The sequence below is a fragment of the Burkholderia sp. MSMB1826 genome (assembly GCF_001526325.1).
Classification (GTDB): domain Bacteria; phylum Pseudomonadota; class Gammaproteobacteria; order Burkholderiales; family Burkholderiaceae; genus Burkholderia.
On sequence record NZ_LOYN01000010.1, the window covers coordinates 744,560 to 801,536 of the forward strand.

A 56,977-nucleotide genomic window follows, 5' to 3' on the forward strand; every position below is an offset into this window, starting at 1 on the left:
CAATATCGACTTTATTCAGCAATAAGCGATCCTCACCAATCCCTTCTTATCCTATTTAGATAGGACCTTTTACCCTCGTCCCATTCGGGCCACACGCGGTTGTTGGTTCAAAAACCATCGTGTATCAATAGCGTGTCGCAAAAAGAACGTTGGCAAATTCGACTCGGGGTCGGTGCACGTCATCGACTCCGGACGGGAGATTGCAATGTCACCCTCGCTTCGACAGCATGCTCGCCCTTTTCTGAGCGTCGTGCTCTCCACGCTCTGCATGAACGCCATGGCACAGACACCGGCGACCTCGGCGCCGCCGGCGTCCGGTCCGGGAGCAAACCGGTACGTGATTTCGTATATCTGCGGCGATGCGCGGATCGACGGTACCGCGCCGCTGCCCCCCGACGGCCGCCCGTACAACCTGGGCGTGTCTTTCGTGTCCGGAAACACCGGGCAGCCGCTCTCCAACGTGCAGGTGCGCCTGCGCCGGCATGGGCGCGTGCTCGTCGAATTCAACGCATCGGGATCGCGCTGCCTGTTCAGCGTGCCCGATGCGAGCTATCGGGTCGAAGGGACCTATCAGGGAGCAACCCAGTTCGCGATCGTCGAGACGGGCACGCTCACGACGCAGTTGCGATGGTGAGCGTCGCGTCGCCCCGCTTCGATCGCGTCATTCGTGGAACGCATCGAATCAAGGAGTCTTGAATGCCCCGTGCAGAACGACCGGACGACTCGCCTGTCCGTGAGCCGAAGCCCTCGTGGGGTCCCGGAAAGAATGCGGCGCTCAGCATCGCCGCGTTTGCCGCGATCTTCGGCGCTTTCGCGTATGTCGAGCGAGACGCGAGGGTCGGCCATGCGAGCGTGACGCACGATATCGCCGGCGTGATCGGAACCGCCGTCGGCAAGTACCGCAAGCTCATCGTCGCCGCGACCGGCGGTGCGTCCGGCCCGGCGGCGACCGCCGGCTCGACGTCGACGCTCGCGCAGGCCGGGCCGGTTCCGCCGTCCGCCTCGGCTGCGCCTGCCATGTCGGCCGCGGTCGAACCGGCCGCGCCGCCGGCTACGACGGCCCGTTCCGAACCGAAACACCCGCGCCGCGCGCATCTGCCGGCGACGAAGCTCGCGGCCGACCCGCACGCCGCGTCGACCGGCAGCCGTACGGCGCGCCCGGGCGATGCGCACCGGACGTCACGTTCGCAAACGCTGGCGCGCACGAGAAAACATCCGGACCCCGTACCGAAACAGCAACCGCAGTCGTATATCGCCGACACGTCGCACATGGAGGCCACCAGCGTCACGCACGACGAGCTGGAAGGCGCCCGCGCTCTGGCCAAGGCGCGCTGGTGCGCACGGATCGACGAATGGAGTTGTGTAGAGCAAAACGCGAGCCGTGCACTCGCCATCGACCCGAAGAACAGCGAATCGCGCGCGCTGCTTGGACAAGCGATCCGCAACCGCCTGTGAACCGGTCGGACAACGCCTGGCCTCGCGGCCCGGCGATGCGACGACCGGCGACGCGCGTCGTCGGGCGTGCAACCGATGTGATCGTTTCAAAGTGAGGACACACCGTGGCCAACAATCGTCGACAACAATGCACCACCGTCGCTCCGCCGAATCGGCGGATCCTCCTGCATGCGCCGCTGCTGTGCCTGCTCGTCGCGTCCGGCTCGTGCCTTGCCGCCGAAGGCGACGCGGAGCCGCGCAGCGCGAGCGAAATCGCCGGTTCCCGCGGCACGCCGGATGCGCTGCCGCCCGACCTGCAGCCGACGGGCGCGGCGACGCAGGCCGCGCAGCCCCCTTACGCGCCGACGCCGATCGCTCGGGCCTCGGATGCGTCGATGCAGAGCGCGCAGGGATCGAACCCGGCGATGCCGACCACGGTCGTGGTGGACCCGGATACCGCGCAACCGAGCGCCGCGGTGCAGGCGCCGACCTCGTCGAATGCCGCCGCAGCGGTCGAGCCTGCGTCGAACGCGCCGATGCTGCTGGCCCAGGCATTCGACACTTCGCCGCCCGATACGTCTGCGCCGCGCGAGCGAAAGTCGGATGCACCGCAGCAGCTCACCCAGACCGCGACCGCTGCACCGCCGGCTACGCCCGCTACGCCGACGCTCACCGCTCAGGCATCCGGCACGCCGATGCCGAATGCGCCCGCGCCCGTGACCCAGCCGTCCGGCACCGCACCGCCGTCGTCCCCACAACCGACTTCACAGTCGCCCGGTGCGCAGCTCCCCGGCGAGCCGACCCAACGATCGCAGGGGCCCGACGTCGAAGCACCGAATGCACAAGCGCCGAATCTGCGCACGGCCGATGTCGCGACGGTGCGCAACGACGTGTTCGGCCTCGCGGCCAGCGGCGGCGCGGTCAAGGCGCTCGATGAAGCGAAGGCTCGCCCCGACGCCTTCTCCGCCGTCGACATCGCGCAACTGGAAGAACTGTCGATTCGCCAGCAGGTGCGCGGCGGACGCGACAAGTCGCGTTCGATGACGAGTTCGGACCGCTTCGACGGAATCGACAGCGCGCTGCGCGCGGCCGACGACCTCGACAAGCGGATACCGGCCACGCCGGAGTACACGCCGGTGCGCACCGCGCTCGCGGGCGACCGGGTAGTCGCCCTCGCGGCACGCGGCGACATGAAGACGGCCGTCGCGACGTTCGAGACGATTCCGTCCAACGCGGAAATCTCGATCGACGCGCTCGCGGCCGTCGGCGACGCCTATCTGTATCTGAGCGAGCCGGCCAAGGCGAACGCCGTGTATGCGCGCGCGCTGAAGCAGGCCACCGCATCGCCGACGGATCGCGCGACGCGCGGCTTCCAGTACGGCTCGCGTACGCGTCCGATCGAGTTGCAGGAAGGGCTGTTCTGGTCGTACGTCGACCAGGGCCGCGCGGCGCAAGCGAAGCAGGTGCTCGACGACATGGAGAAGTCGCTGCCGCCGGCCAAGCAAGTGACCCACGTCGGTCCGGGAGAAAGCGACTACCTGCGCTACTACCGGCTGCGTGCGCAATACCTGATCTTCACGGGTCACGCCAACGAAGGGATCGCCGCGCTCGAACAGCTCGAGCAACAGGTGCCGTTCAACGCGGAGATCCGCGCCGCGCACGCCGATGCGGTGTCCGGCCAGGCCCATCCGCGCCAGGCGATCTCGATGTATCGCGCGTCGCTGACCGATCACCCGGACAGCGTCGAGATGCTCGCGGGCCTCGGCCGCGCGTCGCTCACGGCGGACGACTACGCGACCGCGAAGACCGTCGACCAGACCCTGGGCAACACGTTCCCCGATAGCGGCGCCGTGCGCGGCTTCAAACGCGACTACAACGCATACCGCAGCCCGGTGTTCACGACCGACCTCAGTTTCGAGCACGGCAACAGCGCGCTGGCCGACAACAGCTTCACGTCGGACAGCTATGTGTATTCGCAACCGTTCGGCGACAACTGGCGCGTGTTTTCGCACACGTTCTACGGTTTCGCGCAGACCGACGGCGGCAGAGTCAGCCGCACGCGCACGGGCATTGGCGGCGACTACCGGCACGGCCCGCTCACGGTGCTGGGCGAAGTCACGCGCTCGATGGGCTCGGACGGCCGAACCGGCGGCCGCGGGACGATCGCGTATGCACTGAACGACTACTGGACGGTCGGCGCCGGGCTCGACACCAACGACAACTCGCTGCCGTGGAAAGCGTATGCCGCGCACATCTGGGGCCGCTCCGCGAACGTCGAGGTCGTGTATCGCCAGAACGACCGGCGCGAAGTCAAGCTGAGCTACGGCGTGAGCCGCTACAGCGATTCGAACCTGCACCAGGAAATCGCGGCGACCGCCACGCAGCGCGTGTACACGTCCGCGAACCAGCTTGTCAACGTCTCGCTGAATCTCGGTACCGACAGCAACACGCGCCGGGACGCGCCCTACTTCAGCCCCGGGCGCGACTATGCGGCCGCGGCGACCGTCATGCATCAACTGACGCTGTGGAAGAAGGGCGACACGGGGCTGCAACAGCGCCTGTCGGTGTCGGGCGGCGCGTACAACGAGCGCGGCTTCGGCACCAGCCCGCTGTGGAGCGCGCGTCTCGAGCATGCGTGGACGTTCAAGCACGACATCACGCTGAGCTACGGCGTCGAGGTCAGCAGCCACGCGTACGACGGCCAGCGCGAGCGCTCCGAAACCGGCTTCCTGTCGCTCAACCTGCCGTTCTAGCAAGGAGATCGGGCAATGCTTCAATCCAGACGGACCTTCATGTGCGGATGCCTCGGCACGTTTGCCGCCTGTTCGCTGTTTCCGGGCGTGACCAACGCCAGGATGATCGACCTGCTGCCGCCGTCCGATCCGGCCGACGGCAAGACGTTTCGCGTGATCTGCATGCACGACGTGCGCGACAACCTGATGGCGTCGTTTTCGACGCCGAACGCGATCATCGATCCGTTCGCGGTCGATACCGGCACGCTGACCGCGATCTTCTCGTGGCTGCAGACCAACAACTACCACACGATCACGGTCAAGCAGATCGAGGAGTCGCGGCGCGGCGGCAAGCCGCTGCCGCCGCGCTCGGTGCTGCTCACGTTCGACGACGGCTTCCGCAGCCACTACACGAAGGTGCTGCCGCTGCTCGAGCGCTTCAAGTATCCGGCCGTGATGGGCCTCGTCACCGCGTGGATCGACACGCCGCCGGATACGCCGATCCGCATCAGCGACAAGGTTCAGGTGCCGCGCGACTACTTCCTGTCGTGGGACGAGGTGAAGAAGCTCGGGCAATCGGAATTCGTCGAGCTCGGCTGCCACACCCACAATCTCCATCACGGCGCGGTCGCGAACCCGCAAGGCAACGAATTGCCGGCGACCACGTCGCATCTCTACCTGCAGGACCAGAAACGCTATGAAACCGACGCCGAATTCCACGCACGCGTGCACGACGACCTGCAGACCTGCGTGCGGCAGATCCGCGAACGCACCGGTCTCGTCGCACGCTCGATGGTGTGGCCATACGGCGCGGAAAACCAGCCCGTGCGCCAGATATCGACGTCGCTCGGCATGGACATCCAGTTCAGCCTCGATGCCGGCCCGAATACGCCGGACGTGCCGCTCGACCGGCTGAGACGGATCCTGATGATGTACGACGTCGACATCGGCGGCTTCGAGCGCTCGATGCGCGAGCCGGCGTCCAATCGCGGCGACGTCGATGTGCCCGAGCGCACCGTGCAGGTCGATCTCGACCAGGTCTACGATCCCGATCCCGCGCGCCAGGAAGCGAATCTCGGCAAGCTGATCGAGCGCATCTACCGGATGCAGCCGAAGTCGGTGTACCTGCAGGCGTATGCGGACCCGAACGGCACGGGCGTGGCCGAAGCGGTGTATTTCCCGAACCGGCACCTGCCGATGCGCTCCGACCTGTTCTCGCGCGCCGCGTGGCAGCTCAACACGCGCTCCAACGTGCAGGTGTACGCGTGGATGCCGGTGCTCGCGTTCCGGCCGCCGGCCGACAAGCAGCGCAAGCTCGAGGCCGTCAGCGCATACGGCGGCGCGCCGGCCCGCGAGAACGGCACGCGGGTGTTCCGGCTGAGCCCGTTCGATCCCGATGCGCGTCTGATGATCCAGCAGATCTACGAGGATCTCAGCAAGCACGCGTCGTTCAGCGGCATCCTGTTCAGCGACGACGCCGTGCTCGACGACTACGAGGATGCCAGCCGGCATGCGCTGCGCACCTATGCGCAATGGGGGCTGCCGGCCGACGTCGGCAAGATCCGCGAGAACCCCGACCTGATGAAGCGCTGGACACGGCAGAAGACGCGCTACCTGATCGACATGACCCGGCAGCTCGAGCAGATCGTGCTGGCCCACCAGAACGTCGGCGACGTGCTGACCTCGCGCAACATCTTCGCGATGCCGGTGCTCAAGCCCGAATCGGAAGCGTGGTATGCGCAGAACTACGACGATTTCCTCGCCGCCTACGACTACGTCGCGCTGATGGCGATGCCGTACATGGAGCAGGCGAAGGACCCGGAGGGCTGGCTGGACCAGCTCGTGAAGGCGGTGCGCACGAAGCAGCGCGGGCTGCAGCGCACCGTGTTCGAACTGCAGTCATACGACTGGCACGCGCGCAAGGACGTGCCGGCCAGCACGCTGCTTGCGCAGATGCGGCGGCTGCGCAGCGAGGGCGCCGTGAATTTCGGCTACTACCCCGACAACTTCCTGAACGGTCATCCGGAGCTCGACGCGATGCGCGACGTGATGTCGCTGAAGTCGCGCCTCGACCCCACCTCGATCAACGCGCTGATGCAGATGCAGCAATCGCCGGGAACCAAGACGCCATGAACACCCACAGCCTCATCCAGCGCCTGCAGGATTTCGTCTTCTACTATCCGTTCTTCATGTCGTATCTGTGGATGATCGGCGGTGTCGTGCACTACTTCCTGCTCGAGGAGGGCCGCGAGCTGTCGACGCGCACGATCGCGTCGAGCGGCATCCCGAAGGTCTCGATCGTCGTGCCCTGCTTCAACGAAGCCGCGAACGCGCGCAGCGTGATCGCCCATCTGAACGGGATGCAGTATCCGAACTACGACATCATCGCGGTCAACGACGGCAGCAAGGATCGCACCGGCGACATCCTCAACGAGCTGGCCGTCGAGATCCCGCGGCTGCTCGTGATCCATCATGCGCGCAACGAAGGCAAGGCGGTCGGGCTCACGACCGCGGCCGCGGTATCCAACGCGGACTACCTGCTGTGCATCGACGGCGACGCACTGCTCGCGCACGATGCGATCGGCTGGATGCTCGAGCACTTCCTGACCGACCCGGGCGTGGGCGCGGTGACCGGCAACCCGCGCATCCGCACGCGCACGTCGCTGCTCGGCCGCATGCAGGTCGGCGAATTCTCGTCGATCGTGGGGCTGATCAAGCGCACGCAGCAGGTGTACGGCCGCATCTTCACGGTGTCGGGCGTGATCACGATGTTCCGCAAGACCGCGCTCGCCGACGTCGGCTACTGGAGCTCGGACATGCTGACCGAGGACATCGACATCAGCTGGAAGCTGCAGTGCCGCGACTGGCGCGTCGTGTACGAGCCGCACGCGCTCAGCTGGATCCTGATGCCCGAGACGGTGAAGGGGCTCTACCGGCAGCGGCTGCGCTGGTCCAAGGGCGGCATCCAGGTGCTGCTCAAGTACGCGGGCACGCTGATGCGGCCCACGCAGATGATGATGTGGCCGCTGTTCGCCGAATACCTGATAGGCATCGCGTGGGCGTACTCGATGTCGTTCATCCTGCTGCTCGCGCTGATCGACGTCGTCTACCCGCTTCCGCCGAACTGGCATGTGTCCGTGGTGCCGCACTGGCACGGGATGCTGCTGGTCGCGACCTGCATCCTGCAACTGATCATCGGCAGCATGATCGATCGTCAATACGACGAGAAACTCCTGATGTACTTCCTTGACACCATCTGGTACCCCGTCGCGTTCTGGCTGATCAGCATGATCACCACCGTCGTCGCCCTGCCCGCCGTCGTACTGCGGGGCCGCGGCAAGCGCGCCGTTTGGGTCAGTCCCGACCGAGGCATTCAACATGAAGAACGCGCCGATTATTGACCTTTCCCTGCGCGCCCCGCGCGACATCATTGCCGAACGCGGCGGCATCGTCGGGCCCGTGCTCGTCGCGTGGTTCCGCCTCGTGCGGCCCGCGCTGGTCGGGGGTGTATGGGCATCGATCTGCATCTACACGTACCGCTACCTGTTACCGTTCAACGAGGCCGAAATGCCGATCGAGCAGATCGTGTTCTACGTGACGAGCATCGCGCTGATCGCCGGCACGATCGTCATGTGGCTGATCGCGGGGCGCGTCGTGCATCCGCTCGCGTACCGCTTGCGCGTATCGAAGATGCTGCGGCGCTCGGCCAGCGTCAAGGTGCGCTCGGTGCCGCCGACCGCGTTCGCGAGCGCACGCCGGCGCGGCGCGCGGCGCACGACGCGCATTCTCGTCGCGTCGCACGATGCGAACGGGTCGATTTCGGGCATCGAATGGGTCGCGCACGCCGGCCCGCAGCCCCGCGAATGAATCGCCGGAGACGTGCCGCGCCGCTCGCGCCGCCTGGCCGCGCGGCGTGGCACCGCTTCCGGCATCGTGCTGGCGCGCGTCGCGCGCCGGCCGGCAACTTCCTGGAGACGAGGTGAATCATGTGCGGAATCGTCGGAGCAAGCGGCCTGAACAATCAGGTGCCGCAACTGGTCAATGCGCTGAGCCGGCTCGAATATCGCGGCTACGATTCGTGCGGCATCGCCGTGCAGGGCGACGGTCGCCTGCACAGCGAACGCACGCTGCGACGCGTGACGGACCTGCAGGATCGCGTGCTGACGCTCGGCCTCGAAGCGCAGACCTGCATCGCGCATACGCGCTGGGCGACGCACGGCGCGCCGTCGGAAATGAACGCGCACCCGATCATGTCGGGCGACACGATCGCCGTCGTGCACAACGGGATCATCGAGAATCACGACGCGCTGCGCGCCGAGCTGCGTGAACGCGGCTACACGTTCCGCGGGCAGACCGACACCGAGGTCATCGCGCACCTGATCCACAGCCTCTATCGCGACGACCTGTTCGACGCGGTGGTGCGCGCCGTCAAACGGCTGCACGGCGCGTACGCGATCGCGGTACTCGGCGCGCGCGAGCCGCAGCGCCTCGTCGCCGCGCGCGCCGGCTCGCCGCTCGTGATCGGCATCGGCGCCAAGCAGAATTACCTCGCGTCCGACTGCGCGGCGCTCGCCGACCTGACCGACCGCTTCGTGTACCTGGAGGACGGCGACGTCGCGCTGATCACGCCGGAGCGCATCGCCGTGGTCGATGCGGGCGGACAGGAAGCGCGGCGCCCGTTGTGCGAAGTGAAGGCACGCGCGGACGATGCGGCGCTCGGCCCGTACCAGCACTTCATGCAGAAGGAAATCTTCGAGCAGCCGAAGGCGATCGCCAGCACGCTCGACGGCATCGACACGATCTCGCCGGCGCTGTTCGACGCGACGGAAGGCACGGGCGCCCTGCTGTCGCGGGTGAGAAGCGTGCTGCTGCTCGGCTGCGGCACCAGTTACTACGCGGGCCTGACCGCGAAGTACTGGCTCGAAAGCATCGCGGGCGTGCCCGCGCAGGTCGAGATCGCCAGCGAATTCCGCTACCGCGACACCGTGGCCGATCCGCGCACGCTCGTCGTCGGCATCTCGCAGTCGGGCGAAACGGCCGACACCATCGGCGCGATCGAGCAGGCGCGCGCGATGGGTCAGGACCTGTCGATGGCGATCTGCAACGTCGCGACCAGCACGATCGCGCGCAACGCGCCGCTGCGGTTTTTGACGCGGGCCGGCACCGAGCTCGGCGTCGCGTCGACCAAGGCGTTCACCACGCAGCTCGTCGCGCTGTTCGTGCTGACGCTGACGCTCGCGCAACTGCGCGGCCGGCTCGACGCCACGCAAGTCGCGACGCACCTGAAGCAGTTGCGCGCGCTGCCCGAGCGCATCGGCCACGCGCTCGCGCTGGAAACGCAGATCATGGGCTGGGCCGCGAAGTTCGCCCGCACCGAGAACGCGCTGTTCCTCGGGCGCGGCATCCATTGTCCGATCGCGATGGAAGGCGCGCTGAAGCTCAAGGAGGTGTCGTACATCCACGCGGAAGGCTATGCGGCCGGCGAGCTGAAGCACGGCCCGCTCGCCCTCGTCACGAGCGCGATGCCGGTGGTCACGATCGCGCCGGACGATCGCCTGTTCCAGAAGCTGAAATCCAACATGGCCGAGGTACGCGCGCGCGGCGGCCGGCTCTATGTGCTGGCCGGCAATCAGCTCGAAATCGACGCCGACCGCGACACGCACGTGATCCGCGTGCGCGAATCGGGCGACCTGCTGTCGCCGATCGTCAACGTGATTCCGCTGCAACTGCTCGCGTATCACGTCGGCTGCGCGCGCGGCGCCGACGTCGACAAGCCGCGCAATCTCGCGAAATCGGTGACCGTCGAATGATGTGGCGAACGCGTCCGGTACGGGCGGCCGTGCGGCTGGCCGCGGCCGCGCTTTGCGGCGCGGGCGGCATCGGCGCGGCGCCGGCGGCCCTCGCCGGCGCGCCGGCCGTGCATACGGTCACCGTGTCGAGCGCGCCGTCGCCGCAGGACACCGGCGACCCACGGCGCTTCATGCACGGCATCGGCGTGGCCGACGCCGGCGACGGCAAACGCTGGGTGTTCTTCAGCAGCTCGGGCATCGTGCCGCGCGGGGCGCTGCGCAGCGGCAACTGGCCGCATGACGTGTACGTCGGCGAATGGCAGCCCGACAAGCCGCGCGTGCTGCACGTCCGCACGTTCATCAGCCGCCCCGAGGCGCAGGAACCCGTCTCGATCGCGCAGAACGCGCACGGCGACATATTCGTCACGTTCGAGGACGGCTGGAACGCGCCGCAGGAAGTCAGCCAGCGCTACGGCGTCTACCGCCGCGACCTGAAGCCGATCAAGCCCTACCCGAACGACGTCGAATCGGGCGGCCATTCGGGGCATGTCGCGACGGTCGCCGACCGTTTCGTCGTGTTCTATTCGGCCGACTGGGTCAACGGCGGCGGAGTCGACAACCTCGGCAGCGGCAACGGCGTCTACCTGAAAACCTACGACGCGGCCGGGCGCGTGCTGAACCATGTCGCGGTCGCGCCGCGCCGCCGCGAGTGGTGGCCCGTGATCGCGGGCTCGCCGCACAACGCGCTGCTCGTATGGCAGAAGTTCATCGAAGGCAGCACGGACGCGACGCTCGAATACGCGATGTTCGATCCGGTCACCGCGAAGCTGGAAAAACTCGGATCGCTGAACGGCGCCATCCAGTACTACGTGTATTCGGCCGCCTACGTGCCGGAGATCGACCGTTTCCTCGTCGTCACGACGACCGCCGACGATCGCGGCGTCGCGATGCTGATCGCCCCGGACGGCCGTCGCACGGCGACGCTCGATTGCCTGCCCGCGTCGGTGCGCGAATCGGACATCGGCGTCGCCGGCACGCACGCGTATGTGCCGACCCGCGACGGGCGGCTGCTGACGCTCGCGCTGGCGCCGGCGGACATCGCGGTAAGCGGCGTGCAGCGCTCGCCGATTCCGTGGGGCTCGACCGGCGTCGCCGGTTTCCCGGCGCGAGGCGCGGCGATGCATTTCGTATCGCTGACGCCGTCGGGGATACGCGAAGCCGATTTCGAACCGGCGCAGCGTACGCCGATGCCGAAGAACGAAGTGTCGTGTTCGAGCCACTGACGGCACGCCGATAACGCGCTGTCGCGAACGCGGGCAGGCCGCGCGTCGCCACCTGCCCGTCGCCTTCGTCCGTCCGCCCCGCGTTACGCCAACACGTCGCTCATCAGTGATCGAGTCGCCGGGCGCGCTGTCGCGGCCCTGTTCGGGCACGACCGCCGCGCCTTTGCACACCGAATTCGCCAGCACCGCTCGTACCGGATAGACTGTCGCCCGATTCCTTTCATCGGCCGCGGCGTCCCGCCTCCTGCCGCCGCCGGAACGCCCCTTCCCGGAGAACGAATGCTGAAGCGCCAGTGGTTTTCGCTTGTGCTGCTGACGGTTTGCCTGCTCGGGCAACGCGCGTCGGCCCAGTCCACGCTCGAACTCGACACCGACGGCACCGCCCGCGCCCTCACCCGACAGACGTTGCTCGCGCGTCCGGACGCGACCGACATCCACGTGCCGCGCGACATCGCGTACGGCCGGCCGATGACGTTCCGCGCGGTGCCGTTCGCCGCGCTGCTCGGCGACACGCCGCTGCCGGCCGCCGGCGTGCTCGAAACGCGCGCGGCCGACGGTTTCGCCGCGCAGCTGCCGCTCGATCTCGTGCGCCGCCGCGCGCCGGCCGGCGCGATTCCGTGGCTCGCGATCGAGGATCCGGCCCGTCCGTGGCCGAAGCTGCCCGGCAAGCAGGTCAGTGCGGGGCCGTTCTATCTCGTCTGGCTCGGGCCGGACGCGTCGTCGGTGCGCGGCGAGCAGTGGCCATACCAGATCGTTCGCATCACGATCGAATCGTCGCCGCTCGCGCGCTGGCCGTCGCTCGCCGTCGATCCCGCGTTGCCGGCGAACGACCCGGCGCGCGCGGGCCAGCACCTGTTCGTCACGCAATGTCTCGCGTGTCACCGCATCGACGGCGCGGGCAGCAGCCACGCCGGCCCGGATCTGAACGCGCCGATGAACCCGGTCGACTATTTCCAGCCTGCCGCGCTGCGCCGCTACATCCGCAACCCGGCGTCGGTGCGCGACTGGCCGGGCCGCAGCATGCCGGCGTTTCCGCCCGATCAGTTGAGCGACCGAGAGCTCGACGAGATCGTCGCGTATCTGGGGTATATGGCGCGCCGCAAGGCCGGCAAGTAAGCCGCGCGCCGGCTTACCCGCCCGCCGCGCCTACGCTTCCTGCGCGCTCTTCAGCACCACGTGCAACAGCACGTCGGCGCCGGCCGTCGCCCATTCCGGCGTAATCGCTTCGGCCTCGTTGTGGCTGAGCCCGTCGACGCACGGCACGAAGATCATGCCGGTCGGCGCGACACGCGCGACATAGCACGCATCATGGCCCGCGCCGGACACGATGTCCATGTGCGACAGCCCGAGCGCACGGGCCGCGTCGCGCACCGTGTCGACGCAGCGCGGCGCGAACGGTATCGGCGCGTACGTGAAAATCTGCTCGATCTGCGCGCCGAGGCCGGTTTCGTCGGCCACGCGCGCGAGTTCCGCGCGCAGCGCCGCGTCGAGTTCGTCGAGCACCGCATCGTCGGGGTGGCGGAATTCGACCGTGAAGAAGCAGCCTCCCGGCACCGTGTTGCGCGAATTCGGCCGCGCTTCGATCATCCCGACCGTTGCGCGCGCATCCGGTGCGTAGCGGCGCCCGAGCACTTCGACGAACGAGATCATCCGCGCCGCGCCGACCAGCGCGTCGCGACGGAACGCCATCGGCGTCGTGCCCGCGTGCGCGTCGACACCGGTGAGCGTCACCTCGTACCAGCGCTGCCCCTGCCCGGCGGTCACGACGCCGATTGTCTTGCCGGCCCGCTCGAGAATCGCGCCCTGCTCGATATGCAGTTCGTACGCCGCGTGCACCGGATAGCCGCCGACCGGCTCCGTGCCCGCATAGCCGATCCGTTCGAGCTCCTCGCCGATCGTCCGGCCGGCGCCGTCGGTGCGCGACAGTCCGTATTCGAGCGTATAGACGCCCGAGAACACGCCGGCCGACACCATCGCCGGCGCGAAGCGCGAGCCTTCCTCGTTGGTCCAGATCACGACGTCGACCGGGCGCTCGGTCTCGATCCCCGCGTCGTTCAGCGCGCGCACGACTTCGAGGCCGCCGAGCACGCCGTAGATGCCGTCGTAGCGGCCGCCGGTCGGCTGCGAATCGGCGTGCGAGCCCGTCATCACCGGTGCGGCGTCGGGATTGCGGCCCGCGCGGCGCGCGAACACGTTGCCCATCCGGTCGACGCGCACCGTGCAGCCGGCGTCGCGCGCCCACTGCACGAACAGATCGCGCGACTCGCGGTCGAGATCGGTCAGCGCGAGACGGCAAACGCCGCCCTTCGGCGTCGCGCCGATCTGCGCCATCCGTTCGAGCGATGCCCACAGACGCTCGCCGTCGACGCGCGGCAGGGTTACGGTCGCGTCACGCATCGCCGTGCTCCGGCGCGCTTTGCAGCGCATAGCGGAAGTCGCAGCGCCGGCCGCCCTGCATGATCGTGCTCGTGCGCGTGAGCGCGATGTCCGGCGCATAGCCCTGGATGAAATAGCTGTCGCGCGCGCAGCTCAGCAGGTGCCCGATCTCGCCGAGCCCCATCGCGTGATACATCTCCGCGTAGCTGCAGCGATGCACGTCGTAGTCGTAGTGCGTGTCGTCCGCGCGCCGGACTTCGACGTCGAGCGCATCGTCCTTCTCCCACAGCACCTGCAGCGCGATGAACGACTTCACGCTCGTGCCGTGCGGCTCCTGCGCGGCGAACCTACGGCCCGCGTCGACGGCCGCGCCGCGCACGGCTTCCGCGATCACGGCCTGCGCGCGCTCGGCGCCGAACTCGCGCTTCATGATCTCGTAGATCGGCTTGATGATTTCCGCTTCGATGCGGCGCCGCGCGAGGATGCCGAGGCGCGGGTCCTCGGGTGCGGCGGCGGATGTCGGGTTCGCTTCGGTCATGGGGATCGTCCTGGTCGTTTTGCGGTTACTTGGCTGCGGTACGCGAGCCGCCGAGCACGTCGACGACGGCCCACTTGCCGCCGCGCACCTGATAGATCGTGAAGGCCGGGTCCTTCAGGTTGCCTTCGGTGTCGAACGCGATGCGCCCCGTCACGCCGGGCCGCTCGATCGCGCGCACGGCCGCGACCAGCTTCGCCGGCTGGGTCGTGCCGGCCTTCTGCGCGGCCGCGATCAGCGTGGCGGCGGCGTCGTACGCGAACGGCGCATGCAGTTCGATCGGCGCGTGAAAGCGGGCCTGGTATTGCGTGTCGAACGCCTTGCCGCCCGGCATCCGGTCGAGCGGCAAGCCGGGCTCGAGCGCCGTCACGCCGTCGCCGTCCTTGCCGGCGAGCGACAGGAAGGTCTGGCTCACGAAGCCGCCCGCACCGAGCAGCGGCGCGTTCACGCCGAGCTGGCGCATCCGGCGCGCGATCGGCGCGGCTTGCGCGTCGAGGCCACCGAAGAACACGAGATCCGCGCGCTTGCCCTTGATCGCGGTCAGCACGCCGCTGAAATCGGTCGTCTTGTCGTTCACGTACTGACGGTCGACGATCGTGCCGCCATTCGCCTGCACGCCCTTGATGAACTGGTCGGCCAGCCCCGCGCCGAACGACGTGCGATCGTCGATCACCGCGATGCGCTTCGCCTTCAGCGTCTTCACCGCATACGCGCCGGTGAAGTTGCCGCCCGCATCGTCGTGCCCCATGATGCGGAACGCCGTCGCGTAGCCCTGCTGCGTGTATTGATGGCCGGTGGAGGCCGGCGCGATCTGCGGGATGCCCGCGTCGCGGTACACGCGCGACGCCGGCACGCTGCAGCCCGTGTTCCAGTGACCGACGACGCCGATCACGTGCTGGTCGACGAGTTGCTGCGCGACCGCGACGGCCGTGCGCGGGTCGGACTGGTCGTCGGCCGCGACGAGCTTGTAGACGACCGGCTGGCCGCCGATGGTCGGATGCTTCGCGTTCGCGTCGTCGATCGCGAGTTGCGCGCCGTTCTGCAGATCCTTGCCGATCCGTGCGGACGGGCCGGTGAGCGGCGCGGCGAGACCGATCAGGACCGTCCGTGGAGCGGACTGGGCGAACGCGGGAACGGAGGCGACCAGGGCGGCCGCCGAGAAGGCGACGCTGGCGGAGAGGAAAGCGATTTTCATGTGCGGGGGCGATCCGTCGAATCAAAAAAAACATGAAAAATATTAAATATTCGACACCCAATCCCCAAATACCCAATTGTTGGATGCTTATGCCGTTCCCGACACATTAGCGCACATCCCTGTAAATACAGGATATTTTCGTGTTGTCGCTTACCCTGACTTTTCGATAAAATTCGATACATGAAAAATATCGAACAATTGCCGCACGATCCGCCGCTGCGCGCGGTGCGTGCGTTCGAAGCATTTGCGCGTCTGGGCTCGGTCACCGCGGCGGCGGGCGAACTCGACATCACGCCGTCGGCGGTCAGCCATCAGCTGCAACTGCTCGAAGCGTTCATCCAGACGCCGCTGACGGTACGCGAAGGCCGTCTGCTCGTGCTCACCGACGAGGGGCGCGACTACTACCGGTCGATCAGCGCGGCGTTCTCGGTGCTGCGCAGCGCGACGCGCTTCGTGCGCGACCGTTCGTCGCTGCGACAGATCACCGTCAGCCTGATTCCGCTGCTCGGCATCGGCTGGTTCATTCCCCGGCTCCACGCGTTCCTGGCCGACAACACCGATGTCGACGTCACGGTGCTGTACGCGCATCACCGCAACTACCGAAGCGATGCGTCGGACCTGTCGATCCGCTTCGGCACCGGCGACTGGCCCGGCTACCGCTGCGAGCGGCTGCTGCCGGGCGCGATGGTGCCGATGTGCAGCCCGTCGTTCCTGAAGCGTCACGGGCCGTTCCGCACGCCGGCCGATCTCGCGCGCGCACCGCTCGTGCACGACGAGGATCGCAGCACGTGGGTCAACTGGCTGCAGGGCGCCGGCGTGCGGCACGTATCGCACGCGGTGGGACCGATGTTCGAGGATGGCCAGCTCACGCTGAGCGCCGCCCGCGCGGATCTCGGCGCCGCGTTGCTGCGCGCGCCGCTGGTCCAGCGCGAACTGGCGAACGGCGAACTCGTGCAACTGTTCGATCGCGCGCTTGACGACGGGCGCGACTACTACCTGTGCACGCGCGAGGACGCGGACCTGCCGGACGGGGCGCGACGGCTGGCGGCGTGGTTGCGGAAGATGGCGGGGATTTGAGCAGGCCGGGCCGCCGCTACGCTGTCGGCCGGCTCGTCAGGAAAGCGGCACTCACATCCGGACATGCCGCGACCTTGCCCTTTTCTTGCCGGACAGTCAGGATGGGCGGGTCGTATAACGGAGGTTGCAATGACCAGAGTTCCCGTCGATCTGTCGGATGACCGGCATGCGGCACTGACCATCATCGCGGCGATCAATGGCAGTTCCCCGGCCGAGATCATCCGCGATGCAATCGATGCGTATCTCGCGCAGCACGCGATGACACTTGCTGACGATGTTTTCGGTCTATGGAACGGCCGCGCGGTCGTCGATCTGGAGAGACTGCGCTCGGCGTGGTGAAAGCCCATGCAATCAAGGGCCGGAAGCAGATAGAAAATCCCGATGCCGCGGATTGAAACAAGCAATTTCACAACTTCAGGGTGAACCCGGATACTGGCAACACTCCACTCACCCCTGACGAAAAGGAATTGTCCAGATGCCGATCATCAACACCCAAATCAAGCCGTTCAAGGCAACCGCTTACCACAACGGCGAATTCGTGCCCGTTTCGGAAGAGAACTTCAAGGGCAAGTGGTCCGTCGTCGTGTTCTACCCGGCCGACTTCACGTTCGTCTGCCCGACCGAACTGGGCGACCTCGCCGACCGCTACGCGGAATTCCAGAAGCTGGGTGTCGAAATCTACGGCGTGTCGACCGACACGCACTTCACGCACAAGGCATGGCACGACACGTCGGACACGATCGGCAAGATCAAGTACCCGATGATCGGCGACCCGACGCTCACGCTGTCGCGCAACTTCGACGTGCTGATCGAGGAAGAAGGGATGGCGCTGCGCGGCACGTTCGTGATCAACCCGGAAGGCGAGATCAAGCTGTGCGAAATCCACGACAACGGTATCGGCCGCGACGCGGGCGAACTGCTGCGCAAGGTCCAGGCGGCGCAATACATCGCGGCGCACCCGGGTGAAGTGTGCCCGGCCAAGTGGACGCCGGGCGCGGAAACGCTGACCCCGTCGCTCGACCTGATCGGCAAGATCTGACGATCGCGCCGCGCGCCTCGCACGAGGCGCGCGACGGCGGGCCGCCGCATCGCGCGGCCCGCGCCCTCCTCCGGCACGACGTGCCCGACCAGAATTATCAATACGGAATCCGAAACGCCATGCTCGACGCCAATCTCAAGAACCAACTCAAAGCGTACCTCGAAAAAATCACGCGCCCGATCGAACTCGTCGCCTCGCTCGACGACGGCGCGAAATCGCAGGAACTGCTGGCGCTGCTGACCGAGATTGCGTCGCTGACGGATCGCGTGACCGTGATCGAACGCCGCGACGACGCCGAGCGCAAGCCGTCGTTCTCGATCGGCGAGCCCGGCAAGCCGGCCGGCATCCGTTTCGCCGGCATTCCGATGGGCCATGAATTCACGTCGCTCGTCCTCGCGCTGCTGCAGACGGGCGGCCATCCGATCAAGCTCGACGACGACGTGATCGAACAGATTCGCGCGCTCGACGGCGACTACGCATTCGAAACGTATTTCTCGCTGTCGTGCCAGAACTGCCCGGAAGTCGTGCAGGCGCTGAACGTGATGTCGCTGATCAACCCGCGCATCCGCCACGTCGCGATCGACGGTGCGCTGTTCCAGGATGAAGTCGAGTCGCGCCAGATCATGGCCGTGCCGACGATGTTCCTGAACGGCGCGTCGTTCGGCCAGGGCCGCAGCAGCGTGAAGGAAATCCTCGCGAAGCTCGATACGGGCGCCGGCGAACGCGCGGCGAAGTCGCTCCAAAACAAGCCGGTGTTCGACACGCTGATCGTCGGCGGCGGCCCGGCAGGCGCGGCCGCGGCGATCTACTCGGCACGCAAGGGCATCGCGACGGGCGTGGTCGCCGAGCGTTTCGGCGGCCAGGTGCTGGACACGATGGCGATCGAGAATTTCGTGTCGGTACAGGAAACCGAAGGACCGAAATTCGCGACCGCACTCGAACAGCACGTGAAGCAGTACGACGTCGACATCATGGACGTGCAGCGCGCCGACGCGCTGATTCCGGGCGACGTGCACCAGATCCGCCTCGCGAACGGCGCGGTGCTGAAGGCGAAGACGATCGTCCTCGCGACCGGCGCACGCTGGCGCGAAATCAACGTGCCCGGCGAGCGCGAATACCGCAACCGCGGGGTCGCGTACTGCCCGCACTGCGATGGCCCGCTGTTCAAGGGCAAGCGCGTCGCGGTGGTCGGCGGCGGCAACTCGGGCGTCGAAGCCGCGATCGACCTCGCGGGCATCGTGAAGGAAGTCACGCTGATCGAATACGGTGTGCAACTGCGCGCGGACGAAGTGCTGCAACGCAAGCTGCGCAGCCTGCCGAACGTGACGATCGTCACGCAGGCGCAGACGACCGAACTGACCGGCGACGGCAGCAAGCTGAATGGGCTCGTCTACAAGGATCTGCGCTCGGGCGACACGCAGCGCATCGAACTCGAAGGCGTGTTCGTGCAGATCGGCCTCGTGCCGAACACCGAATGGCTGAAGGGCACGGTCGAACTGTCGAAGCACGGCGAGATCGTCGTCGATGCGCGCGGTGCGACGTCGGTGCCGGGCGTGTTCGCGGCCGGCGACGTGACGACGGTGCCGTTCAAGCAGATCGTGATCGCGGTCGGTGAAGGTGCGAAGGCGTCGCTCGGCGCGTTCGATCACCTGATCCGCCAGGACGTGGCGCCGACGGCAACCGCTCAGCCGAAGGCCGAAGAAGCGGTCGCCGCCTGACGCGCGTCAGCCCGACGACATCAAAGTTTGTCTCTCTTGGCCCCGCATGCCTTGGTCGGCGTGCGGGGTCCTTTTTATGCCGACGCCGATCGCGCTTACTTGGTCGCGGTCGGGCCGCCGTCCGCCGGCGCAGGCGCCGTCGACTTGAAACTGCTCGATTGCCTGACCAGTTGCTCGGTCATCGCGGCCGCCACCGGATTCGCGCCGGACGACGAACCGCCCTGCCGGTACGAACCGGTGCTCGCCGGCATCGAGGATACCGGCGACATCGACGGCGGCGGCAACGACGGGTCGAGCTTCGCCGATTCCCTGACGAGCGCGGCCGTCTCCGGTGTTTCGGATTTCGTCACGACCGGCGGCGCGGCGGCGGCGTGGCGTTCGAGGCCGTCGCGCTTGCGCGGCGCGCGTTGCGTGACCTGCGCGGGCGCAGCTGACTGAGCGCGTTTGGCGGCCGGGCCCGGGGCGGGGGCCGGAGGCGAAGCCGGGACCTGCGCCGATGGGGTCGAATCGTGCTCGTCGACCGTCACGACGTGGACCTTCGGCGGCGGTGCGACCGGCTTCGTTACCGGTTGCGGCTTGTCGCTGACGACCGGAATCGCCGGCGCAGCACCGACGCGCGCGGGGGCGGCCGGCGCGGGTGTGGGCGCGGACGGAGGCGGCGCGGCAGCCGCCAGTTTCGGCGTCGTCGCGGCGGCCGGTGCCGGCGGCGCGATCGCGCCCTGCACCGCGTGATCGTTGCCCGCGGGCGCCGCGGCAACCGGCGCGGACGAATCGCCGATGCCGGCATCTTCGATCGCACGGTGATCCGCGCGCAGGAGCATCACGTACGCGGAGCCGGCCGCGGCCACCAGAAGCCCGCCGGCGATCATCATGGTTTTACGGGTACTTGTCATGCTTGCTCACCGATCATATCCACGTGAACAAGCCATGATACGCGGCCGACGTCCGTTGATCCCGCATGAATACATTTGGTTGCATTGATCACGGTGGCGCGCCGTCGGCCCCGGCGATGCCGCGCCGCACTATCGTCGGACGAGAAAAATACCGCCCTCCTTCGCCCGTCAGATGCAGAAGATCGCGACCGCGATCCCGCCGAACAGCAGCCACTTGACGACGTAATACACGGTGCGATTCCACGCCTTCAATCGCTTGCCGGCGCGGCGAATCGCATACAGGTACCTGAACGCACGATTGAGCCCGCCCGTGCGATCGCCGGTTTCGTTCGGCGACGCCGCCGCGCGCATCAGCAGTTGCCCGAATGCATCGTTGACGCGCTGCGCCCAGCGATATTTCATCGGGCGATCGATGTCGCAGAACAGGATCACGCGATCGTGCGCGGTGCGGTTTTCGGCCCAGTGCAGGTACGTCTCGTCGAACATCACGGCTTCGCCGTCGCGCCATGCATACGACTCGCCGTCGACGACGATCCGGCACGCGTCGTCGTTCGGCGTATCGAGCCCGAGGTGGTAGCGCAGCGAGCCCGCATACGGATCGCGATGCAGCCCGAGCTTGCCGCCCGGCGGCAACTGCGCGAACATCGCCGCCTTGATCGACGGAATCCGCGACAGGATCTCGACCGAGCGCGGGCACAACGCCTGCGCGGACGGATGCGGCGCGTCGTACCACTTCAGGTAGAAACGCTTCCAGCCGTGACGAAAGAATGAATTGAAGCCGATGTCGTTGTACTCGCCGGACGCCTTGATCCGGCTCGCGTCGCGCAACGCGAGCGCTTCGCGGCGAAACGTGCGCCATTCGCGCTGCAGCACCGCCAGCTCCGGAAAGCGATCCGTGTCGAGAAACGGCGTGGTCGGCACCGACGAGAACGCGTACGAAAAGCAGTTCAGCGGTGCGGTAAAGGTCGAGTGGTCGGATAGTTGCCTGAACAACCGGTGCCGAACCTTGCCGCGCCGATGCGTGTACACGACACACGCAATGAACACGATCAGCAGGACCCAGCGCATCGATATTTCCCCCGTGGTTCTTTTGGCGAAATTCTAAAGACGGGGAAAATTTCCTGCATCGACGCGCAGGCGGAACGACGGGCAGCGGGACGACACGCCGCGAACGTCGGTCGACCGAGGCTCAAACGCCGAAAAGCCCGCGTTGACGGGCTTTTCGGGCAATCTTCACGCGCACGCGGCATGCCGCCGACGCACGCACAGGCGGCGATTATTCCGGAAACGGCAAATCAGTTTGTCCGTCTGCGCGCATACCGAACGTGTTGAGCGTCATCGCGACGAGCGCGTAATAGCCGAGCAGCGCGACGAGGTTCACCACGGTCTCGTGGCCGAAGCGCGCCTCGGCACGTGCGAACGTCGCATCGCTCACGCGGCGCGTGTCGTACAGCTCGGTGGCGAACGCATGGATCAGCGCGTCGTCGTCCGATTCGAAGGGCGGCGCGACGCCAAGCCGGATCGCGTCGGCGGTTGCCGCCGGCAAGCCGGCATCGAGCGCGATCGGATGATGGATGTGCCACTCGGCCTGCGAGCGCCAACGCGCGGCCGTCACGAGAATCGCGAGCTCCGACAGGCGCAGCGGCAGCCCCGTGCGGTAGCGGCAGAACGCGCCGAGCTTCTGCGCGTGCTGGGCCAGTTCGGGGCTCGCGATCCAGCCGAGGAACGGCCCGTTCAGGTTGCCGCGCGGGCCGCTGAGGATGTCGGCGAGCACGGCCTTCTGTTCGTCGGTGGCCGATGCGGGATCGAAAGGAGGCAGTCTGTTCGTCATGGTGCAAATTCGCCGAGATCGAGGTTCATGCGCCGGCCGACGCGAGCGCCGCGCCGATCGCGCCGGACAGCCGTTCGACGATCGTGTCGATCTGCTGCGCGGTGCAGACGAACGGCGGCGCGACCAGGATGTGATCGCCGTGCACGCCGTCGATCGTGCCACCCATCGGATACACCATCAACCCGCGCTGCATCGCTTCGCGCTTGACCGCCGCATGCAGCTTCAGCGCGGGATCGAACGTGGCCTTGGTGTCGCGATCGCGCACGAGCTCGACGCCGACGAACAGCCCGCGGCCACGCACGTCGCCGACGTGCGGATGCGCGCCGTAGTGCTCGCGCAACGACGCACGCAACTGCTCGCCGCGCACCTTCACGTTGTCGAGCAGCTTCTCTTCCGCGATCACGCGCTGCACTTCGAGCGCGGCCGCGCACGCCGTCGCATGGCCGAGGTAGGTGTGACCGTGCTGGAAGAAGCCCGAACCGTCGACGATCGTCCGGTAGATGCGGTCGCTCACCAGCGTCGCGCCGATCGGCTGGTAGCCCGCGCCGAGCCCTTTCGCGATCGTCAGCAGATCGGGCGCGACGCCGTCTTCGTCGCACGCATACAGGTAGCCCGTGCGCCCCATCCCCGACATGATCTCGTCGAGAATCAGCAGCACGCCGTACTTGTCGCACACCGCGCGAATCTTCTTCAGGTAGGTACGCACCGGCGGCACCGCGCCGGCCGTGGCGCCCACCACCGTTTCCGCGACGAACGCCGCGACGTTTTCCGCACCGAGTTCGACGATCTTGCGTTCGAGCTCGTCCGCGAGGCGCTGCGCATACGCTTCGTCGGTTTCGCCCGCCAACTGGTCGCGGTACGCATAGCACGGGCTCACGTGATGCGCCTCGATCAGCAGCGGCAGGAACGGCTCGCGCCGCCACGCGTTGCCGCCGATCGCGAGCGCGCCGAGCGTGTTGCCGTGATAGCTCTGGCGGCGGGCGATGAAATGACGCCGCTGCGGCTCGCCCTTCTCGACGAAATACTGGCGCGCGAGCTTCAGCGCGGCCTCGATCGCCTCGGAACCGCCCGACACGAAGTACACGTGCTCGAGCCCGGCCGGCGCGGCATCGACGAGCCGGTCGGCCAGTTCCTCGGCCACGTCGGTCGTGAAGAACGACGTATGCGCGTACGGCAGTTGCTGCACCTGCCGCTTGATCGCGTCGATCACGCGCGGGTTGCTGTGGCCGAGACACGATACGGCCGCCCCGCCGCACGCGTCGATATAGCGTTTGCCGGTCGAATCGATGATCTCGATGCCGTCGCCTGCGACGGCAACGGGCAAGGTGGCGCGCGGGGCGCGATGGAAAACGGTCGTCATGCGTGGCCTCATGGATCAGGATGCGCGGTGTGCGCGTCCGGACGGCACGATGCGCGTCGCGAAGCGCTGCGTGCCGTGTTGATGAACGGTGAAGTCGATCGCGGTGTCGCGAATCGCGAACACCGCGGTCGCCAGCGTGTTTTCGTCGTCGGGGTCGGCCGGATCGTCGCGATAGATCGGCAGTCCTTCCGGCGCACGATCGCCGAGCACGCGCAGCAGCGCGGCTTCGTCGATCGCATCGATGTCGCGCGTGAGCGCGTCGACGCGCTGCTGGCGATCGCCGGACGATTGCGTGACGATCTGCGCTTCCGCATCGCAACCGGGATGCACCAGATGATTCGCATGGCCCGCAAGCCGTGCGACGTCGACGACCGAACAGCGCGCGACGCTCGCCTCGATGCTCAGCAGCCGCGCATCGCCGGTCGCACCGAGCGTGTGATGAAAACCGCTCGCGCGCGCATGCGTGCGCAGCACGTCGGCGGCCGCGTCGAGCGACGTCGCGTCGAGCACCGCTCGCGCGAGGATCATGCGCGGCACGCCCGGCACCGGCGTGCGGATCCGCAGGTTGTTGATCGCCTGCGCGATGCCCGCGCGGTTCGCGGCGAACGTATGCCCCGGCAGCGAGCCGGGGTAATAGAAACTGACGAATCCGGGCTTGCCCGCCGGTTGCACGTCGACGAGCAGGCAACGTTCGCGCAGGTACGGATCGCCGTCCTCGTTGTGCGCGATCCAGCGCGTGCCGTCCGCGCCGCGCGCGGCGAGCGTCGTGCAGCCGTCCGGTGCGTTGTGAATCAGCTCGCCGCGGCAATTCCACAGAAAAATGTCCTCGGACGGCCAGCCGACGCCCGCCGCGATCCCGTCCAGTTCCGCGACGAGGTCGGGGTACGCGGCCAGCGCGGCCTGCCGCAGCGCAGCGACGAACGGATGGCCGCGCCAGCGGCGCACGGCCTGCCATGTGCTGCTCTGCTGCATGTACGGATCGAACACGGGGCGCGCAAGCTCGCCGAGGCGCACGCCGATGTCGAACGGCGTGCCGGCGATGACGGGTGAAAGGGAAAGCGGCATGTCGGGTGTTTCGGTTTCGTTCAGGATACGTGCTTCAGGAATTCCTTCAGGCGCGGCGTCGGCGGCCGGTCGATCAGGTCGGCCGGATGGCCGTCCTCGGCAATGCCGCCCTGATCCATGAACAGCAGCCGCGTGCCGACCCGCTTCGCGAAGCCGATCTCGTGCGTGACGACGATCATCGTCATCCCCTCGGTCGCGAGATCCTGCATCACTTTCAGCACTTCGTGGCGCAATTCCGGATCGAGCGCCGACGTCGGCTCGTCGAACAGCATCAGTCGCGGCCGGATCGCGAGCGCACGCGCGATCGCGACGCGCTGCTGCTGGCCGCCCGACAGCTCCGACGGGTAATGATTCGCGCGCGATTCGAGGCCGACCTTGTCGAGCAGCGCCATCGCCTGGTCACGTGCGTCGGCGCGCGACGCGCCGCGCACCTGCATCGGCCCGAACATCACGTTCTCGAGCGCGGTCATTTGCGGAAACAGGTTGAACTGCTGGAACACCATGCCGGCTTCGAGCCGGATGTTGCGAATCGTCGCCGCGTTGCCGCGCACGCTCTGGCCGTCGACCAGCAGCTCGCCGCCGGTGATTTTCTCGAGCGCGTTGATACAGCGCAGCATCGTCGATTTGCCCGAGCCCGACGGACCGACCACGACGACCACCTCGCCCGCGTCGATCTTCAGGTCGATGTTCTTCAGCACCGGCACATGGCCGAAGCTCTTCGACACGTTCTGGAATTCGATCATGCTCATAAGATTTTCATCCGCTTTTCGACGAGACGAAGCGTCAGCGTCATCGCACCGGTCAGTATCAGGTAGATGACGGCCACCGCACTCCAGATCTCGACCGCCTGGAAATTGCCCGCGATGATTTCCTGCCCCTTGCGCGTCAGCTCGCCCACGCCGATCACGATGAACAGCGACGTGTCCTTCAGGCTCACGATGCACTGGTTGCCGAGCGGCGGAATCAGCCGCCGGAACGCCAGCGGCCCGACGATCTTCAACAGCACGCGCGGCATCGACAGCCCCATCGCGAGCCCCGCTTCCGTCAGCCCCTTCGGGATCGACAGCAGCGCGCCGCGCACCACTTCCGCGAGATACGCGCCGGAATTCACCGTGATCGCGATGATCGCGGCCGTCAGGCCGTCGATGCGGATATGCGCGAGCAGCGGCAGTGCGAAATACAGGAACATCACCTGCACGACGATCGGCGTGCCGCGAATCAATTCAATATAGACCTGTGCGAGCACGTTCATCGCCTTCGGTCCGTATGCGCGGAACATGCCCGCGATCATCCCGACGACGAAGCCGCCCACCAGCCCGAAAAATGCGATGAACACCGTCAACCGGACCCCGTCCATCAGGTCCGGCAACGCCGCCCAGATCGCCGACCAATCGAAATTCACTTGTCGCTCCCCGTTCGATTCAAGACCCGCGCGGCCCCGGGGCCGCGCGCCGATGCGCCGTCACGCTCACATCTTCGGCGGCTCGGCGCCGAACCACTTCTTGTAGATCTGCGCGTAGCGGCCGTCGGCCTTGATCTTCACGAGCGACGCGTTGACCTTCGGCACCAGCGCGCTGCCCTTCGGGAAGCCGATCCCGTACTTGTCGCCGCTGACCGGCTGGCCCGCGACCTTCACCTTGCCCTTGCCTTCGTTGTTCACGAAGAACAGCACGTTCGGCGTGTCGTGCATCGCCGCGTCGACGCGGCCCGCTTCGAGCGCGAGGTAAGCCTGGTCGATGTTCGGGAACTGGCGGACCTCCTTCGGCTTCAGGTGCGCCTTGATCCAGTCGATCGTCGCAGTGCCCGTCTTCGCGGCGATCACCTTGCCGTTCAGGTCGTCGATCGACTTGATCGACGTGTCGCCGGCTTGCACCATCGCCGCAAGCCCGCTGTCGTAATACGGCGCGGAGAAGTCGATCGCCTTCTTGCGCTCTTCCTTGATCGTCATCCCCGACAGCGCGACGTCGATGTTCTGCGTCTGCAGCGCCGGAATCAGGCCCGCGAAATCCATCGGCTGGATCGTGTATTTCCAGCCCTGGTCCTTCGCGATCTCGGCCCACAGGTCGAGATCGAAGCCGACGTACTTGTCGCCCTGCTTGAACTCGAACGGCATGAACGACGTATCGGTCCCGACGACGAGCGTCTTGGTGTCCGCGTGCGCGAGGCTGGCGCCGAGCGCGGCGGCGACCGCGACGGCTTTCAGGAAGGAACGGCGACTCATGGTTTCTCTCCGCATGATTGAGCGATGTAACCGGCCAACGGGCCGGCGGAACGACGACATCGAGTCACACCGCAACATGCGATGTCTAATTAGACATTAGTGCAACAAGTGTTGTCAATGGCGATACTACGACGCCAAAAAAGTCCGCAACAGATAAATGCATCGAGACAAACCCGGGCCGCGCGGCGCGGATAGATCGGAGGAAAGCGGGAGGATGGCGGAGCACAATGCCCCGCCGGATCGTGGCGCGCCGGCGGATGGCGCGGCGCGGGGCGGAAGATGGCGCGCCGTGCCGGAACGGTCGTGCGCGTCACGCCGGCAACCGCCGGCTCGATTCAATGCAGGTGACGCAACGCTCGGCCAACGGCCAACGGGCAACGCGCCGATGCCGCGTCGCTCACGCCGCGACCCCGCTCGCCTGATGCGACACGAGCCGCGCATACGCGCCCTGCCGCGCCATCAGGTCCGCATGGCGTCCGGCCTCGACCACCGTGCCCTGCTCGATCACGAGGATCAGGTCGGCATGGCGCACGGTCGACAGACGGTGCGCGATGACGATCGACGTGCGCTGCGCCATCAGGTCCTCCAGCGCCGCGCGGATCTGCTGCTCGCTGATCGTGTCGAGGTGCGACGTCGCCTCGTCGAGGATCAGCACCGGCGCATCCTTCAGGAATGCGCGCGCGATCGCCACGCGCTGGCGCTGGCCGCCCGACAACTGCACGCCGCGCTCGCCGACGCGCGTCGCGAGCCCGTCCGGCAGCCGCGCGACGAAGTCGCCGAGCGCGGCGTGATCGATCGCGCGCCGCACGTCCGCATCGGATGCGTCGTTCGCGGCGAGCCGGATGTTCGCTTCGAGCGTGTCGTTGAACAGATAGGTATCCTGCGCAACGAGCGCGATGTGCTGCCGCAGGTCGTCGAGCCGCAGGTCGCGCAGGTCGACGCCGCCGAGCGTCACGCGGCCCTGCTGCGGATCCCAGAAGCGCAGCAGCAGGCTCGCGACGGTCGACTTGCCCGCGCCCGATGCGCCGACCAGCGCGACCGTGCTGCCGGGCGGCGCCTCGAAGCTCACGCGATCGATCGCGGGCACGCTGCGCCCCGGATACGTGAACGACGCCGCCTCGAACCGCACCGTCGCATCGCCGGGCATCGCGTGCGCGCCGTCGGTCACCGTCACGGGTTCCTTCTCCAGCGCGCGCAAGCGGCGCGTCGAGGCGATCGTGTCGGCCAGCTGGCGCGCGACCTGGCCGATTTCGGCCACCGGCATGAACGCGGCCACCGCGACCAGCACCAATAGCGGCAACGACTCGCGCGGGAACCCGCCGCGTGCGCACAACCACGCGCCGAGCGCCGCGACCGCCAGCCCGCCGAGCCCGCTCGCGACTTCCAGCGCGGCGCTTTGCGACGACAGATCGTCGAGCAGCTTCGCGCGCTGCCGGCGGTACGCATCGACCTCGGCCACGAACGCCGCGCGCCGGCGCGCGATCGCCTGGAACGCGGTCAGTTCCGCGAGCCCCTGGATCGTTTCGGTCAGGTGCGCACCGAGCTGGCCGAGCGCTTCGCGCGCGCCGGTGCCGAGCCGGTCGACGTCGCGCCGCGCCAGCACCGGTGCGAGCCCCGCCCACAGCAGAAACGGCAACAGCACGAGCGCGAGCTGCCACGCGACCGACGCGAGCAACGCCAGCACACAGGTCGGCACGAGCACCGCGACGAAAGCCGGCGCCAGCGTATGCGCGTAGAAATATTCGACGGTCTCGACGTCCTGCGTCGCGAGCGACACGAGATCGCCGGAACGGCGGTGCAGCAGTCCGGCCGGCGCGAGCCGTTCGAGCGTCGCGAACAGCGCGATGCGCATTTCCGCGAGCAGCCGGTACGCCATGTCGTGCGCGAGCCAGGATTCGAGCCAGTGCAGCACGGCCGCGACCGGCGCGATCGCGAGCAGCGCGACCACGAGCCCGCTGCCGACCTGCCCCGTCGGCACCGCGCCGACCACCCGTGCGCCGATCACGCCGACGCCGATGAATGCGAGCACGCGGCCGATCCCGAACAGCACGGTCAGCATCACCTTGGCCTTCCACGGACGCACGAAGCGCAGCAACGTCTGCAACGTTTCCGACCAACCGATCGTCGCCGCATCGTCGTTCAGCGGCCGCACCTGCGGGCCCGACGACGCGCGCGCGGTCGCACCGGCGGCCGCCGTCGCGCCGACGGATTCGGCGACCGCTTCCAGTTGCGGCCCCATCAGCCGTCGATACGGGCCGTCGCGCGCGATCAGCGCCGCATGCGTCCCTTCGTCGACCACCCGCCCCTGGTCGAGCACCAGGATACGATCGGCGCCGATCACGCTGGACAGCCGGTGCGCGAGCACGAGCGTCGTCCGTCCGTGCGTGAGCCGGTCGAGCGCCTGCTGGATCAGCGCTTCGTTCTCCGCATCGACCGACGACAGCGCCTCGTCGAGCAACAGGATCGGCGCATCGCGCAGCAGCGCGCGGGCAATCGCGATGCGCTGGCGCTGGCCGCCCGACAGCATGAGCCCGCGTTCGCCGATGCGTGTCGCGTAGCCGTCGGGCAGCGCCGAAATGAAATCGTGCGCGTTGGCCGCGCGCGCGGCCGCGATCATGTCCGCGTCGCTGGCGTCCGGGCGGCCGAGCCGCAGATTGTCGGCGACGCTGCCGTCGAACAGCGTCGCGTCCTGCGCGACGACCGCGATCATGTCGCGTACCTGGTCGGCCGAGAGCGTACGCACGTCGTGGCCGCCGATCCGGACCGCACCGCCTTGCGCGTCGTGCTGGCGCAGCAGCAGGCGTACGATGGTCGACTTGCCGGCCCCGCTCGGCCCGACGATCGCCACCGTCTCGCCCTCGCGCACCGAGAAACTCAGCGCCGCATGAGCCTCCGCGCGGCGCCCCGGATACGCGAAGCTGACGTCGTCGAACGCGATCTCCGGCCGCAGGCCCGCCACCCGCGGCGCGTCGGCGGCCGGCGCCCGACTGCCCGCGTCGAGCAGCGCATGGATCGCATGCGCCGCGGACTGGCCGATCATCCCCTGATGCAGCACCGCACGCAGGTCGCGCAGCGGCCGGAAGATCTCGCTGCCGGCCATCAGCACGATCAGCAGCGCTTCAAGGCTCATGTCGCCGTGCCGCACACGCCACGCGCCCACCGCGATCGCCGCGGCCGCGCCGAGGCCGGTGCCGAGATCCGTGAAGAACCGCGTCAGCAGGCCGAGCGCGAGCACCCAGAACGTGCTGTCCGACAGCGCGCGCGCCTTCGCTGCCAGCTTCGCGCCGAACGCGGTGCTCTGTCCGAACGCCTTCAACGTCGGCAGGCCCTGCACCGCGTCGAGAAACTCCTCGCCGAACGCCTTGAACGCGGCCGAACGGGCGAGCGCCGCCCGCTTGTCGGCGCGATGCACGAGCTGCGGCAGCGCCAGCGTGACGAGCGCCGCGACCAGCAGGATCGCGGCCGTCGGTACGTCCCACCACGCGAGCACCGCGAAGATCATCAGCGGCGCGCACGCGGCGATCACGAGCTGCGGCAGGTAAACGCCGAAAAAAGTCTGCAACTGCTCGACGCCGTCGACGACGGCCAGCATGACGCCGCCCGTGCGTTCGCCGTTGAACCATGCGGGGCCGAGCGCGGCGATCCGGTCGAACAGCCGCGCGCGCAGCGTCGCCTGCACGCGGCCCGCCGTATGCTGCGCGAGCACCGTGCGGCGATGATCGAGCCAGGCACGCAGTAGCACGCAAGCCGCCGTTGCAGCGACGGCCTCGCCGATGTCGCGCGCCGGCGCGCCGGAAAAAACCAGCGCCAGCACGCGACCGAGAAATACGAAGCGCAGGATGCCGACACCCATCGCGAGCAGCCCGAGCGCGACGGCCGCCGCCACCCGCCAGCGCAGTCCCGCCATCATCGCCCATAGTCGTCGGTCGAAATACATGAAGCCCTCCAGTCGGTGTTTCGTTGCGTTTTTCTTGACCGGATCGAGGCTACCCGCGCCGCCCGCGCGCGGCAAAAGATGATTTTTCAACGGGTGTTGAGTCAACTACAATACCCCGCATGTCGCACCTACCTCCCCTCAGCGCATTGCGTGCTTTCGAGGCGACCGTTCGCCTCGGCGGGTTCGCGCGCGCGGCGGTCGAGCTGAACGTGTCGACCAGCGCGGTCAGCCATCAGATCCGCTCGCTCGAGGAATCGCTCGGCGCACGGCTGCTCGAACGCAGCACGGGGCTCGGCGGCATCAGCCTCACGCCGGCCGGGGCGCGCCTGCTGCCGGCCGTCGGCGACGCGCTGTCGCGTCTCACCGACGCGTGCGCCGAGATTCGCGGCACCGCGCAACGGCTCACCGTCTCCGCCAACGCGCCGTTTTCGTCGATGTGGCTCGCGCGCCGGCTGGCGGAATTCTCGTCGCTTCATCCCGACACCCCGCTGCACGCGGTCGTGCTCGACGACGAGCCCGATTTCGCGCGCAGCGGCGTCGATCTGGCGATCGTGCACGTGCCCGCGCACCGGCTGCGGGCCGACGACGACGTGCTGATGCGGGAAACCGTGTTTCCGGTGTGCAGTCCCGAATTGTTTCCGTACGCATCGGGGTACGTATGCCGCTCGCGGCTGCTGCAGGAGATGCACGAGGACAACCCCGAGATCGACTGGCGCAACTGGGCGTCGGAATTCGGCCTGCCGAGCGACTTCGAGACGAAGATCGTCCGCTACAGCAGTTTCAGCCAGGTGATCGGCGCGGCCGTCGGCGGCGCGGGCATCGCGCTCGGCCGCGTGCCGCTGATCGAGCCCGAACTGCGCAGCGGGCGCCTGGTGCCGCTGGTGCCGGGCCTCGCGCGCGACGCGTCGTGGCGCTTCGTGCTGCGCCGCCATCCGTCGACGCGGCACCGGCTGCTCGATCCGTTGATCGCGTTCCTGCGCAGTGAAGCGAACGCGCCGCCGTTCGTCTCGAAAATGGTTGCGCCCGCATCCAACGACAGTCACGCGCGAGGCACGAGCGGCGCCTGACGGGCCGGCATGCGAGGCCGGCGTCGCGTCGCCTGGCTGCTTACGGCGTCGCGAAGAACAGCGCGACGACGCACGCCATCCCGCCGAACCACACGAGCGAACGCAGCGACGCCCAGTTCAACAGGTACATCAGCGCATAGACGATGCGGATCGCGACGAACGCGATCGCGAGCTGGTCGACGCGATGCACGTTCGCGCCGTTGTGCCATGCCACCACCAGCGCGGCCGTGAACAGCGCAAGCGCTTCCCACGCATTCTGATGAGCGGCCTGGGCGCGTGCGCGCCAGCCTTCGAGCTTCGCCAGGTACGCGCGCGGCGCACGGTTGTCGTAGCCCTTGCGGGCCTTGGCGAGAAACGTCATCGGGAACGGCAACAATGCGACGATGAACAGGCACAGCTGGGACGTCGTCATCCAGGTCTCCTCCATTATGATTACATTGAACAATGACAAGATCGCCGAGAGCTTAGCATCGCGCCGTGCCGTTCGCGCACCGGTTTTCTAGACGGGAGACTCGGCCGCGCAGGCCGCCGGCAACGAGCCCGGCCGGCTATGACACCAAAATTTCCACCAAATCGTCGACAAATACGTTAATTAAAACTGGTCGATCACCAATAAGATAGCGCTCAACACTGGCTTGGCACGCGGTCGCGCCAAGCCCGCCGTTTCCTCCGCGCCGCCGTGCGCCGAACGACATCCGACCCGAGCCCTTGCCATGCCCCGTCCCATCGTCGCCCATATCCGCCCGGACGCCGTCCGCCACAACCTCGACTTCATCCGCCGCACCGCTGCGCAATCGCGCGTGTGGGCCGTGATCAAGGCCAACGCGTACGGCCACGGCATCGAACGGATCTACCCGGGCCTCGCGGCCGCCGACGGCATCGCGCTGCTCGATCTCGACGAAGCCGTGCGCGTGCGCGAGCTCGGCTGGGACAAGCCCGTGCTGCTGCTCGAAGGGATCTTCGACCCGGCCGACGTCGAGTTGGCCGATCGCCACCGGCTGACGGTCGCCGTGCACTGCGACGAACAGCTCGACCTGCTGATCGCCGCGAAGCCGCGGCAGCCGATCGACATCCAGCTCAAGATGAATTCCGGGATGAACCGGCTCGGCTACCGGCCGGCCGCGTTCCGCGCCGCCTGGGAGCGCGCGGCGCGCGCGCCGTCGATCGGCAAGATCACGCTGATGATGCATTTCGCGAACGCCGACGAAGGCGAGGTCGACTGGCAGCTCGAGCAGTTCGACGCGACCACGGCCGGGATTCCGGGCGAGCGCTCGGTGTCGAATTCGGCGGCGGTGCTGTGGCACCCGCACGCGCACCGCGACTGGGTGCGTCCCGGCACGATCCTGTACGGCGCTTCGCCGACGGGCGCGTCGCGCCATATCGCCGACACGCCGCTGACGGCCGCGATGACGCTGACCAGCCGGATCATCGGCGTGCAGACGCTCGCCCCCGAAGAGACCGTCGGCTACGGTCGGCGCTTCACGGCCGACCGGCCGATGCGGATCGGCGTCGTCGCGTGCGGCTACGCGGACGGCTATCCGCGCCACGCGCCGACCGGCACGCCGATCGCCGTGGACGGCGTGATGACGCGCGTCGTCGGTCGCGTGTCGATGGACATGCTGACCGTCGACCTGACGCCGTGCCCGAACGCGGGCATCGGCTCGAACGTCGAGCTGTGGGGCGACCAGGTGAAGGTGGACGACGTCGCGGAAGCCAGCGGCACGATCGGCTACGAGCTGATGTGCGCGCTCGCGCGCCGCGTGCCGGTGGTAATCGTGCCGCCCGGCGCGTCGAGCGTGCAGCCGGCGCCGCGGACCGGCAGCTACGGGCGCTGACCGGCGGCGGTTCGGCGGTTCGGCGGTTCGGCGGTTCGGCGGTTCGGCGGTTCGGCGGTTCGGCGGTTCGGCGGTTCGGCGATACGCGAGCGCACCGCCGCACCTGTCGCGCTACATACCGGCGGCCCGCTCACGCGCACCGGCGACGACGCGGTACGTCGTTGCGCGTCGTGCAACGACGGGCGCCGATGCGCTCCGTGCCCCTTCCGTCAAAACATCACGAACGCCACGTCGGCTTCCGCTTGTCGAGGAACGCGTCGATGCCCTCGCCCGCATCCTCTTCCATCATGTTGCGCGCCATCACGTCGCCCGCGTACGCATACGCTTCGTCGAGCGGCATCTCGCGCTGACGATAGAACATCTGCTTGCCGACCCGCACCGCGGCCGGGCTCTTCGCGACGATCTCCGCGACCTTGCGCGCGACGGCCGCATCGAGCGCGTCCTCGGGCACGGCTTCGTTGACGAGTCCCCACGCGGCGGCCGTCGCCGCATCGACGAAGCGCCCGGTCATCAGCATGTCGAACGCGCGCTTGGCCGCGACGTTGCGGCTCAGCGCGACGGCCGGCGTCGAGCAGAACAGCCCGACGTCGATGCCGGACACCGCGAAGCGCGCGGTGTCGGCCGCGATCGCGAGGTCGCACGCGGCGACGAGCTGGCAGCCGGCCGCCGTCGCGATGCCGTGCACGCGCGCGATCACCGGCACCGGCAACGCGCGCATCGCGAGCATCACGCGGCTGCACTGCGCGAACAGCGTGCGGTAGTAGTCGAGTTCGGGCTTGCCGCGCATCTGCCGCAAGTCGTGGCCGGCGCAGAACGCCTTGCCTTCGGCCGCCAGCACGACGCAGCGCACGTGCGGATCGGCAGCCAGCGTATCGAACGCATCGTGCAGGGCCGAGAGCAACGCTTCGGACAACGCGTTGAACTGCTGCGGGCGATTCAGGCGCAGCGTGACGACGCCGTCGTGCGTGTCGCGCAGCAGGATCGGATCGGCGGTCTGTTGATCGGGTTCCATGGGGCTCCGCTGGACGGGGTTCGACAGGTGGCGCGGCGAGGCGAACGCGTGACCATCGCGCCCGCCCGCTCGCGGCATGACGAGGAAATGGTCCTCCACATTCCGCGGCGCGTCCAGCCGCGCCGCCGCATGCGCGTGCGCAGCGGCTTGCCGGCCACTGCGCCACGCCCCTGCCGCTCGTGCGTCAACGGCGCGGCTGCGCGGCTTACGCGCGACCTGCCGTCCGCGCAGCCAGCGCGGCGATCGCATAGGCGACGCAGCCGAGCGCCGCGACTGCCCACAGCGCATCGGTCGGATCCGGCAACAGGATCGTCGCGGCGCCTGCGACGGCCACGCCGAGCAGGCTGCCGGCCTGCCGTGCCGCGTTGAGGAACCCGGATGCCACGCCCGCCGCGTCGGCGGGCACCTGTTCGAGCACCGTCGCGATCATCGGCGCCACCGACAGCGCGGTCCCGGTGCCGAATGCGACCAAGGCCGTCCAGACCGCCGGCCACGGCGCACGCAGCGCGAGCGCAAGCGCGATCGCGGGAACGGCCAGCGCCGCCATCGCGAGGCCGTTCGCCATCAGCGTGACCGGACGCACCCGGCCGTGCAGTTTTCCCGACAGCAGATTGCCGAGCGACAGACTCAGCGCGAACGGCAACAGCGTCAGCCCCGTCTGCCGCGCACTCATGCCGAAGCGCCCGTGCAGGTACAGGCTCAGCACGAACAGCAGCCCGAAGTACCCGACATAGACGAGGCTGCCCATCAGGTTCATCGCGACGAAGATGCGGTTGCGAAACCATGCGAGCGGCACCATCGGATCGCGGGCACGCCGCTCGACCACGACCAGCACGGCGGCGGCGAGCGCGGCGATCAGCAGCGCGCACCGGACCTCGGTGGCGCCCACGCCGCGCGTCGGCAGTTCGATCACCGCGAAACACAGCGCACCGAGCGCCGTCGCCCCGACGCACTGGCCGGCCCAGTCGAACCGGCGCACGTCCTGCGCGGCCGATGCCCGAACGAGCGCCGCCGCGCCGGCAAAGGCCACTGCGCCGGTCGGCACGTTGATCAGGAATGCGCTGCGCCAGCCGAAATCGTCGACCAGGATCCCGCCGAGCACCGGCCCCACGGCGACCGCGACCGACGCGATGCCGGCCCACACCGCGATCGCCCGCGCCCGCTCGGCCGGCACGTCGAAGGTGCTGCGCACGATCGCGAGCGACGCGGGCAAGAAGAGCGCGGCGCCCATGCCCTGCCCGAAACGCGCGACCACGAGGACCGCCACCGACGACGCGACGCCGCACGCCGCCGACGCGGCGACGAACAGCGCCAGCCCGGCGAGATACACGTGCTTCGCGCCGAACCGGTCGGACAGCGCGCCGCCCGCGAGAATCAGCGCGGCGAAGCTGAGCGTGTACGCGTCGACGATCCACGCGAGCTCCGCGACCGTCGCGCCGAGGCTCGTGCGCATCGCCGGCAGCGCCACGTTGACGATCGTCGAATCGAGTACCGCCATGAACATGCCGACCGCGACGAGCGCCAGCGTCCAGCGCTGCTCGCGCGCCGTCGGGCGGCTCGGCGCCGCCGCGGCGACAGGAACGGAAACGGAATGGCAATCGGACATGACACCTCCAGGCAGATGCCGGGAGTCTAGGACCGCGCGCCTGATGCGGAAAAGTGATAATTTCGCATTTGTCTGATGCAGATTTGCATCATTCGATGCCGCCCGCCGCTGGCTGCCCGATTGTCCGTTGAGCGACTTCACCCGGTAGCGGTAGACAAGAATCATGCAGGCGATCCCGACCCGTGGATGAACCTGCCTGTCAACCGCACGCCTTGCCTTCCCGCCATCAATGGCGGGGTTTCTCGGAGCACATTCTGATGAACTGGGACAACGCCCGCTTCTTCCTCGCGCTGGCGCGCCGCGGCACGCTGCGCGGCGCCGCGGCGCAACTGAACGTCGACCAGGCGACGGTCGGGCGCCGGATCGCCGCGCTCGAGGACGAACTCTCGGCCCGGCTGTTTCTCCGCACACCGTCCCTCTATGTGCTGACGACCGCGGGCGAAGCCCTGCTCGAACCGGCCGAAACGATGGAGCGGGCGTCGTTGACGATCGAACGCCGCGTGATGGGGCTCGACGAGCAACTCGCCGGGTCCGTGCGCGTCGCCACGACCGACACGCTCGGCAAGCGCTTCGTCGTTCCCGCGATCGCCCGCTTGCGGCGCAGGCATGCCGGCATCGACGTCGTGTGCGTGACGTCGGCGCAAATCACCAACCTCACGCGCCGCGAAGCGGATCTCGCGATTCGCACGTTGCGGCCGGAATCGCCGGACCTGATCGTCAGGCGGCTCGGGCATCTCGAAACCGGCATCTACGCATCGCGCCGCTATCTGGCCGAACGCGGCGAACCGGTCGCGGGCAGCGCGTTCGACGGGCACGATCTGGTGATGTATCAGCAGCCGGTGGTGCCGACGATGTGGGACGCGCTGTGCGGCGAGCCGACTTCACGCGGCCGCGTGATGTTCCAGACCTCGTCGACGATGATGCTGGTGGAAGCCGCGCTGGCAGGGCTCGGCATCGCGGAGCTGCCGTGCTTCCGCGCCGACGCCGAGCCGGAACTGGTGCGACTCATGCCGCAGCGGTGCAATCATTTCGACGTGTGGCTCGTCGCCCATGCCGATCTCTACAAGACCGCGCGCGTGCAGGCGGTGATCGAAGCGGTCGTCGACGAATTCGCGACGGCGGCGGCCCCCGCCCGCTAACGGGCCGGTGCGTCAGCGCGGCTGGTACTCGCCATCCGCCGCCGACCAGCGAAACGTCCGGCGCCATTTGCCGCCGCGTTCGCGCAACTGCAAGTCGTGGAAGCCGTCCGTCGACGTCGACAGCACGCTCAGCGCATTGCTGCCTTCCGTGATGTCGTGATCGCGCGTGCCGTCGCGATGCCAGTCGCCGGCGATATCCCGGTAGAACATCATCGGCTGCGCGAACACGACGCGCAGCGTCTTGCCGTCGATCCGGAACAGGTACAACGCCTCGAACGATGCACCGCCGCCGGAATAGCCGATCGACCAGCCCGCCCGTACCCCGAACGCGGCATCGCCCGCCCGCAGCGTGTACGGCGCGAGATCGAACCGCGACCACCGCTCGGGCCGTAACGCGACATCGCGCGACTGCTTCGTCTGCTCGAGGTAGTCGGGTCTGTCGAGATTCGTGTTGCTCCAGTCGGTCGCCTGTTCGAGCGGCTCTTCGGTGCGCGCGACGAGGCGCGGCACGCCGTCCGGACCGCGCTCGAACACGCCCAGCCAGACCAGCTCCTTCCGGTCATCGGCGTCGGCGTGGCTCTCGAAGCCTTCGCAATCGGTCGGCGCACTGAATCGCAGCACCTCGCGCGCAGACTCGTCGGTCGGCGCCACGCAGACGATCGCGACGAACGCGCCAGGGCGCTGCGGCCACGGTTTCGCGCCGACCAGCACGACACGCGCAAGCGGCTGGCCCGGGGCAAGCTGCGCCACCAGCCTCTCCTTCGTGAAGCCGGGCGGCAGGTGCACGCCGAAACCGTCCGCTTCCGCGCCGCTCATGTCGCGTGCGTACGCGGCGCGTGCTTCGGGCGAACCGAGCTTCCCGGGCACCTGGTCGAGCGAATGCGCGGTGCCGGCCGCGTGCGCGGGGAAGGCCGCGAATGCAGCGCCGATCGCGACGAGCCACGGTATCAAGCGAATTGTCATGCGGGAATGTCCTGTGAAGTAACGAGGCAACATACTGCGACGCCGCACACGCAATCGTGTGCGCGACAACCGGATCGGCCCATAGTGCCACGTGCGTTTCATGATGTTCTGCTTGCCGGATTCGACGCGTTTCAGCGCGCAGCAGGCGGTCACTTCCGCTTGCGCCCGCTGCGCCACACACGCACGCCCGACCGCAACTGACCGACACCGACGACGAAAGAGACCAACCCCATCGCGCCGAATGTCAGCACATCGCCCCAGATCGCGCCGAACGTGTTCATCCGCGCAGTCATCTCCGGCGCGTCCGGCGCATAGCGCACCTCGACCGTCGCGCCGTCCTCGACGCTGACGTCGCCGCCCTGCGGATATTCGACATGCTCGCCCGCGAGCGTCGTGAACGCGATCTCCGGATGATGCGGTCCCGCGTTCAGCTTGACGACGCGCCCCGGCACGACGACCGACGTGCGCAGGAACTCACGCGTCGACTGTGCATACAGGGCGACGCCGACCAGCATGCACGTGCCCACGACGGTAAAGACGACGCCCTTTGCGATCAGCGTCTCGATGTGCCGGGCTGCAGCGCGGCCGGATACGGACATCATTCGTTTCGCGCTACGGACGCGACCGATAGAACGACACGTCGATCCGGGACTGTGTCTTGCAGCGATACATCACGCCGCGCCCCGTTTCGTCGGTCACGCCTTCGTACGGCCCGTTGCAGCCCGTCACCTTGTACCGCGCGAACGGAACGCGCTTGCCGTCCGTCGGACGGACCAGCACCGGAATGCGTCCCGTCGGGCCGTCGCCGATCGTGCGGACGAGCACCATGCGCGCCGCATCGATCGGCGCGTCGGAACGGATGTAGATCGTGCGCCCCTGCGCGTCGGTCGCGCCTTCGACTTCGAGTTCCCGGCTGTCCTGGGCGGCGCTGGTGTAAAGCGCGAACGCATAGCGCGTGTTCGGCAGCGCCTGCCTGGTGGCGGGGTCGTGCAGCACGAAATAGCATCCGTTCGCGCCCCGCCCGGCCGACGCCTGCCCGTTGGCCTGCGTCGGATTGCACGTGTACGACGAGCCGCCGCCCGCGGCCGCCGTTGGTGCGTTCCGTGGCCCCGTGTTCGCGCATCCGCCCGCCAGCGCGGCGACCAGCGATACGCACGCGCCGCGCAGGCGCGCGGGCCGACCGATTCCGGTTTTCATTGGAAGGTGTTCCGTTCCCGATGTCGTCAATGCCGGACGTGCCGTGCATGACACACCGGCACGCCGCCCTCGGCAACCGGCAGGATACGGACATCGGGGCGCGCTGTAAATTGCGCCGGCGACCGGCCACGCCGCGGCCGCGCAACCCGAACCGCAGCGTCGAATGCCGGCGCGGCATCGGGCCCGCCGGCCGCGCGCGTCAGCCCGCGAGCTTCTTCAGCGCGTCGAGCACCGCGTCGCCCTTGAACGGCTTCACGATCCAGCCCTTCACGCCGGCGGCCTTGCCGCGCTCCTTCATCGCCGGGCTGCTTTCGGTCGTCAGCATCACGACGTTGACCGCCGTGTTCGCCAGCTCGCCGCGAATCTTCTCGACCATCGTCAGGCCGTCCATGTTCGGCATGTTCACGTCGCTGATCACGAGGCGCACGCCGGGCGTCGCCTTGAGCTTCGCGAGCCCGTCCTTGCCGTCGACGGCCGTCGCGACGTCGAGCCCGTGATTGCGCAGGAAGCCCGCCACTTCGTCGCGCACCGTGCCCGAATCGTCGACCACCAGAATCTTTGCCATGTCGTATTCCCCTTTTCGTCGTTGCCGACTTCAACATTCAAAACAGTTCGAGTTCGCCCGATTCGACCATCGGCCCGACGTCCTGCACCGATTCGCGGAAATCCTCCGGCGACCAGCTCAGGCTGAACACGAAACGCTGGTCGAGACGGACCGAGCGCCCCGATGCCGGATCGGTCATCCGGTACTTGAAACAAAGCTGCGGACAATCGCCGCCGAACGAGATGAACTTCTGCTTGTGATTGACGACGAGCGGCACCTGCACCGGATGGCGCGCCAGCGCCTCGGCGTCGCCGAGATAGCGGTTCTTGAACGCGCCCCACACGAGATTGGTCAGCTCGCCGAGCACGCTGTTCACGTCGCGGAAATCCGGCGCGCGGCTGCCGTCGCGCGTGCCGCCGAGCATGTCGAGCAGCGGCTGCTCGCTCGTCTGCAGGAGCATGTAGCCGCGGCACCACGCGCTTTCGAGCGCGATCAGGCTGAACACCTCGCCGAAGATGATCTGGTCGCGCACGATGCACGGCGTGTCGTGCTCGATCGTCATGCCCGGGAACAGGCTGTCGAGGCGCGCCTCGGTGATCTCCGAGATGCCGCGCACGAGCGCGTTCGGGTAGTCGCGGCCGAACAGGTATTCGTCGATCGCACGCGCGAGCGGCGTCATGTCGTCGGCGACGTAGGCCGCGCACGCGACACGGGCGAGCGCATCGGGCAGCCCGTCGCGCGACGCGAGCGATTCGCGGCGCAGGATGATCGGCAGCTCGGGCCGCAGCGCGTCGATCTGCGTCGCGATGATCGCGCTCTCGGCCGGCGAGCCGCCGTAATCCTCGGCCAGCAGGATCGCGCCGAGATCGATGTTCGAGCGCAGCACCTTCAGCAACCGGCTGCGCCGCACGGTCAGGCCGACCAGGTTGTGCTCGTCGCAGAAACGCTTGATCGCGTCGGCATGCACGCGGCTGTCGTCGAGCACGAGCACCTTGCTGACGGGTTGGTCTTCGGTCATCTGATGGATTCCTGATGGTCGGTCAGAACAGTTCGAGCTCACCGCCGGTTTCCACCGTGGCCGATTCCGGCACATGGAAATCGACCGGCGCGTTCGCGCACACGCACAGCGTCGCGCCGACCCGCACGTCGTCGAGCGTCAGGTCGTACGCGGCCACGTAATCGGGCGAGAGCGCGTGCATGTAGTCGATGCTCGCGCCGCTCAGCAGGTAAGGCGTCGACATCCCGAGATCGGGAAACGGCACGGTCAGCGCCTGGTTGATCGCGCCGCAACACAGGTTCGCGGCTTCCATGAACGCGTCGGTCAGCGGCCGCTGGTTGCCCGCGCCTGCCGCCGCGCCGACGAAATGGCGGCGCGTCGCGTCGTCGTCGCTGAAGCGCAGCGCGAGCAGCAAGCGGAAGCGCAGCGCCGAGATCGTCAGCACGACCACATGCTCGGGCGCCTTCGGTTTCGATCGCGACGTCGCCTGCACGCGATCGGGCGCGTCATGTTCGTGGCCGGTGGCCGGCCGGATGTCGCACGCGCCGCCGGATGCGAGCCGCGTGCGCGCGGCGTCGAAAAAGATCCGCTCGAAACCGGCCTTCGCCTGCGCGCCGATCACGCGGCCTCTCCTTCGATCCGCGCGTGCAGTTGCCCGGCCAGCATCTCGACGGTCGCGAGCGCGGCCGTGATCATCTTGCCGCCGGCCTGGATGTCCTGGAACGTCGCGGCCGTCACGAGATCGTTGCGGTTCAGGCTGTCGCGATAGCTGTTCGACAATTGCTGCGAGCGCGCGGCCAGCCCGCGCACCTCGCTCGCGACGATCGAGAAGCCGCGCCCGGCCGTGCCCGCGCGCGCGGCCTCGATCGACGCGTTCAGCGACACGATCGACACGTGCGCGACGATCGCCGACAGCTCCTGGTTCTTCGTCCGCATGTCCTGGTTCTGCGTGGTCAGCGAGATCATCTGCTCGTGCCAGCGCTCGAACGTGCCGGCAAGCCCGCGCAGGCGCGCGGCTTCGTCCGCGATCTTCATCGCGTGCTGCGCGAGCGCCGCGCGATCGGCCGACAGCGCCTGCAACGCGTCGCGCTGCGCGCCGTGCGCGGATGCCTCGCGTGTCAGCGCCTCCTCGAGCTGCGCCTCGCGTCGCGCCCATGCGTCGGCCGCTTCCGCATGCGCCGACGCCGCTTCCTCGGCGCGTGCGCGGGCGGCGTCGAGCGCGTCGCGCAACGCATCGGCCTCGCGCGCCAGCGCCGCGGCGTGCCGCCCGCGCATCACGCGAAACACGATCGCCGCCGCCACGGCGACGACCGCGCCGCCCGCCAGCGCGGCGGCCATCTGAATCATCCACGCCTGCACGCTCACGCCGTCACTCCGCTGCGCCGATATCCGCGATGCGCGTCCGCTGGGCCGGGCCCGCGCCCTGCGCGGCGCCGTCCGCCGCGAAGCGCGCCGGCAGCGACACGATCGTCTCGAACGCGCGATACGGCGCGCCGACGCGATCGTCGGTGAAGCGCAGCGCGATATCGCCGCCTTCGCGCTTCAGGAAATTGCGCACCGCGTCCATGCCGACGCCGCGTCCGGATACTTCGGTCACCGTCTGCGCTGTCGAAAAACCCGGCCGGAAGATCAGCTCCGCGACTTCCTCGTCGGACAGTGCCGCCGCGTCGTCGGCATCGATCCAGCCGCGCTCGCGCGCGATGCCGCGAATCCGCTCGAGCGCGAGGCCGCGGCCGTCGTCGGCGAGCACGAACCACAGCTCGCCGCCGCCCACGCCGACCGCGATGTCGATCGTGCCGGACGCCGCCTTGCCGGCCGCGCGCCGCACGTCGGACGATTCGATCCCGTGGTCGATCGAATTGCGCAGCAGGTGCATGAATACGTTCTTCAGCGTCGCGACGATCTCGCTGCGCACGCGCTGGCCGTGGCTGTCGATATGCACGACCGGCGCCGGCTTGCCGAGCTCGGCCGCGAGCGACGGCAGCGACTCGATCACGCTGCCGAGCGCCTCGCCGATACCCTGGGTGCCGAGCTGGCTCAGCATGCGCCGCACGGCATCGCGCGCCGCGTGCCAGTCGGATGCATTCGCCGGATCGGCGCCGTCGAGCACGCGCAGGCTTTCGCTGATGCGCGCGCGCTCGACCATCAGGAAATCGGCGCCGCTTTGCGCCGGCTCGCTGCTGCGGCCGAGCGTGACCGCGTTGATCGTCGCGTAGTGGTCGACGGCTTCGCGCACGCGCGCCAGGTCGTCCATCAGCGCGTCGCGGTTCCACTCGGGGCCGCTGTCCGCGCGCCGCAGCGATTCGTACGCCTGCTCCGCTTCGTGGACGATGTTCGTCAGATGCTGGAGGCTGTAGGTGCGCGCATTGCCCTTGATCGTGTGCATGTTGCGGAACAGCGCCGCGACGATCGAGTGATCGGCGCGTTCGTGTTGGCGGATCATCCGCTCGTTCTCGCTGAGGAAGCCCTTCGCGCTGTGCACGAAGTCGTGGAACTTGTCCTGGCTGATCGACAGGATCTCGCCGATCATCTCGAGGCGCCGCTGCTGCTCGCCTGCCTGCGCGGTCAGCTCGCGGATCTCGGTCACGTCGCGCACGCACAGCATCAGGCGCACCACCGTGTCGGTCTCGTCGGTGATCGCCGACCAGCTCAGATCGAGCCATTTCTCGCGGCCGTCCGGCATCCGCTTCGCGACTTCGTTGACGAGCAGGTGCTCGTTGAACCCGAAGTTCATGCTGTCTTCGCCCAGGCACGCGTGCACGGCCGCATCGACCTGTGAACGCGCGTCGGCGCCGATCGCCGAATCGTCGAACACGAGCGCCATCAGGTCGCGGCCGGCGATGTCGTTCGTTTCGAAGATGGTTTCGAGGTACGCCGAATACTCCGCATGCACGACGCCGCCTTCGACGACGGTCAGGATGCCCTGCTGCATGTTCTGCAGCATCGCCTGGATGTCGGCCGTCTTCTGCTTCAGTTGCGCGGCGTTCTCCTGGATCTTCTCGATCATCCCGTTGAACGCGACGATCGAATGGCCGATTTCGTCCATCCGGCCCACCGGCACGCGGCGCGTGAAATCCTGGCTCCTCGCGATCTCGCTCATCGCCGTCTGCATCCCGATCAACGGGCGCGTGATCTGGCGATACAGCACGAGGCCGAGCGCGGTCAGCAGCACGATCACCGTGCCGGCGACGGCCGCGATCGCGGTCGCCGTGGTCGCGAGCATCCCGTTCAGCGCGCCGATCGCGTCGTCCTTCTGGCGGTTCTTCTCGACGCGCAGCGTGTCGACGATGCTTTCGAGTTCGTCGCGATACTGCGCGACGTTCGCGAACAGGTAGGCCTGCGCCATCTCGGCCTTGCCGTCCGCCTTCATCTTCACGGTGTCGTCGATCGCCGCGAAATAATTGGCGGCGCTGTCCTTCGCCTGCGCGACGAGCCCTTCCTGCGCGCGGCCGACCGCCGATTTCGCCTGCGCGTCGAGCGCGGCGCGCAGGGCGGCCTGCTTCGCCTTCAGCTCGTCGCGGGCCTGCGCGGCGGTGTTCGCGTCGGGCGCGTAGACGAGCGTCATCGTCGCGATCTGGATGTTCTTCACATCGGCGACGAGATCCGCCGACGCGAGCGCGCTCGGCACGATTCCCTGGGTGACCTGACGCACCTCGGACGCGCTCTTGCGCGTCTGGTACACGGCATAGATGCCGATCGCGGACAGCGCGAAGAACGTCAGGACGACTAGCAGCGTAATGCGATGACGGATGGTCATGAGTACAGCTCCCCGCAGCGATCCGGCTTCGATCGCCCTTTGGTCTATTGAAAGAATGTGAGCGCCGAATTATCGGGGATGGTGTATGACCGTCCGATGACTGAAAATCAATCGTTCATTGAGGAAATTGGAATGAATAATTGCGCGGGAAAAATCCTAAAGTTTTTTGCGGATTTGCCGTTAACTTCCGGCCGCCATACGCGGCGCGGCTGCGGCGCTCGATGCGTCGCCGCAATAGCGGATATTCATTGTTTTATTCATGCCCCGCAAAATCCGTTTTATTGAATGCCGGCAAAACGTTTGCGCATTATCGGCGAGCCGGTTTGTTTTGGTCTCTTTTTATGATCGATGCGGCGTTCGCCTCGCAGGTTCGGTGATGTCGCCCTTGCGCGATCCGCCGCTCAGCCTTCGTTCGGTTCGGCGAGCCAGTCCTCGAATTGCAACCGCGGAACCCGCCCGAATTCGCGGACGTTGTGCGTGACGAGCACGAGATGCCGGGCGCGCGCCTGCCCTGCGATCAACGCGTCGTAAGGACCGATCGGCGCGCCGGCCGCGATCAGATGCGCACGAATTTCGCCCGCATGCTGCGCGTCCTCGGTGTCGAACGGTACGACCTCGAACTGAAGCGCGTCGACACGCGCGACGTTCGCTGCCGCTCGCCGGCTCTTGTACGCGCCGTAATAAAGCTCATGCGCGACGATCGCAGGAATCCCGAAATCGGCCGGCTGCCACGCATGCAGACGGGCCAGCATCGCCGGCTCGCCCTTGAGAATGGCGATCACCGCGTTGGTGTCCAGCAGGAACTTCATTCGAACACATCCAGGCCCGAACGCTCCTGAGCGGACGGCTGCGTGGTCGCGGCAGCCTCGAAATCGGCGTCGACCGGGCCGATCAGCGGTGTCAGCCATGCCCAGTCTTGCGGCACCGGCTCAAGAATGACGGACGCCCCATGGCGGCGGATGCGCACCTCGGCCGTATCGAAGCGGAAATCCTTCGGCAGCCGGACGGCCTGCGAGCCGCCATGCTTGAAGATCTTTGCCGTATCCATCTTCGCGCCCTCACGTATCTACAAAATGTATCTATTTTATCAACCGCACGTGAGAATGACGAGTCGTCCGATCGGACTACCGTCGAAGGGTTGCCGGGCCGTTGGTCCATACCTGGCGGCGTGGCGTCGCGATTCGTTCCCGCAACGCACCGTGGCCCCATTCATTCCTGCCAGGAAACAATCAATCCCGCCCCGGCGATTCCCCTCCCGATCCGCCCGCTCTAGACTGTCGCATCGTTCCCTTTCGGACCCACGCAATGACCGACGTCCTGCCGCTGACCACCGATCCCGAATCCGGGCTGCAGTACCGGCTGCGCCCGGCCGCCGGCCGCCCCGCCGCGCGCCTGTTGCTGCTGCACGGCGTTGGCGGCAACGAAACCAACCTGCTGAACGTGGCCGACGCGATCGATCCGCGCATCGAAATCGCGTTCGTGCGCGGCCCGCTCACGTTCGGGCCGAATCAGCATGCATGGTTTCCGGTGCGTTTCGGCCCGAACGGCCCTGAAATCGATGCGGCGCGTGCCGACGCCAGCCGCGTGCAACTGATCGCGCTGCTGCACGCGCTCCGCGCGCGGGATGGCGCGGCCCCCGCGTCGGCAACCGTGATCGCCGGCTTCAGCCAGGGCGGCATCATGAGCGCGAGCGTCGGCCTCACGTCGCCGGGCGACGTGAGCGCGTTCGCCGTGCTGTGCGGGCGCATCCTGCCGGAAATCGATCCGCTGATCGCGCCGCGCGATGCGCTTCGCCCGCTGCACGCGTTGATCGTGCATGGCCGCTTCGACGACAAGCTGCCCGCCGCGTGGGCGGACAAGGCCGATGCGAAACTCGCCGCGCTCGGTGTCGCGCACGACACGCGGCTGTATGCGGCCGGACACGAGCTGACCGCGGAGATGGCCGGCGATTTCGGCCGATGGGTCGGCGAGCGCGCCGGCTTGAACCGGACTTGAACCGGACGCACCGCGGGCGCCGGCCCGCAACCGGACTGGCGCCTGCGGTGCATGGCATTACGCGTTCTGCGCAGGCTCGGCAACGGCGCGCGCCGTTGCGGGCATCGCCGCCGCCTGCTCGCGCACGGCGCCGCGCTTCGCCAGCTTCCAGCCGACCACCAGCGCGAGCACGACGACCGGAATCATCGCGACGGTCCACGTGCCGCCCGGATAATCGAACGCCATCAGCACCAGCACGCTGACCAGGAACCCGAGCGTGAGCCACGACGTGAAAGGCGCGCCGGGCATCCGGAACGACACCGGGCTCAGTTCGCCGCGATCGACCGCGCGACGGAACAGGATCTGGCACATCACGATGAAGCCCCAGGTCGTGATGATCCCGAGCGACGCCATGTTCAGCACGATCTCGAACGCCTGCGCCGGCACGATGTAGTTCAGCGGCACGCCGATCGCATTGACCGCGACCGTGACGAGGATGCCGCCATAGGGCACGCCGCGCGCGTTCATCCGCGACACGAAGCGCGGCGCGGAGCCGCCCATCGCGAGCGAGCGCAGCACGCGCCCGGTCGAATAGAGGCCGGAATTCAGGCTCGACAGCGCGGCGGTCAGCACCACGACGTTCATCACCGTGCCGACGTACGGCACGCCGAGCTTGCCGAAGAACGTCACGAACGGGCTTTCGTGCGCGCTGTACGCGGTCCACGGCAGCAGCATCGTCAGCAGCACGACCGAGCCGACGTAGAACAGCGCGATACGCCACATCACGCTGTTGATCGCCTTCGGCAACACCTTGCGCGCATCGGCGGTCTCGCCCGCCGCGACGCCGACGAGCTCGATGCTCGCGTAGGCGAACACCACGCCCTGCACGATCAGCACGGCCGGCAGGATGCCGTGCGGGAAGATCCCGCCGTGATCCGCGACGAGATGCAGCCCCGGCATCTGGCCGGCGACCGGGTGCCCGCTCGCGAGAAACACGGCGCCGACCGCGAGGAACAGCGCGAGCGTCCCGACCTTGACGATCGAGAACCAGAACTCCATCTCGCCGAACACCTTCACGCCGATCATGTTCATCACCGACACGATCCCGAGCGCGCCGAGCGCGAACACCCATTGCGGCACGTCGGTGAACACGGCCCAGTACTTCATGTAGATCGCGACCGCGGTGATGTCGACGATGCCGGTCGTCGCCCAGTTCAGGTAGTACATCCAGCCCGCGACGAACGACGCGCGTTCGCCCATGAACTCCCGTGCGTACGACACGAAGCTGCCGCTGGTCGGCCGGTGCATCACCAGCTCGCCGAGCGCGCGCATGATCAGGAACGCGAACACGCCGCACACGAGATACACGAGCGCCAACGCGGGCCCCGCACTCTGCAGGCGGCCGCCCGCGCCGAGGAACAGGCCGGTGCCGATCGCGCCGCCCATCGCGATCATCTGCACGTGGCGCGGCTTCAACTTCTGCTCATAGCCGGCTTCGTGCGACGCGAACATCGCATCGCGGTCGGCATGACGGGGATCCGCGCCGCCGGCCGTGTCGGCCGGGCGCTCGCTGGCGTGCTTCATGGTGTGTCTCCGTTTCTTGATGTATCGCGCCCGTCGACGGGCGCTGCGGGGAACGGCCACGCGCGGGCCGCCGGCGGCATCGGCCGGCGCCGCGCGGGCAAAATCAGTAGGCGCGCGGCCGGATCAGCGCTTCGGGCTGCAGCGCCTCGTCCAGTTGCGCGTCGGTCATCAACCCGTGAGCCAGCACGACTTCGCGGATCGACTTGCCGCTCTCGTGCGCTTCGGCAGCCACGGCGGTCGCGCGCTTGTAGCCGATGTACGGATTCAGCGCGGTGGCGAGCGCGACCGAGCGCTCCATCGTCTCGCGCAACCGCTCGGGATTCGCGGTGATGCCGCTCACGCATCGCTGCGCGAGCGTCGTGCACGCGGCCGTCAGGTGGCTGAAGCTGCGGAACAGCGCGCTGGCGATCACCGGTTCGAACGCGTTGAGCTGAAGCTGGCCGGCCTCGGCCGCGAAGGTGATGGTCACGTCGTTGCCGAACACCTCGAACGCGACCTGGTTGACGACTTCCGGGATCACCGGATTCACCTTGCCGGGCATGATCGACGAGCCGGCCTGCACCGGCGGCAGGTTGATCTCGCCGAAGCCCGCGCGCGGGCCGCTCGACAGCAGCCGCAGGTCGTTGCAGATCTTCGACAGCTTGACGGCGATCCGCTTGAGCACGCCCGACACCTGGACGAACGCGCCGCAATCCTGCGTCGCCTCGATCAGGTTCGGCGCGGTGCTCAGGTCGAGCCCGGTGATCCGGCGCAGCGCGGCCAGCGCCTTCTCCGCGTACTGCGGGTGCGCGGTGATGCCCGTGCCGATCGCGGTCGCGCCGAGGTTGATCTCGCGAATCAGCCAGCCGGCCTCCTGCAGCCGCGCGATGTCTTCCGTCAGCATGACCGCGTAGGTCGAGAATTCCTGGCCGAGCGTCATCGGCACCGCGTCCTGCAACTGGGTGCGGCCGAGCTTGAGCAAACCGGCGAACGCGTCGGCCCGCTCCGCGAACGCATCGCGCAGCCGCGCCATCGCTTCGAGCAGATGTTCGACCGCGAAGCACGTCGCGATCCGGATCGCGGTCGGATACACGTCGTTGGTGCTCTGCGCGAGATTGACGTGCTCGTTCGGATGCAGGTATTCGTACTGCCCGCGCGCGTGCCCCATGATTTCGAGCGCGCGGTTGCAGATCACCTCGTTCGCGTTCATGTTGGTCGACGTGCCGGCGCCGCCCTGGATGACGTCGACGACGAACTGGTCGTGCAGCCGCCCTTCGCGGATCTCGACGCAAGCGGCGGCGATCGCATCGCGGTACGGCCGCGGCAGCAGGCCCAGTTCGCAATTGGCGTCGGCCGCCGCTTCCTTCACGGCCGCGAGCGCCATCACGAGGTACGGCAGCGACGCAATGGTGCGGCCCGAAATGTCGAAATTCTCTTTCGCGCGCAGCGTGTGGACGCCGTAATAGGCGGCGTCCGGAATACTTCGTTTGCCTAAAAGATCCGCTTCGACGCGGAAGCCGTTTTCGGTCATCGTGCCCTCCTGGATGTCTCGTGCCGCTCGTCGTTCGCCGCTTGCCGACGCGACGGGTTCGCATTCTATGCCTTTGCAAAAACAAGCTCCCTTCTGTATTATCGAAAGCGGTTTTGCGTGTGACGCAACAGCGAGAATCGAATGAAAAAAGGCGCGAGAGAAACCGGCATCGATCACCTCGGCGCGATGCGCGCGTTCGTGCGCGTGGTCGAAACGGGGAGTTTTTCGGCGGTCGCGAAGGAGATGCACGTGTCGACGTCGACCGTCGCGCGCAAGGTGACGGCGATCGAGGAAGCGCTCGGGGTCGCGCTGCTGCACCGCTCGACGCACAGCGTGACGCTCACCGAAGCCGGCCATATCTATCTGGAGCGCGCGGTCACGCTGATCGCCGATCTCGACGACACGCTGCGCGTCGTCGCCGAGCTGAACGCGCAGCCGAGCGGCCCGCTGAAGCTCACCGCGCCGGTCGCGTTCGGCCGCCGCCATCTCGCGCCGCTGATCGCGCCGTTTCTGGCGCGCTACCCGACGATCCAGCTCGACGTGCGGCTCACCGACAACCACAACGACCTCGTGGCCGGTGGCTTCGATCTCGACATCCACGAAGGCGAGAACTACCTGGACAACCTGGTCGTCCACCGGCTGTCGCGCAACGACAGCATCCTGTGCGCGACGCCCGGCTACCTCGACCGCTGCGGACGCCCGGCGACGCCGGACGACCTGAAGCACCACAACTGCCTGCGCTACGTGCATCCAGAAGGCGATCCGCGCTGGGCGCTCGTGCGCGGCAACACGCAGCACAGCGTGCTGCCGGCCGGCAATCTCGTCACCGACCATTCGGAGTTGCTGCTGGAAGCGACCTGCGCGGGGCTCGGCATCGCGGAATTCGAGATCTGGCTGGTGCGCGACCTGCTCGCGAGCGGCCAACTCGAAGCCGTGCTGCCGCGCTATCGGCTGCAGAACCGGCTGACCGGCGAGTTCATCTACATCGCGTATCTGGCGAACCGGCGCAGCTCGGCGAAGCTGCGCGTGCTGAAGGATTTTCTCGCGGAACACCTCGCGCACATCGGCGAGCTGTCGGAGCGGGAGCTGGCGAAGATTCGCGACGCACGCGCGTAGCGCACGCCGCTGCGCGGCCCGGATCGTGGGCCGACGGCATCGGCGCGGCGGCCGCGTTCAGGCCGCCTGCAATTCGAACGGGAACGTCGCGTGCCCGAACTCGACGCCCTGCGTGTTGAGCATCGGCGGCCGGTGGAAACCGGCCAGTTGCGCGCGCTGCTCGGCCGTGCCGATCTGCAGCCGCTCGAGGATTTCGCTGACGACCATATAGAGCACGTCGAGATTGCCGTCCTCGATCTTCACCGAGATGCCGAGTGCGCCGTCCGCGCCGAGTTGCCGCGTGCGTTCCGACGCACGCACGCCGATCCCGTAGCACGCATCCGCGCCGAGCTTGCCGACCACCTGCCCGCCGAACGCGTTCATCAGCACCGTGCAATAGCGCCCGTCGCCTGCGACCAGTTCCGGATAGGCGGTCATCGCGCGGTGAATGCGCGCCAGTGCGCGCACGCGATCGGTGAGCGCGCCGCCCGCTTCCACCGCGTCCGCGCCGTCGGCCAGCGACGCGTACAGGCGTGCCAGCCGATCCAGCGAGAACGCCGGCGTCGGCAGGTTGCAGCCGTCGATGCCCCAGTCGACTTCGTCGTCGCGCAAGCCGCACGCGTCGGCCACCGCGTGCTTCACGCGCACCTGCATCGGATGGTCGGGCAGATGGTAATCGGCGATCGCGGCGCCGATCGCGCGCGCACCCGCCAGCATCCCGACATGCTTGCCCGAACAGTTGCTGCAGACGCCGGTCGGCGTGTAGTCGCGCTTGATCCACGACCGGTAGACCGCGTCGGACAACGGCGGATGGCCGCCGCAGCGCAAATCCGATTCGTGCGCGTCGACCTTCTCGAGCATCGCGCGCGTGCGTTCGATGTGACGGTCCTCGCTGCTGTGCGACGCGCACATCAGCGCGATGTCCGCGTCGTCGAAGCCGAAACGTTCCGGCGCGCCCGTCTCGATCACCGACAGCGCCTGGGCCGGCTTGGCGGCCGACCGCGCGAGCGTCATCCGGAACGGATCGCCGAACCGGGCCAGCAGCCGGCCGCGTGCATCGACGATCGCCACGTGGGCGACGTGCGTGTTCTCGATCGCATTGCCGCGGTACGTGACGACCGCTGCGCGTGGGGTGTCCATCCTCTTCTGTCTCCTTGCTCGGGGGCCTGATGCCGGGGCCCGTCCAACCGGTACGGCAGTGTAGCGAGTCGTCGCCGCCGCGCGTCGGTCGTGTCGTGGAAAGCGGTGTTGCGCACGATGCAAAGCCGGTCGCTTCGCGCCGTGCATGCTGCACGGAGCGGCCCGCGCGGCGGGTATCGGCCGCGCGCCGAGGCCCTTCCCGCCGGCGCGGCTTCGCGCGCTATGCGTCCAGCGCGAGCAACGCGAACGTCGCGAGCCAGTGCTCGCCCATGTAGTCGCCGGCCACGTGCGCGAGTGCGCTCGCGAGATGCCGGTCGGCCGCGTCGAGCAGCTTCGCACGCCGTGCATCGTCTGCCGGCAGCGCACCGGCCAGCGAACGCTGGCACCACGCGCGGCTCAGGTTCAGCCCGTCGAGGTGCGCGATCTTGCCGTCGCTACGGTCGCTGACGGTCGCCGGTTCGAACAGCGTCGCGGGCTCGCCGCGCGCGAGGTCGGGCAGGAAGCGCGCGAACCAGCCGTCGAATTCGGCGGCCGGCAGCACGCGCCGCATCAGTTCGGCCTCCATCAGCGCGGGCGACAGGAATTCGTCCCCCGACGGCTCCCACGCCTGGCATGCGACGTCGTTCAGGTGCCAGCGCTTCGCGGTATCGACGATCAGCGCGGCAAGCCCGTCGCGCTGCGTGTCGCGTGCGAAATCGAGCGCGAGCGCCAGCGCGAACGCGGTGTTGAAGTGCGTGCCGACACGCAGCGGATAGGTCGCCTTCGGCAGGAAAGTCTCGAAGCGCGACACGAACAGGTCGGCCAGCGGCGCCATCGTCTTCGCCCAGCGCGCGGCCTGCGGCAGCACGCCCTTCAGCGCGAGCCGCTCGAGCTGCGCGGCGAGCGCGAGCAGCCACGCCCAGCCGTACGGCCGCTCGAAGCCGGCGTTGTGCGGCCGCGCGAGATACGCGCGCTCGCCGGCGACGTTCGCGTCGGTGAAATGCGCGTCGACGGTCGCGACGATGCGTTCGGCTTCCGGCAATGCCGGGTAGCGTTCGAGCACGCGCAGCACGAGCCAGTAGCCGTGCACGCACGAGTGCCAGTCGTAGCTGCCGTAGAAGATCGGGTGCAATGCGCGCGGCCCCTGCACGTCGTGCGGACCTTCGAGCGCATGCGTGAGCTTGTTCGGATATTCGCGGGTCAGATGCGCGAGCGCGAGCGACGCGAATTTCGACGCGAGTTCGGAAGTGAGTCGGTCGGTCATGAGGATCTCGTCCATCGAGTCAGAAGCGGAATACGAACGCGTACATCAGCAGCGTGTTCACGGCCAGCAGCAGCACGGCCGTCGGCCACTGCACCTTGATCACGCCGTTCTTGTCCTTCAGTTCGAGCAGCGCCGCGGGCACGATGTTGAAGTTCGCGGCCATCGGCGTCATCAGCGTACCGCAGAAGCCGCTCAGCATCCCGATCGCGCCCATGATCGCCGGGTTGCCGTGGAACTGATGGACGATCAGCGGCAGGCCGATGCCCGCCGTCATCACCGGGAACGCGGCGAAGCCGTTGCCCATGATCATCGTGAACAGCGCCATGCCGACCGTGTAGGCGGCGACCACCGCGAACGGCGAATCGATCGGCACCCATTCCTTCACGAGCCCCGACACCACCCCGCCGACGCCCGCGATCGCGAACAGCGCGCCGAGCGCCGCGAGCATTTGCGGCAGGATCGCGGCCCAGCCGACCGCATCCATCGTATGGCGCGCTTCCTTCAGCGCATGCACGGGGGAATCGCGCAGCATCGCGAGCGCGACGACGAACGCGACGATCGTGCCCAGCACGAGCGAGATCAGCGTCACGCTCTTCGGGTCGACGAACGGCACGAGTTTCAGCGCGAACGTGCCGATCAGCGTGACGACCGGAATCAGCAGCGCGGGCAGGAACAACCGGTTGCCGAAGCGTTGCGCGAGCGTCTCGCGCCGCACGGCCGCCGCTTCGCCGGCCTCGTCCGACCGGCCGCGGCCGAGCTTGCCCGAACCGGCGATCAGTGCAAGCGCGATCGCGAGGCAGCCCGTGACGAAATGCGGCAACAGCGCGCCGAACAGGAACGTGACCGCGTAGATGGCCCAGAACGCGAAATTGACGACGCGCCGCGGGTTCGTGCGGTCCGTCAGGTTGAAGTACGCGAACGCGGCGAACATCAGCCCCGCGAGCGTGTACAGCGATTCGAGGCCGATCATCGCACGCCCTCCTGCTTCACCAGGCCGAAGCCGCGCGCGAGCCGGCGGTCGAGCAGCGCGAGGCGCGTGCAGTGAATCAGCAGCGCGGCGATCGCGGTCGGGATCGCCCACGCCGACAGGTGCAGCGGCTCGATGGCGATGCCGTTCTGTTCGAGAAAGCCCTTGATCAGCAGGATCGACTGGATCGCGATGAAGATGTCCTCGCCGAAGAACACGGCGACGTTGTCGGCGCCCGACGCATGCGCGCGGATCTGCTGGCGCACCGACTCGGGCAGCTCGCCGTGCCGGCTGACCGCGGCGGCCTCGGCCATCGGCGCGATCAGCGGCCGCACCATCTGCGCGTGGCCGCCGAGCGACGTGAGACCGAGCGCGGCCGTCGCCTGGCGCAGCACGAAATACAGCATCAGCACGCGGCCCGTGGTGGCCGCATGCACGCGCGAGATCATCCGCTTCGCCTGCTCCTTGAGCCCGTTGCGCTCGAGCAGCGCGATCACCGGCAGCGTGAGCCAGATCAGCCCCATGTAGCGGTTCTCGGCGAACGCCTTGCCGAACGCGCCGACGATGTCGACGAGATTCAGCCCGCCCGCCAGCCCCGTCGCGAGCCCCGCGATCGTGACCACCAGCAGCGCATTGAAGCGCAGCGCGAAGCCGATCACGACGATCGGCACCCCAATCAGCACCAGCATTTCTCCTCCGTGTGTCTGGACGCGCGGCACGTCGGCGACGCGCTGCCGGCCCGGTTTGCATCGGGCTCGGACGGCGAAATCTAACACGAGACTTTATCGATAAAAAGTCGACGATTTGCCGATTCGGGTAAACGTTGAAGCTGCCGGATACCGTGCGTGCGCCGTGTGTCGAGCGCATTTCATCGGACGAATCGGGTCGGCCCGCGCGCGTGGCGCGGCGCCGGGACGGCGACTACACTGAAAGGCATCGGCAACGTACGGGAGAGCCGCCATGATTGACGTATTCCAGACCATCGGCAGCCGCGCGTTCTCCGCTCATCTGGCGAAGGACGGGATGGTGACGCTGATGGAGCAACGCCATGAAGTCGACCGTGTGACGCTCGCGACCGCTTATGCCGCGCTCGTCGAGGAAGCCGAACAGGAAAGCGACCTGCGCGACGCGACGGTCGAAGGGATGATGCGCGCGTTGATCCAGGGCTACGCGCGTAGCCATTGACGGTGCGGCGGCGCGTGTGCGCCGCGGCCCGATGCCTCGACGGCCCGGTACGGCTCGATACGGCCCGCTACGCGGCCGGCTCGACCGCGCCGATGCCGAACCAGCGGCCCGCGCGCGGTTGCCGGTCGTCAGCCTGCGTGAGGCGCCTCGGCCAAACTCGCCGCCGCGCCGTTGCCGGCGCGATCGGTTTCCGTCATGAAGGCTTCGGCCTCGTCGCGGCCGGCACACCGGAACGTGTTGAAATGAAGCTCGCGCCGCGCATCGCGTCCGACCGGACAATCGCGGTAGATCGACACACACCCGCTCTCGATGGAGATCCTCTACGGCAAACGGCCGTCGCGCCCGATCGCGACCGGTGCGAACGACGCGCGGCTGACGGCGAGCAGGGTTTCGGGCGCGCTCCTCGGGATCCCGTTTTCTTTTTTGTCGATGCCGGCACGGTAACATGCGGACTTCTGCGGCCTGTCCGGGCAGGATCGACTGGCCCGCTTGCAGGCAATGCGGCACAGTCATAGAGGAAACGCACTGAAACGGCATCATGCGTTCATTTTTCGATTGCCGCCGCCCGCGCTGCATGACAGCATTCGGGCGTCGTCAACCGAAAAGAATGCCGCGCCGTCCGGCCGCCGATGCCGCCCGGCAGCGAGCGCCGAACAGGCTGCCCCCCTCCATGAACCCGGCCCACCTCCAACACTACGAACCGACCGGAGAATTCCGCTTGTGAACATCGGCATCGTCAACGACCTCCCGCTTGCCGTCGAGGCGATGCGCCGCGCGATCGCGCGACGGCCCGAGCACCGCGTGCTGTGGGTCGCGACCGACGGCCCGCAAGCCGTCGAACTGTGCGCCGCGCAGCCGCCCGACATCGTGCTGATGGATCTGATCATGCCGAAATTCGACGGGATCGAAGCGACGCGTCGGATCATGCGTTCCGAACGACCGTGCGCGATCCTGATCGTGACGAGCTGCATCGGCGCGAACGCGTGGCGCGTGTTCGAGGCGATGGGCGCCGGCGCGCTCGACGCGGTCGACACGCCGCGGCTCGGCGACGGCGCCGCCGGCGACACGACGAAACTGCTGCTCGCGAAGATCGACCAGATCGGCCGCCTGCTCGACGCGCCGGGCGGCACGCGCGTCGCCGGCGCGGCCGCGCGCGGCGGCGGCCCGCTGGTCGCGATCGGCGCATCGGCCGGCGGCCCCGGCGCGCTCGCGTCGATCCTCGGCAGCCTGCCGGCCGATTTCAATGCGCCGATCGTGATCGTGCAGCACGTCGATCGCGCGTTCGCCGAAGGCATGGCGCAATGGCTCGACGGTCAGACCCGGCTCGCCGTGCGCGTCGCGCGCGAAGGCGACCGCCCGCAGCCGGGCGTCGCGCTGCTCGCCGCGACCGACGACCACCTGCGCATCACGCGCGCCGGCACGCTCGAATACACGCGGGAACCGGCCGCCACGCCGTATCGGCCGTCGGTCGACGTGTTCTTCAACAGCCTGACCGAGCACTGGCCCGGCCGCGTGATCGGCGTACTGCTCACGGGGATGGGACGCGACGGCGCGATCGGCCTGAAGGCGCTGCGGATGAAGGGCTACCATACGATCGCGCAGGACGAGGCGACGAGCGCGGTGTACGGCATGCCGAAGGCGGCCGCGACGCTCGGCGCGGCGCGTGCGATCCTGCCG

53 protein-coding genes (1 of these 53 only partly in view) are annotated in these 56,977 nt (G+C 68.0%); 22 read left to right on the plus strand and 31 right to left on the minus strand.

What is annotated here, in order from left to right; all coding sequences use genetic code 11:
- The first annotated feature begins 205 nt into the window (after positions 1-205).
- The 9 genes from WS95_RS05285 to WS95_RS05325 all read left to right on the plus strand — a co-directional run bounded on the left by WS95_RS05285 (position 206) and on the right by WS95_RS05325 (position 12,354).
- The gene (locus tag WS95_RS05285) at positions 206-634 is read left to right on the plus strand and encodes a hypothetical protein (protein WP_034205057.1); all 429 of its coding nucleotides are present in this window, start codon (positions 206-208) and stop codon (positions 632-634) included.
- A 62-nt stretch (positions 635-696) separates the two neighbouring features.
- Positions 697-1,455 (plus strand): hypothetical protein, encoded by a 759-nt coding sequence (locus WS95_RS05290; protein WP_059822647.1) that lies wholly within the window; start codon positions 697-699, stop codon positions 1,453-1,455.
- Between the two features lie 104 nt (positions 1,456-1,559).
- On the plus strand, positions 1,560-4,187 hold the full coding sequence (pgaA, locus tag WS95_RS05295) for a poly-beta-1,6 N-acetyl-D-glucosamine export porin PgaA (RefSeq protein WP_059822648.1): 2,628 nt from the start codon (positions 1,560-1,562) through the stop codon (positions 4,185-4,187).
- Between the two features lie 15 nt (positions 4,188-4,202).
- Complete coding sequence (gene pgaB / locus WS95_RS05300) at positions 4,203-6,299, plus strand: poly-beta-1,6-N-acetyl-D-glucosamine N-deacetylase PgaB (RefSeq protein ID WP_059822650.1); 2,097 nt, start codon at positions 4,203-4,205, stop codon at positions 6,297-6,299.
- Entirely contained in the window at positions 6,296-7,567 is a 1,272-nt protein-coding gene (gene pgaC, locus WS95_RS05305; protein ID WP_034205061.1) for a poly-beta-1,6-N-acetyl-D-glucosamine synthase, read from the plus strand. Before pgaB ends, pgaC begins: the two co-directional genes overlap by 4 nt.
- Positions 7,545-8,033, plus strand: a complete 489-nt coding sequence (locus tag WS95_RS05310; RefSeq protein ID WP_034205062.1) for a biofilm PGA synthesis auxiliary protein PgaD — start codon at positions 7,545-7,547, stop codon at positions 8,031-8,033. The genes pgaC and WS95_RS05310 overlap by 23 nt, the downstream gene beginning before the upstream one ends.
- Positions 8,034-8,152: 119 nt before the next feature.
- Positions 8,153-9,976 carry a glutamine--fructose-6-phosphate transaminase (isomerizing) gene (gene glmS, locus WS95_RS05315; RefSeq protein WP_059822651.1) on the plus strand — a complete coding sequence of 608 codons (1,824 nt, stop codon included), beginning with the start codon at positions 8,153-8,155 and terminating at the stop codon, positions 9,974-9,976.
- Positions 9,973-11,238: a hypothetical protein gene (locus WS95_RS05320; RefSeq protein WP_059822653.1), complete on the plus strand. Its 1,266-nt coding sequence runs from the start codon at positions 9,973-9,975 to the stop codon at positions 11,236-11,238. The genes glmS and WS95_RS05320 overlap by 4 nt, the downstream gene beginning before the upstream one ends.
- Positions 11,239-11,517: 279 nt before the next feature.
- On the plus strand, positions 11,518-12,354 hold the full coding sequence (locus WS95_RS05325; RefSeq protein WP_059822654.1) for a c-type cytochrome: 837 nt from the start codon (positions 11,518-11,520) through the stop codon (positions 12,352-12,354).
- Positions 12,355-12,384: 30 nt separating this feature from the next.
- Here WS95_RS05325 and WS95_RS05330 read toward each other — a convergent pair whose 3' ends face one another.
- From WS95_RS05330 to WS95_RS05340, 3 genes are read right to left on the minus strand one after another with little or no spacing between them, the layout of a single operon-like run.
- On the minus strand, positions 12,385-13,635 hold the full coding sequence (locus tag WS95_RS05330; RefSeq protein ID WP_059822816.1) for a Zn-dependent hydrolase: 1,251 nt from the start codon (positions 13,633-13,635) through the stop codon (positions 12,385-12,387).
- Positions 13,628-14,152 (minus strand): L-2-amino-thiazoline-4-carboxylic acid hydrolase, encoded by a 525-nt coding sequence (locus tag WS95_RS05335; RefSeq protein WP_059822656.1) that lies wholly within the window; start codon positions 14,150-14,152, stop codon positions 13,628-13,630. Before WS95_RS05335 ends, WS95_RS05330 begins: the two co-directional genes overlap by 8 nt.
- Before the next feature lie 25 nt (positions 14,153-14,177).
- A complete protein-coding gene (locus WS95_RS05340) occupies positions 14,178-15,344 on the minus strand; it encodes a branched-chain amino acid ABC transporter substrate-binding protein (protein ID WP_059822657.1) in 1,167 nt (388 codons plus the stop codon).
- A gap of 180 nt (positions 15,345-15,524) precedes the next feature.
- Here WS95_RS05340 and WS95_RS05345 point away from each other — a divergent pair, with 180 nt between their 5' ends.
- The 4 genes from WS95_RS05345 to ahpF all read left to right on the plus strand — a co-directional run bounded on the left by WS95_RS05345 (position 15,525) and on the right by ahpF (position 19,178).
- The gene (locus WS95_RS05345; protein WP_034205068.1) at positions 15,525-16,421 is read left to right on the plus strand and encodes a LysR substrate-binding domain-containing protein; all 897 of its coding nucleotides are present in this window, start codon (positions 15,525-15,527) and stop codon (positions 16,419-16,421) included.
- A gap of 129 nt (positions 16,422-16,550) precedes the next feature.
- Positions 16,551-16,760 (plus strand): CopG family transcriptional regulator, encoded by a 210-nt coding sequence (locus WS95_RS05350; RefSeq protein ID WP_059822659.1) that lies wholly within the window; start codon positions 16,551-16,553, stop codon positions 16,758-16,760.
- 136 nt (positions 16,761-16,896) lie between these two features.
- Complete coding sequence (gene ahpC / locus WS95_RS05355; RefSeq protein WP_034179823.1) at positions 16,897-17,460, plus strand: alkyl hydroperoxide reductase subunit C; 564 nt, start codon at positions 16,897-16,899, stop codon at positions 17,458-17,460.
- Positions 17,461-17,579: 119 nt separating this feature from the next.
- Positions 17,580-19,178 (plus strand): alkyl hydroperoxide reductase subunit F, encoded by a 1,599-nt coding sequence (gene ahpF / locus WS95_RS05360; protein WP_059822660.1) that lies wholly within the window; start codon positions 17,580-17,582, stop codon positions 19,176-19,178.
- 95 nt (positions 19,179-19,273) lie between these two features.
- On the opposite strand, the gene WS95_RS05365 is transcribed toward ahpF, so the two are convergent.
- The 9 genes from WS95_RS05365 to WS95_RS05405 all read right to left on the minus strand — a co-directional run bounded on the left by WS95_RS05365 (position 19,274) and on the right by WS95_RS05405 (position 30,485).
- Positions 19,274-20,071, minus strand: a complete 798-nt coding sequence (locus WS95_RS05365; RefSeq protein ID WP_059822662.1) for a hypothetical protein — start codon at positions 20,069-20,071, stop codon at positions 19,274-19,276.
- A gap of 168 nt (positions 20,072-20,239) precedes the next feature.
- Positions 20,240-21,139: a lipid A hydroxylase LpxO gene (gene lpxO / locus WS95_RS05370; protein ID WP_059822663.1), complete on the minus strand. Its 900-nt coding sequence runs from the start codon at positions 21,137-21,139 to the stop codon at positions 20,240-20,242.
- A gap of 208 nt (positions 21,140-21,347) precedes the next feature.
- Positions 21,348-21,902 (minus strand): carboxymuconolactone decarboxylase family protein, encoded by a 555-nt coding sequence (locus WS95_RS05375; protein WP_059822665.1) that lies wholly within the window; start codon positions 21,900-21,902, stop codon positions 21,348-21,350.
- 25 nt (positions 21,903-21,927) lie between these two features.
- Positions 21,928-23,262: an aspartate aminotransferase family protein gene (locus tag WS95_RS05380; protein WP_059822666.1), complete on the minus strand. Its 1,335-nt coding sequence runs from the start codon at positions 23,260-23,262 to the stop codon at positions 21,928-21,930.
- A gap of 15 nt (positions 23,263-23,277) precedes the next feature.
- On the minus strand, positions 23,278-24,327 hold the full coding sequence (locus WS95_RS05385) for a C45 family autoproteolytic acyltransferase/hydolase (protein WP_059822668.1): 1,050 nt from the start codon (positions 24,325-24,327) through the stop codon (positions 23,278-23,280).
- Between the two features lie 20 nt (positions 24,328-24,347).
- Positions 24,348-25,076: a glutamine ABC transporter ATP-binding protein GlnQ gene (gene glnQ, locus WS95_RS05390; RefSeq protein ID WP_034205076.1), complete on the minus strand. Its 729-nt coding sequence runs from the start codon at positions 25,074-25,076 to the stop codon at positions 24,348-24,350.
- Positions 25,073-25,729, minus strand: a complete 657-nt coding sequence (glnP, locus tag WS95_RS05395) for a glutamine ABC transporter permease GlnP (RefSeq protein WP_059500780.1) — start codon at positions 25,727-25,729, stop codon at positions 25,073-25,075. Before glnP ends, glnQ begins: the two co-directional genes overlap by 4 nt.
- A 66-nt stretch (positions 25,730-25,795) precedes the next feature.
- A complete protein-coding gene (gene glnH / locus WS95_RS05400) occupies positions 25,796-26,548 on the minus strand; it encodes a glutamine ABC transporter substrate-binding protein GlnH (protein WP_059822670.1) in 753 nt (250 codons plus the stop codon).
- A 397-nt stretch (positions 26,549-26,945) separates the two neighbouring features.
- Positions 26,946-30,485 carry an ABC transporter ATP-binding protein/permease gene (locus tag WS95_RS05405; RefSeq protein WP_059822818.1) on the minus strand — a complete coding sequence of 1,180 codons (3,540 nt, stop codon included), beginning with the start codon at positions 30,483-30,485 and terminating at the stop codon, positions 26,946-26,948.
- 119 nt (positions 30,486-30,604) lie between these two features.
- Here WS95_RS05405 and WS95_RS05410 point away from each other — a divergent pair, with 119 nt between their 5' ends.
- Positions 30,605-31,552, plus strand: coding sequence for a LysR family transcriptional regulator (locus WS95_RS05410; RefSeq protein WP_034205080.1), 948 nt, complete (start codon positions 30,605-30,607; stop codon positions 31,550-31,552).
- A gap of 40 nt (positions 31,553-31,592) precedes the next feature.
- On the opposite strand, the gene WS95_RS05415 is transcribed toward WS95_RS05410, so the two are convergent.
- Complete coding sequence (locus tag WS95_RS05415; protein WP_034205081.1) at positions 31,593-31,964, minus strand: MAPEG family protein; 372 nt, start codon at positions 31,962-31,964, stop codon at positions 31,593-31,595.
- Between the two features lie 301 nt (positions 31,965-32,265).
- Here WS95_RS05415 and alr point away from each other — a divergent pair, with 301 nt between their 5' ends.
- Positions 32,266-33,387, plus strand: a complete 1,122-nt coding sequence (alr, locus tag WS95_RS05420; protein ID WP_059822672.1) for an alanine racemase — start codon at positions 32,266-32,268, stop codon at positions 33,385-33,387.
- A 217-nt stretch (positions 33,388-33,604) separates the two neighbouring features.
- Here alr and WS95_RS05430 read toward each other — a convergent pair whose 3' ends face one another.
- Both WS95_RS05430 and WS95_RS05435 read right to left on the minus strand, forming a co-directional pair.
- Positions 33,605-34,399, minus strand: a complete 795-nt coding sequence (locus WS95_RS05430; RefSeq protein ID WP_059785059.1) for an enoyl-CoA hydratase — start codon at positions 34,397-34,399, stop codon at positions 33,605-33,607.
- Positions 34,400-34,604: 205 nt separating this feature from the next.
- Positions 34,605-36,005: an MFS transporter gene (locus WS95_RS05435; protein WP_059822673.1), complete on the minus strand. Its 1,401-nt coding sequence runs from the start codon at positions 36,003-36,005 to the stop codon at positions 34,605-34,607.
- A 257-nt stretch (positions 36,006-36,262) separates the two neighbouring features.
- Here WS95_RS05435 and WS95_RS05440 point away from each other — a divergent pair, with 257 nt between their 5' ends.
- Positions 36,263-37,144, plus strand: coding sequence for a LysR family transcriptional regulator (locus WS95_RS05440; RefSeq protein WP_059822675.1), 882 nt, complete (start codon positions 36,263-36,265; stop codon positions 37,142-37,144).
- Between the two features lie 12 nt (positions 37,145-37,156).
- On the opposite strand, the gene WS95_RS05445 is transcribed toward WS95_RS05440, so the two are convergent.
- The 8 genes from WS95_RS05445 to WS95_RS05480 form a co-directional block, all read right to left on the minus strand.
- Positions 37,157-38,107, minus strand: coding sequence for a hypothetical protein (locus WS95_RS05445; protein ID WP_034205085.1), 951 nt, complete (start codon positions 38,105-38,107; stop codon positions 37,157-37,159).
- A 149-nt stretch (positions 38,108-38,256) separates the two neighbouring features.
- Positions 38,257-38,709 carry a DUF3592 domain-containing protein gene (locus tag WS95_RS05450; RefSeq protein ID WP_034205086.1) on the minus strand — a complete coding sequence of 151 codons (453 nt, stop codon included), beginning with the start codon at positions 38,707-38,709 and terminating at the stop codon, positions 38,257-38,259.
- A gap of 10 nt (positions 38,710-38,719) precedes the next feature.
- On the minus strand, positions 38,720-39,304 hold the full coding sequence (locus WS95_RS05455) for a hypothetical protein (protein ID WP_059822677.1): 585 nt from the start codon (positions 39,302-39,304) through the stop codon (positions 38,720-38,722).
- A gap of 199 nt (positions 39,305-39,503) precedes the next feature.
- Positions 39,504-39,869: a response regulator gene (locus WS95_RS05460; protein ID WP_006486240.1), complete on the minus strand. Its 366-nt coding sequence runs from the start codon at positions 39,867-39,869 to the stop codon at positions 39,504-39,506.
- A 37-nt stretch (positions 39,870-39,906) separates the two neighbouring features.
- Entirely contained in the window at positions 39,907-40,866 is a 960-nt protein-coding gene (locus WS95_RS05465; protein WP_034205088.1) for a chemotaxis protein CheX, read from the minus strand.
- Positions 40,867-40,888: 22 nt separating this feature from the next.
- Positions 40,889-41,467: a hypothetical protein gene (locus WS95_RS05470; protein WP_059822679.1), complete on the minus strand. Its 579-nt coding sequence runs from the start codon at positions 41,465-41,467 to the stop codon at positions 40,889-40,891.
- Positions 41,464-42,192, minus strand: a complete 729-nt coding sequence (locus WS95_RS36000) for a methyl-accepting chemotaxis protein (protein ID WP_059822820.1) — start codon at positions 42,190-42,192, stop codon at positions 41,464-41,466. The genes WS95_RS05470 and WS95_RS36000 overlap by 4 nt, the downstream gene beginning before the upstream one ends.
- Positions 42,193-42,214: 22 nt before the next feature.
- Positions 42,215-44,602 (minus strand): MCP four helix bundle domain-containing protein, encoded by a 2,388-nt coding sequence (locus WS95_RS05480; RefSeq protein ID WP_059822680.1) that lies wholly within the window; start codon positions 44,600-44,602, stop codon positions 42,215-42,217.
- Between the two features lie 57 nt (positions 44,603-44,659).
- Here WS95_RS05480 and WS95_RS32720 point away from each other — a divergent pair, with 57 nt between their 5' ends.
- Positions 44,660-44,887: a hypothetical protein gene (locus WS95_RS32720; protein ID WP_082746848.1), complete on the plus strand. Its 228-nt coding sequence runs from the start codon at positions 44,660-44,662 to the stop codon at positions 44,885-44,887.
- Between the two features lie 116 nt (positions 44,888-45,003).
- Here WS95_RS32720 and WS95_RS05485 read toward each other — a convergent pair whose 3' ends face one another.
- A complete protein-coding gene (locus WS95_RS05485) occupies positions 45,004-45,411 on the minus strand; it encodes a type II toxin-antitoxin system VapC family toxin (protein WP_059822682.1) in 408 nt (135 codons plus the stop codon).
- A complete protein-coding gene (locus WS95_RS05490; RefSeq protein WP_027782744.1) occupies positions 45,408-45,650 on the minus strand; it encodes an antitoxin in 243 nt (80 codons plus the stop codon). The genes WS95_RS05485 and WS95_RS05490 overlap by 4 nt, the downstream gene beginning before the upstream one ends.
- Before the next feature lie 257 nt (positions 45,651-45,907).
- Between WS95_RS05490 and WS95_RS05495 the strand changes: the two genes are divergently transcribed.
- Positions 45,908-46,597 (plus strand): alpha/beta hydrolase, encoded by a 690-nt coding sequence (locus WS95_RS05495; protein ID WP_059783879.1) that lies wholly within the window; start codon positions 45,908-45,910, stop codon positions 46,595-46,597.
- 57 nt (positions 46,598-46,654) lie between these two features.
- Here WS95_RS05495 and WS95_RS05500 read toward each other — a convergent pair whose 3' ends face one another.
- Positions 46,655-48,160, minus strand: a complete 1,506-nt coding sequence (locus WS95_RS05500; RefSeq protein ID WP_059783881.1) for an amino acid permease — start codon at positions 48,158-48,160, stop codon at positions 46,655-46,657.
- Between the two features lie 103 nt (positions 48,161-48,263).
- On the minus strand, positions 48,264-49,670 hold the full coding sequence (gene aspA, locus WS95_RS05505) for an aspartate ammonia-lyase (protein WP_059500795.1): 1,407 nt from the start codon (positions 49,668-49,670) through the stop codon (positions 48,264-48,266).
- A gap of 141 nt (positions 49,671-49,811) precedes the next feature.
- Here aspA and WS95_RS05510 point away from each other — a divergent pair, with 141 nt between their 5' ends.
- On the plus strand, positions 49,812-50,786 hold the full coding sequence (locus WS95_RS05510; RefSeq protein ID WP_059783882.1) for a LysR family transcriptional regulator: 975 nt from the start codon (positions 49,812-49,814) through the stop codon (positions 50,784-50,786).
- A 57-nt stretch (positions 50,787-50,843) separates the two neighbouring features.
- Here WS95_RS05510 and WS95_RS05515 read toward each other — a convergent pair whose 3' ends face one another.
- From WS95_RS05515 to WS95_RS05530, 4 genes are all read right to left on the minus strand, one after another.
- Positions 50,844-51,905, minus strand: a complete 1,062-nt coding sequence (locus WS95_RS05515) for an asparaginase (RefSeq protein ID WP_034205096.1) — start codon at positions 51,903-51,905, stop codon at positions 50,844-50,846.
- A gap of 220 nt (positions 51,906-52,125) precedes the next feature.
- On the minus strand, positions 52,126-53,148 hold the full coding sequence (locus tag WS95_RS05520; protein ID WP_059822822.1) for a DUF2891 domain-containing protein: 1,023 nt from the start codon (positions 53,146-53,148) through the stop codon (positions 52,126-52,128).
- A 19-nt stretch (positions 53,149-53,167) separates the two neighbouring features.
- On the minus strand, positions 53,168-54,118 hold the full coding sequence (locus WS95_RS05525) for a DUF979 domain-containing protein (RefSeq protein WP_034205097.1): 951 nt from the start codon (positions 54,116-54,118) through the stop codon (positions 53,168-53,170).
- Positions 54,115-54,804 carry a DUF969 domain-containing protein gene (locus WS95_RS05530; protein ID WP_059822684.1) on the minus strand — a complete coding sequence of 230 codons (690 nt, stop codon included), beginning with the start codon at positions 54,802-54,804 and terminating at the stop codon, positions 54,115-54,117. Before WS95_RS05530 ends, WS95_RS05525 begins: the two co-directional genes overlap by 4 nt.
- Before the next feature lie 271 nt (positions 54,805-55,075).
- Here WS95_RS05530 and WS95_RS05535 point away from each other — a divergent pair, with 271 nt between their 5' ends.
- The 3 genes from WS95_RS05535 to WS95_RS05540 all read left to right on the plus strand — a co-directional run.
- Positions 55,076-55,300 (plus strand): hypothetical protein, encoded by a 225-nt coding sequence (locus WS95_RS05535; protein ID WP_034185901.1) that lies wholly within the window; start codon positions 55,076-55,078, stop codon positions 55,298-55,300.
- 309 nt (positions 55,301-55,609) lie between these two features.
- Entirely contained in the window at positions 55,610-55,744 is a 135-nt protein-coding gene (locus WS95_RS35600; RefSeq protein ID WP_257127859.1) for a hypothetical protein, read from the plus strand.
- Between the two features lie 276 nt (positions 55,745-56,020).
- On the plus strand, positions 56,021-56,977 hold the 5' portion of the coding sequence (locus WS95_RS05540; protein ID WP_059783886.1) for a chemotaxis response regulator protein-glutamate methylesterase. Its footprint extends 45 nt past the window's final position; 957 of the gene's 1,002 nt are visible here — the first part of the coding sequence; it begins with the start codon at positions 56,021-56,023; its stop codon lies beyond the right edge, outside the window.

Bases quoted from the DNA above. Each gene is read 5' to 3' on its own strand.
- WS95_RS05310 (WP_034205062.1), top strand. From the start codon at position 7,545: ATGAAGAACGCGCCGATTATTGACCTTTCCCTGCGCGCCCCGCGCGAC.
- WS95_RS05525 (WP_034205097.1), bottom strand. From the start codon at position 54,118: ATGATCGGCCTCGAATCGCTGTACACGCTCGCGGGGCTGATGTTCGCC.
- aspA (WP_059500795.1), bottom strand. From the start codon at position 49,670: ATGACCGAAAACGGCTTCCGCGTCGAAGCGGATCTTTTAGGCAAACGA.
- WS95_RS05480 (WP_059822680.1), bottom strand. From the start codon at position 44,602: ATGACCATCCGTCATCGCATTACGCTGCTAGTCGTCCTGACGTTCTTC.
- WS95_RS05415 (WP_034205081.1), bottom strand. From the start codon at position 31,964: ATGACGACGTCCCAGCTGTGCCTGTTCATCGTCGCATTGTTGCCGTTC.
- WS95_RS05330 (WP_059822816.1), bottom strand. From the start codon at position 13,635: ATGCGTGACGCGACCGTAACCCTGCCGCGCGTCGACGGCGAGCGTCTG.
- WS95_RS05365 (WP_059822662.1), bottom strand. From the start codon at position 20,071: ATGACAAGTACCCGTAAAACCATGATGATCGCCGGCGGGCTTCTGGTG.
- WS95_RS05530 (WP_059822684.1), bottom strand. From the start codon at position 54,804: ATGCTGGTGCTGATTGGGGTGCCGATCGTCGTGATCGGCTTCGCGCTG.
- WS95_RS05450 (WP_034205086.1), bottom strand. From the start codon at position 38,709: ATGATGTCCGTATCCGGCCGCGCTGCAGCCCGGCACATCGAGACGCTG.
- WS95_RS35600 (WP_257127859.1), top strand. From the start codon at position 55,610: ATGGAGATCCTCTACGGCAAACGGCCGTCGCGCCCGATCGCGACCGGT.
- WS95_RS05340 (WP_059822657.1), bottom strand. From the start codon at position 15,344: ATGAAAATCGCTTTCCTCTCCGCCAGCGTCGCCTTCTCGGCGGCCGCC.
- alr (WP_059822672.1), top strand. From the start codon at position 32,266: ATGCCCCGTCCCATCGTCGCCCATATCCGCCCGGACGCCGTCCGCCAC.
- WS95_RS36000 (WP_059822820.1), bottom strand. From the start codon at position 42,192: ATGATTCAGATGGCCGCCGCGCTGGCGGGCGGCGCGGTCGTCGCCGTG.
- WS95_RS05335 (WP_059822656.1), bottom strand. From the start codon at position 14,152: ATGACCGAAGCGAACCCGACATCCGCCGCCGCACCCGAGGACCCGCGC.
- pgaB (WP_059822650.1), top strand. From the start codon at position 4,203: ATGCTTCAATCCAGACGGACCTTCATGTGCGGATGCCTCGGCACGTTT.
- WS95_RS05325 (WP_059822654.1), top strand. From the start codon at position 11,518: ATGCTGAAGCGCCAGTGGTTTTCGCTTGTGCTGCTGACGGTTTGCCTG.
- glmS (WP_059822651.1), top strand. From the start codon at position 8,153: ATGTGCGGAATCGTCGGAGCAAGCGGCCTGAACAATCAGGTGCCGCAA.
- WS95_RS05285 (WP_034205057.1), top strand. From the start codon at position 206: ATGTCACCCTCGCTTCGACAGCATGCTCGCCCTTTTCTGAGCGTCGTG.
- pgaC (WP_034205061.1), top strand. From the start codon at position 6,296: ATGAACACCCACAGCCTCATCCAGCGCCTGCAGGATTTCGTCTTCTAC.
- WS95_RS05460 (WP_006486240.1), bottom strand. From the start codon at position 39,869: ATGGCAAAGATTCTGGTGGTCGACGATTCGGGCACGGTGCGCGACGAA.
- WS95_RS05500 (WP_059783881.1), bottom strand. From the start codon at position 48,160: ATGAAGCACGCCAGCGAGCGCCCGGCCGACACGGCCGGCGGCGCGGAT.
- WS95_RS05345 (WP_034205068.1), top strand. From the start codon at position 15,525: ATGAAAAATATCGAACAATTGCCGCACGATCCGCCGCTGCGCGCGGTG.
- WS95_RS05320 (WP_059822653.1), top strand. From the start codon at position 9,973: ATGATGTGGCGAACGCGTCCGGTACGGGCGGCCGTGCGGCTGGCCGCG.
- WS95_RS05465 (WP_034205088.1), bottom strand. From the start codon at position 40,866: ATGACCGAAGACCAACCCGTCAGCAAGGTGCTCGTGCTCGACGACAGC.
- WS95_RS05455 (WP_059822677.1), bottom strand. From the start codon at position 39,304: ATGAAAACCGGAATCGGTCGGCCCGCGCGCCTGCGCGGCGCGTGCGTA.
- WS95_RS05490 (WP_027782744.1), bottom strand. From the start codon at position 45,650: ATGGATACGGCAAAGATCTTCAAGCATGGCGGCTCGCAGGCCGTCCGG.
- WS95_RS05385 (WP_059822668.1), bottom strand. From the start codon at position 24,327: ATGCCGCTTTCCCTTTCACCCGTCATCGCCGGCACGCCGTTCGACATC.
- ahpF (WP_059822660.1), top strand. From the start codon at position 17,580: ATGCTCGACGCCAATCTCAAGAACCAACTCAAAGCGTACCTCGAAAAA.
- WS95_RS05445 (WP_034205085.1), bottom strand. From the start codon at position 38,107: ATGACAATTCGCTTGATACCGTGGCTCGTCGCGATCGGCGCTGCATTC.
- WS95_RS05510 (WP_059783882.1), top strand. From the start codon at position 49,812: ATGAAAAAAGGCGCGAGAGAAACCGGCATCGATCACCTCGGCGCGATG.
- WS95_RS05350 (WP_059822659.1), top strand. From the start codon at position 16,551: ATGACCAGAGTTCCCGTCGATCTGTCGGATGACCGGCATGCGGCACTG.
- WS95_RS05380 (WP_059822666.1), bottom strand. From the start codon at position 23,262: ATGACGACCGTTTTCCATCGCGCCCCGCGCGCCACCTTGCCCGTTGCC.
- WS95_RS05495 (WP_059783879.1), top strand. From the start codon at position 45,908: ATGACCGACGTCCTGCCGCTGACCACCGATCCCGAATCCGGGCTGCAG.
- lpxO (WP_059822663.1), bottom strand. From the start codon at position 21,139: ATGCGCTGGGTCCTGCTGATCGTGTTCATTGCGTGTGTCGTGTACACG.
- WS95_RS05535 (WP_034185901.1), top strand. From the start codon at position 55,076: ATGATTGACGTATTCCAGACCATCGGCAGCCGCGCGTTCTCCGCTCAT.
- glnH (WP_059822670.1), bottom strand. From the start codon at position 26,548: ATGAGTCGCCGTTCCTTCCTGAAAGCCGTCGCGGTCGCCGCCGCGCTC.
- WS95_RS05435 (WP_059822673.1), bottom strand. From the start codon at position 36,005: ATGTCCGATTGCCATTCCGTTTCCGTTCCTGTCGCCGCGGCGGCGCCG.
- WS95_RS05375 (WP_059822665.1), bottom strand. From the start codon at position 21,902: ATGACGAACAGACTGCCTCCTTTCGATCCCGCATCGGCCACCGACGAA.
- WS95_RS05485 (WP_059822682.1), bottom strand. From the start codon at position 45,411: ATGAAGTTCCTGCTGGACACCAACGCGGTGATCGCCATTCTCAAGGGC.
- WS95_RS05515 (WP_034205096.1), bottom strand. From the start codon at position 51,905: ATGGACACCCCACGCGCAGCGGTCGTCACGTACCGCGGCAATGCGATC.
- glnQ (WP_034205076.1), bottom strand. From the start codon at position 25,076: ATGAGCATGATCGAATTCCAGAACGTGTCGAAGAGCTTCGGCCATGTG.
- WS95_RS05410 (WP_034205080.1), top strand. From the start codon at position 30,605: ATGTCGCACCTACCTCCCCTCAGCGCATTGCGTGCTTTCGAGGCGACC.
- WS95_RS05405 (WP_059822818.1), bottom strand. From the start codon at position 30,485: ATGTATTTCGACCGACGACTATGGGCGATGATGGCGGGACTGCGCTGG.
- WS95_RS05440 (WP_059822675.1), top strand. From the start codon at position 36,263: ATGAACTGGGACAACGCCCGCTTCTTCCTCGCGCTGGCGCGCCGCGGC.
- WS95_RS05290 (WP_059822647.1), top strand. From the start codon at position 697: ATGCCCCGTGCAGAACGACCGGACGACTCGCCTGTCCGTGAGCCGAAG.
- WS95_RS05430 (WP_059785059.1), bottom strand. From the start codon at position 34,399: ATGGAACCCGATCAACAGACCGCCGATCCGATCCTGCTGCGCGACACG.
- WS95_RS05520 (WP_059822822.1), bottom strand. From the start codon at position 53,148: ATGACCGACCGACTCACTTCCGAACTCGCGTCGAAATTCGCGTCGCTC.
- ahpC (WP_034179823.1), top strand. From the start codon at position 16,897: ATGCCGATCATCAACACCCAAATCAAGCCGTTCAAGGCAACCGCTTAC.